Source organism: Flavobacterium rivuli WB 3.3-2 = DSM 21788 (genome assembly GCF_000378485.1).
Lineage (GTDB): Bacteria > Bacteroidota > Bacteroidia > Flavobacteriales > Flavobacteriaceae > Flavobacterium > Flavobacterium rivuli.
The window spans coordinates 1-53815 of sequence record NZ_KB899975.1; the positions used below are offsets into that span (position 1 = coordinate 1).

At 39.9% G+C, this 53815-nt stretch carries 41 protein-coding genes and 1 tRNA gene; 14 read left to right on the forward strand and 28 right to left on the reverse strand.

Translation table 11 applies throughout. The annotated features are described in order from the left end of the window. Positions 1-184: transposase (locus F565_RS21925; RefSeq protein WP_020212882.1), on the forward strand; the 184-nt coding region annotated here is incomplete at its 5' end. Between the two features lie 396 nt (positions 185-580). Here the strand turns inward: F565_RS21925 and hisS are convergent. Next, the gene (gene hisS, locus F565_RS0117635; RefSeq protein ID WP_026300148.1) at positions 581-2002 is read right to left on the reverse strand and encodes a histidine--tRNA ligase; all 1422 of its coding nucleotides are present in this window, start codon (positions 2000-2002) and stop codon (positions 581-583) included. Positions 2003-2206: 204 nt separating this feature from the next. Between hisS and F565_RS0117640 the strand changes: the two genes are divergently transcribed. After that, complete coding sequence (locus tag F565_RS0117640) at positions 2207-3451, forward strand: ABC transporter permease (protein ID WP_020214572.1); 1245 nt, start codon at positions 2207-2209, stop codon at positions 3449-3451. A gap of 101 nt (positions 3452-3552) precedes the next feature. Here F565_RS0117640 and prmC read toward each other — a convergent pair whose 3' ends face one another. Both prmC and F565_RS0117655 read right to left on the reverse strand, forming a co-directional pair. Further along, complete coding sequence (gene prmC, locus F565_RS0117650) at positions 3553-4410, reverse strand: peptide chain release factor N(5)-glutamine methyltransferase (RefSeq protein WP_020214573.1); 858 nt, start codon at positions 4408-4410, stop codon at positions 3553-3555. 82 nt (positions 4411-4492) lie between these two features. Next, positions 4493-4978 carry a GNAT family N-acetyltransferase gene (locus F565_RS0117655; protein WP_020214574.1) on the reverse strand — a complete coding sequence of 162 codons (486 nt, stop codon included), beginning with the start codon at positions 4976-4978 and terminating at the stop codon, positions 4493-4495. A gap of 103 nt (positions 4979-5081) precedes the next feature. Between F565_RS0117655 and ribD the strand changes: the two genes are divergently transcribed. Further along, complete coding sequence (gene ribD / locus F565_RS0117660; RefSeq protein WP_020214575.1) at positions 5082-6182, forward strand: bifunctional diaminohydroxyphosphoribosylaminopyrimidine deaminase/5-amino-6-(5-phosphoribosylamino)uracil reductase RibD; 1101 nt, start codon at positions 5082-5084, stop codon at positions 6180-6182. After that, positions 6160-6777: an HAD family hydrolase gene (locus F565_RS0117665; protein ID WP_020214576.1), complete on the forward strand. Its 618-nt coding sequence runs from the start codon at positions 6160-6162 to the stop codon at positions 6775-6777. The genes ribD and F565_RS0117665 overlap by 23 nt, the downstream gene beginning before the upstream one ends. Positions 6778-7061: 284 nt before the next feature. On the opposite strand, the gene F565_RS0117675 is transcribed toward F565_RS0117665, so the two are convergent. From F565_RS0117675 to F565_RS0117705, 7 genes are all read right to left on the reverse strand, one after another. After that, positions 7062-7610, reverse strand: coding sequence for a hypothetical protein (locus F565_RS0117675; RefSeq protein WP_020214578.1), 549 nt, complete (start codon positions 7608-7610; stop codon positions 7062-7064). Next, positions 7611-8186 (reverse strand): hypothetical protein, encoded by a 576-nt coding sequence (locus tag F565_RS0117680; protein WP_020214579.1) that lies wholly within the window; start codon positions 8184-8186, stop codon positions 7611-7613. A 102-nt stretch (positions 8187-8288) separates the two neighbouring features. Further along, positions 8289-11654: a preprotein translocase subunit SecA gene (gene secA, locus F565_RS0117685; protein ID WP_020214580.1), complete on the reverse strand. Its 3366-nt coding sequence runs from the start codon at positions 11652-11654 to the stop codon at positions 8289-8291. Positions 11655-11753: 99 nt separating this feature from the next. Next, the gene (locus F565_RS0117690; protein WP_002986941.1) at positions 11754-11975 is read right to left on the reverse strand and encodes a DUF2795 domain-containing protein; all 222 of its coding nucleotides are present in this window, start codon (positions 11973-11975) and stop codon (positions 11754-11756) included. 221 nt (positions 11976-12196) lie between these two features. Then, a complete protein-coding gene (locus F565_RS0117695; protein ID WP_020214581.1) occupies positions 12197-12769 on the reverse strand; it encodes a cob(I)yrinic acid a,c-diamide adenosyltransferase in 573 nt (190 codons plus the stop codon). 77 nt (positions 12770-12846) lie between these two features. Further along, positions 12847-13425: a hypothetical protein gene (locus tag F565_RS0117700; RefSeq protein ID WP_020214582.1), complete on the reverse strand. Its 579-nt coding sequence runs from the start codon at positions 13423-13425 to the stop codon at positions 12847-12849. 103 nt (positions 13426-13528) lie between these two features. Then, on the reverse strand, positions 13529-14230 hold the full coding sequence (locus F565_RS0117705) for an ABC transporter ATP-binding protein (protein WP_020214583.1): 702 nt from the start codon (positions 14228-14230) through the stop codon (positions 13529-13531). A 144-nt stretch (positions 14231-14374) separates the two neighbouring features. Between F565_RS0117705 and F565_RS0117715 the strand changes: the two genes are divergently transcribed. Then, positions 14375-15556, forward strand: a complete 1182-nt coding sequence (locus F565_RS0117715) for an acetyltransferase domain-containing protein (RefSeq protein ID WP_020214585.1) — start codon at positions 14375-14377, stop codon at positions 15554-15556. Between the two features lie 303 nt (positions 15557-15859). Here F565_RS0117715 and F565_RS0117720 read toward each other — a convergent pair whose 3' ends face one another. The 7 genes from F565_RS0117720 to F565_RS0117750 form a co-directional block, all read right to left on the reverse strand. Continuing rightward, positions 15860-16165 carry a DUF6787 family protein gene (locus tag F565_RS0117720; RefSeq protein WP_020214586.1) on the reverse strand — a complete coding sequence of 102 codons (306 nt, stop codon included), beginning with the start codon at positions 16163-16165 and terminating at the stop codon, positions 15860-15862. A 133-nt stretch (positions 16166-16298) separates the two neighbouring features. Then, positions 16299-16679 carry a VOC family protein gene (locus tag F565_RS0117725; RefSeq protein ID WP_020214587.1) on the reverse strand — a complete coding sequence of 127 codons (381 nt, stop codon included), beginning with the start codon at positions 16677-16679 and terminating at the stop codon, positions 16299-16301. A gap of 16 nt (positions 16680-16695) precedes the next feature. Then, positions 16696-17154: a DUF6146 family protein gene (locus F565_RS0117730; RefSeq protein ID WP_020214588.1), complete on the reverse strand. Its 459-nt coding sequence runs from the start codon at positions 17152-17154 to the stop codon at positions 16696-16698. An 85-nt stretch (positions 17155-17239) separates the two neighbouring features. Beyond that, complete coding sequence (locus F565_RS0117735; RefSeq protein ID WP_020214589.1) at positions 17240-17527, reverse strand: hypothetical protein; 288 nt, start codon at positions 17525-17527, stop codon at positions 17240-17242. A gap of 47 nt (positions 17528-17574) precedes the next feature. After that, positions 17575-17799 carry a hypothetical protein gene (locus F565_RS0117740; protein ID WP_020214590.1) on the reverse strand — a complete coding sequence of 75 codons (225 nt, stop codon included), beginning with the start codon at positions 17797-17799 and terminating at the stop codon, positions 17575-17577. 20 nt (positions 17800-17819) lie between these two features. Beyond that, positions 17820-18023 carry a hypothetical protein gene (locus F565_RS0117745; protein ID WP_020214591.1) on the reverse strand — a complete coding sequence of 68 codons (204 nt, stop codon included), beginning with the start codon at positions 18021-18023 and terminating at the stop codon, positions 17820-17822. Between the two features lie 608 nt (positions 18024-18631). After that, positions 18632-20038, reverse strand: a complete 1407-nt coding sequence (locus F565_RS0117750; protein WP_020214592.1) for an FAD-binding oxidoreductase — start codon at positions 20036-20038, stop codon at positions 18632-18634. Between the two features lie 145 nt (positions 20039-20183). Between F565_RS0117750 and F565_RS0117755 the strand changes: the two genes are divergently transcribed. Further along, complete coding sequence (locus tag F565_RS0117755; RefSeq protein ID WP_020214593.1) at positions 20184-20819, forward strand: hypothetical protein; 636 nt, start codon at positions 20184-20186, stop codon at positions 20817-20819. 2 nt (positions 20820-20821) lie between these two features. Here F565_RS0117755 and F565_RS0117760 read toward each other — a convergent pair whose 3' ends face one another. The 4 genes from F565_RS0117760 to F565_RS0117775 all read right to left on the reverse strand — a co-directional run bounded on the left by F565_RS0117760 (position 20822) and on the right by F565_RS0117775 (position 24882). Continuing rightward, positions 20822-21241, reverse strand: a complete 420-nt coding sequence (locus F565_RS0117760) for a DoxX family protein (protein ID WP_020214594.1) — start codon at positions 21239-21241, stop codon at positions 20822-20824. 260 nt (positions 21242-21501) lie between these two features. After that, on the reverse strand, positions 21502-22521 hold the full coding sequence (locus tag F565_RS0117765) for an App1 family protein phosphatidate phosphatase (RefSeq protein WP_020214595.1): 1020 nt from the start codon (positions 22519-22521) through the stop codon (positions 21502-21504). Positions 22522-22568: 47 nt separating this feature from the next. Continuing rightward, on the reverse strand, positions 22569-23774 hold the full coding sequence (locus tag F565_RS0117770; protein ID WP_020214596.1) for an MFS transporter: 1206 nt from the start codon (positions 23772-23774) through the stop codon (positions 22569-22571). A 196-nt stretch (positions 23775-23970) separates the two neighbouring features. Then, positions 23971-24882: an AEC family transporter gene (locus F565_RS0117775; protein WP_026300150.1), complete on the reverse strand. Its 912-nt coding sequence runs from the start codon at positions 24880-24882 to the stop codon at positions 23971-23973. A 128-nt stretch (positions 24883-25010) separates the two neighbouring features. Here F565_RS0117775 and F565_RS0117780 point away from each other — a divergent pair, with 128 nt between their 5' ends. The 3 genes from F565_RS0117780 (at position 25011) to meaB (ending at position 27489) form a co-directional block, all read left to right on the forward strand. Then, on the forward strand, positions 25011-25418 hold the full coding sequence (locus F565_RS0117780) for an Rrf2 family transcriptional regulator (RefSeq protein WP_020214599.1): 408 nt from the start codon (positions 25011-25013) through the stop codon (positions 25416-25418). A gap of 58 nt (positions 25419-25476) precedes the next feature. Further along, positions 25477-26124 carry an NAD(P)-dependent oxidoreductase gene (locus F565_RS0117785; protein ID WP_020214600.1) on the forward strand — a complete coding sequence of 216 codons (648 nt, stop codon included), beginning with the start codon at positions 25477-25479 and terminating at the stop codon, positions 26122-26124. Positions 26125-26361: 237 nt separating this feature from the next. Further along, a complete protein-coding gene (meaB, locus tag F565_RS0117790) occupies positions 26362-27489 on the forward strand; it encodes a methylmalonyl Co-A mutase-associated GTPase MeaB (RefSeq protein WP_026300151.1) in 1128 nt (375 codons plus the stop codon). A gap of 2 nt (positions 27490-27491) precedes the next feature. On the opposite strand, the gene F565_RS0117795 is transcribed toward meaB, so the two are convergent. The 3 genes from F565_RS0117795 to F565_RS0117805 form a co-directional block, all read right to left on the reverse strand. After that, complete coding sequence (locus F565_RS0117795; RefSeq protein ID WP_020214602.1) at positions 27492-28268, reverse strand: hypothetical protein; 777 nt, start codon at positions 28266-28268, stop codon at positions 27492-27494. Between the two features lie 273 nt (positions 28269-28541). Beyond that, positions 28542-28769, reverse strand: coding sequence for a hypothetical protein (locus F565_RS0117800; RefSeq protein WP_020214603.1), 228 nt, complete (start codon positions 28767-28769; stop codon positions 28542-28544). Continuing rightward, positions 28756-30183 carry an MATE family efflux transporter gene (locus F565_RS0117805; protein WP_020214604.1) on the reverse strand — a complete coding sequence of 476 codons (1428 nt, stop codon included), beginning with the start codon at positions 30181-30183 and terminating at the stop codon, positions 28756-28758. The genes F565_RS0117800 and F565_RS0117805 overlap by 14 nt, the downstream gene beginning before the upstream one ends. Positions 30184-30382: 199 nt before the next feature. On the opposite strand from F565_RS0117805, the gene F565_RS0117810 reads away from it, so the two are divergent. From F565_RS0117810 to F565_RS0117825, 4 genes are all read left to right on the forward strand, one after another. Further along, the gene (locus F565_RS0117810) at positions 30383-30910 is read left to right on the forward strand and encodes a hypothetical protein (RefSeq protein WP_020214605.1); all 528 of its coding nucleotides are present in this window, start codon (positions 30383-30385) and stop codon (positions 30908-30910) included. A 233-nt stretch (positions 30911-31143) separates the two neighbouring features. Continuing rightward, positions 31144-31656 (forward strand): hypothetical protein, encoded by a 513-nt coding sequence (locus F565_RS0117815; protein WP_020214606.1) that lies wholly within the window; start codon positions 31144-31146, stop codon positions 31654-31656. Between the two features lie 113 nt (positions 31657-31769). Further along, positions 31770-32504, forward strand: a complete 735-nt coding sequence (locus tag F565_RS0117820) for a hypothetical protein (protein WP_231559654.1) — start codon at positions 31770-31772, stop codon at positions 32502-32504. A gap of 358 nt (positions 32505-32862) precedes the next feature. Beyond that, positions 32863-33930, forward strand: a complete 1068-nt coding sequence (locus F565_RS0117825) for an HTTM domain-containing protein (protein ID WP_154652658.1) — start codon at positions 32863-32865, stop codon at positions 33928-33930. Positions 33931-34126: 196 nt separating this feature from the next. On the opposite strand, the gene F565_RS0117830 is transcribed toward F565_RS0117825, so the two are convergent. The 4 genes from F565_RS0117830 to F565_RS21930 all read right to left on the reverse strand — a co-directional run bounded on the left by F565_RS0117830 (position 34127) and on the right by F565_RS21930 (position 51902). Beyond that, a tRNA-Arg gene (locus tag F565_RS0117830) sits at positions 34127-34200 on the reverse strand. Between the two features lie 192 nt (positions 34201-34392). Then, the gene (locus tag F565_RS0117835; protein WP_020214609.1) at positions 34393-40767 is read right to left on the reverse strand and encodes a T9SS type B sorting domain-containing protein; all 6375 of its coding nucleotides are present in this window, start codon (positions 40765-40767) and stop codon (positions 34393-34395) included. A gap of 203 nt (positions 40768-40970) precedes the next feature. Further along, positions 40971-44726 carry a T9SS type B sorting domain-containing protein gene (locus F565_RS0117840; protein ID WP_169336038.1) on the reverse strand — a complete coding sequence of 1252 codons (3756 nt, stop codon included), beginning with the start codon at positions 44724-44726 and terminating at the stop codon, positions 40971-40973. Positions 44727-44999: 273 nt separating this feature from the next. After that, on the reverse strand, positions 45000-51902 hold the full coding sequence (locus F565_RS21930; protein ID WP_154652659.1) for a YDG domain-containing protein: 6903 nt from the start codon (positions 51900-51902) through the stop codon (positions 45000-45002). 642 nt (positions 51903-52544) lie between these two features. Here F565_RS21930 and F565_RS23060 point away from each other — a divergent pair. Then, on the forward strand, positions 52545-53815 hold a 1271-nt coding region (locus F565_RS23060), incomplete at its 3' end, for an Ig-like domain-containing protein (RefSeq protein ID WP_483299138.1).

A 53815-nucleotide genomic window follows, 5' to 3' on the forward strand; every position in this document is an offset into this window, starting at 1 on the left:
GCTTTTAAGCGAAAAAGGGTTACAAAAAAGAAAACAGCGCTCTGCCGATGTAGAACCTGTGTTCGCACATCTCAAACACAATAACAATTTTAAGAGGTTTACTTTAAAAGGACTTGAAAAAGTAGAATTAGAGTTCGGATTAATGGCCTTAGCACACAATCTGAGAAAGAAAATAGCGGCGTAAGCCACTTGAAAAATATCCTGACCTGAAAAATATAATAGCCTAATATAATAATGCTAAAAATGAAAAAACCGCCTCAATTGAATATTGAGACGGCTTCTTTTTATTTTTTTAAGTGTAGCAAAATATTAAATAAATAATGCTTAATTTAATTAGCCACAAGGTTTTATTTATTAAGCAAAAACATTACTTTTGAAGCAGATAAAACTATACACAAATACAATAATTATATAACATATAAAGTTTATAGTAACGTTACTATGCATTAAAAGGCTTTTTTGGATTTTGGGGATTAGAATTATAAAAATATGCGGTTTACCGCAACCTTATAGTGGATGTAATGCTATTAGAGAAAAACCCCGCAATTGCGGGGTTTTTTGTATATTATTATTGCCTTGGTTACCTTATTTTCTCTAACAATACATCAAGTGTTACGTTTTCCTGTTCGCCGGTTGCAAGATTTTTAAGTGTAAAAGTTGTAGTACTTATTTCTGAATCGCCTGTTAGCACAGCAAACGGTATTGCACGTTTATCGGCATGGGTAAATTGCTTGCCTATCTTGGCATTATCAGGGTACAACTCTGCTTTAACTCCTTTTTCGCGTAATTGTTTTATAGCTTTCAAAGCATAAAGCGCTTCTTTTTCGCCAAAGTTTATAAAGAGCACCTTTGTACTTTCGGTAACTGTTTCAGGAAACAATCCAAGCTCTTCCAGCACTAAATAAATACGGTCTAACCCAAAAGAAATACCCACGCCGCTCATGTTTTTAAGACCAAAGATGCCGGTAAGGTCATCGTAACGGCCACCGCCGCCTATAGAGCCAAGGGCTACTTCTTTAGGAGCGCTAACTTCAAATATAGCACCGGTATAATAATTAAGTCCGCGAGCCAGGGTAACGTCCAGGTCGAGTATCGATTTGCCTAAGCCCAGTTCAGCTACATTATCACATATAAAACGAAGCTCTTCTACCCCCTTAGTACCTTCGGCAGATGTTGCTAAAAGTTCACTGAGCTTATGTAATTTTTCATCAATACTTCCTGTAAAGTTAAACAACGGCTGTACTTTGTCTATAGCGTCGGCAGTCAGGCCTTTTTCAAGCATTTCTTTCTTAACGCCATCTTCACCTATTTTATCCAGCTTATCAAGGGCAACGGTAAAATCTATCAGTTTATCCTTTGCACCTATTACTTCGGCAATGCCGCTAAGCACCTTGCGGTTATTTATTTTTATGGTTGCGCCATTAAGCCCAAGGGTGGTAAATACAGCATCATACAATTGTACCAGCTCTACTTCCTGCCACAACGATGTACTGCCCACGACATCGGCATCACACTGAAAAAATTCACGGTAGCGACCCTTTTGCGGACGGTCGGCACGCCATACTGGCTGTATCTGGTATCTTTTAAAAGGGAATTCTATATCATTTTGGTGTTGTACCACATAACGGGCAAACGGCACGGTAAGGTCGTAACGCAACGCTTTTTCCGAGATTTTGCTTGTAAAGCGGTTAAGGTCTACCAACTGTTCTGTAGAGATTGTCTCGGCAGAATTTACAAGCAGTCCATCCAAAGACTGTGGCAATTCGATACCTTTTTTATCAAAAAAGAAGTTGCCGCTATTAAGTATCTTAAAAATAAGCCTGTCGCCTTCTTCGCCATACTTCCCCATAAGGGTTTCGGAGTTTTCAAATGATGGCGTTTCTATAGGCTGAAAACCAAACGACTCAAAATGATGCTTTATCGCCCCTATTATGTATTGACGTTTAGCCACCTCTGATGGTGAAAAATCTCTTGTGCCTTTTGGTATTCCCGGTTTTGCCATGTTGCTTTCTTTTTTTAGAAATGCAAATATAAGGAAAGGGATTTTTAAGATTGCCAAGTTACCCTACTTTCTCCTCTTGCTATAATATTCAAAATTTATAGTCTGGTATAGCCTTTTAATAAATTCGCAAAACCAGATTGGCAACTTACTGTAATCAAATCTCAAATCTCTAAAAATTCCTTACTTTAGCATAAAAATAAGCGCATGTTTAACCTCTTTGCCGAAAACACTAAAATAGCCCTGGGTTCTATAAAGGGCCAATTGCTGCGTACCATATTAACAGTGTGTATTATAGGCCTTGGGGTGTGGGCATTAGTGGGCATACTGGCAGGGGTTGCCGTGCTGGAGAACACGTTATCCGGTAATTTTGCCGCTATGGGCTCTAATACATTTGCGATAAGCCGTTACGATTTTTCCGGGCAGATAGGCCGACAGAATAACCGCGATGCACGCGTTAATGCCATTATATCGTACCCGCAGGCTAATGAGTTTCGAGAAAAATATGCTTTCCCGGGCGCTACCACGTCACTCTCATTTAATGCTGCGAGCAATGTAGAAGTTAAGTATAATGATAAGAAAACCGACCCCGAAATTACTGTGCTTGGCGCAGATGAATACTATGTGCCTACATCGGGGCTTGAAACGGTAAATGGCCGTAACTTTAACAACTTCGACATTAGCAATAACAATTACGTATGCATTATAGGTTCTGATTTTGAGAAAGGTATCTTTAAAGATATTAACCCTGTGGGGCAAACCATCTCTGTTCGCGGTGCCCGTTTTAAGGTAATTGGGGTTCTTAAAGCCCGCGGTTCTACCTTTGGCAACCGCCAGGACCTTAACCTTATTATCCCCATACAACTGGCGCGGTCGTTATATTCTGCACCAAATATAGACTACAGCATTAAGGTAACAATAACCAACCAGGATTTTCTTAACGCTGCTGTAGACGAAGCCATACTGGCCATGCGACGCGTAAGAAAGCTGAACCCTAAAGCCATAGATAATTTTGGGATAGAGCGCAGCGACGAGTTGCTGGAATCGTTACAGTCTCAGGTGCAAACCTTAAATATTTCTGCATGGGGCATTGGTATGATAACCATTTTTGGCTCATCGGTAGCATTAATGAACATCATGCTGGTATCTGTTACAGAACGTACCCGCGAGATAGGCGTACGAAAATCGCTTGGGGCAAAAAAGAATACTATTGCCATGCAGTTTTTTACCGAAACACTAATTATATGTTTTATGGGTGGTATGCTGGGTACCTTTCTTGGAATAGGCACCGCATTTTTAGCCACATTGATAATGAACCTGGCGTTCCCAATACCGTGGATGGCAATTATTGCCGCACTTATTACCATTGTGTTTGTAACTATAGTTTCCGGTTTATACCCTGCTATAAAAGCTGCCGCCTTAGACCCTGTGGAGGCTTTGAGGTATGAATGATTTTTTGGTTTGAAAGTTTAACGTTTAAAGTTGCCAATCTAAACACTTATAAAGTTATACTTCACATAAAAATCCAAACTGCGATTCCGGAAATCTGAAATTTAAATTCTGAAATCTGAAATAGCTGAAGTCATTCTGTCATTACCATATATATCTTTCCTAAGAACCACATCGCAGAAACCGAAATCTTCAAGCATTTCTAAGGTTTCTTTCCCAAGATACTGATTGATCTCAAAATACAATTTACCATTTTGCGGCAAGTTGGCTAAAGCCAATAATGCTATTTTGCGATAAAATATAAGTGCATCATTATCCTCTACAAATAAGGCAAGGTGTGGCTCATAGTCAAGTACATTTTGTTTTATTTCGGCCTTTTCAAGATTGCGAACATAAGGCGGGTTAGAAACAATAATATAAAATTGCTCCGGCAGCGTTTCGGCAGCCAGTATATCCTGCTGAATAAACGTTACATTTACATTGTTGCTTTCTGCATTTATTTTAGCTATCGCCAATGCATCGGCAGATACATCAATGGCAAATACCCGTGCATCCGGTAGGTTTTTAGCCAGTGATATTGCAATACATCCGGACCCGGTACCGATATCCAGAATTTTCACCTGTCCCCTGTTCTTGTTTTCATGAATAATCCATTCTACAAGTTCCTCCGTTTCGGGGCGTGGTATAAGAGTATTTTCGTTTACTTCAAAATCAAGCCCGTAAAAATAAGTATGCCCAAAAATATACTGTATCGGCTTTAAAAGCTCCAAGTCTTTAAGCACAGCATTCCATCTATTAACTTCGTTAACAGATAATTCAGCATCAGGATTCAGTGCTACATCTACCCTTTTCCAACCTTTAAGCTCTTCTAATGCAATAGCAAAAAAACTTTCTGCCTCCATAACATCATATAAAGGAGTGAGCGTTTCTATAAAATAAGTACGGTATTCTTTTAACAACATTTGTTTCAGGGTTAAGGTTTAAGGTTTTTTCAAAGTTCTCGCCGCAATTCGACGTCCAGCAGAGAACATGAGACTTTAAACCTTAAACTAAGTTTTTTATCATCCACACAGGGCACGAGTTATGCCCGGTATTTCCCAATGGTGCATCAAGATAGGTAAATCCAAATTTAGCATACAGTTTTTGGGCAGCTTCCATATTAGGCAGCGTTTCCAGATAGCATTGGCTGTAGCCAAAACCTTTTGCGGCATCTAAACATTTTTGCAATAGTTGTGCGGCAAGTCCGGTTCCGCGGGCTTCGGGAGAGAAATACATTTTTTGCAATTCGCAAATGTTAGCATCGCCGTTCTCTAACGGGGCGATACCGCAACCACCTAAAACCTTTCCCAATGCTTCTACTATATAATATACCGAGTTTGGAATATCATAAACTTCAGATAGCCTGTCTAAAGAAGCATCAGCATAAGCCGTTCCCACCTTTGGGGCATCGTGTTCAATAAGTACCTGCCTTATAAGTGCCGCTATGTACGGGTTATCCTGCGGATGTATTTTTCTTATGGTTGCATGCATACTGCAAAGCTACTATTATTTAGTTATTGGTTATTTGATTATTCTTAAAAAGCAACACTACACTTAAAAACTTTGTAACTTTGAGACTTTGCAACTTTAAATCATGACCCACGAAAACTTCATGCAACGCTGCCTTGACCTTGCCGAAAACGGTATGCGTGCTGCTATGCCCAATCCGTCTGTTGGCGCAGTGCTGGTGCACGATGGCCGGATAATTGGCGAAGGCCACACTTCTCCTTACGGAGGCCCGCATGGTGAGGTAAATTGTATAAATTCGGTTAAGGAACAAGATAGGCATTTAATTCCTGATGCTACCTTATATGTAAGCCTGGAACCCTGCAGCCACTATGGTAAAACCCCACCCTGCTGCGACCTGATTATTAAACACCAGATAAAAAATGTGGTGGTGGGAACGGCAGACCCTCACGAAAAAGTATCGGGCAACGGAATCCGTAAACTTAAGGAAGCCGGTAAAAATGTAACCGTGGGCATACTCGAAAAAGAATGCCGCGGGAGCAACCGCCGCTTTTTTACTTTTCATGAAAAACAACGCCCTCACATTATATTAAAATGGGCTGAAAGTGCCGATGGATTTTTAAGTCCGCAGAAGAGATCATTAGATAGTTTGATCAATGGAGAACATGATAATGTAGAAGATAAAAAACCGGTATGGATAACCAACCCATATTCCCGACAGTTGGTACACAGGTGGCGCAGTGAGGAGGCTGCAATAGTAGTAGGTACACAAACCGTGCTGGATGATAACCCCCAATTGGGTGTACGTGACTGGACAGGCCCCAACCCTGTGCGTGTTGTACTCGACCGGCAAAACCATATTACTGATAATTATTTCGTTAAAAATCTAAAAATTAAGACAATTGTGTTGACAGCACAGCACAATTTGCCTAATTTAGATAACCTGCTGTATGAAACTGTGCCGTTTGATGAACGCTTGCCCAATGCCATTCTGGAGGTTTTGCACCGTCATGGTTTACTCTCGGTTATTATAGAGGGTGGCCGCCAAACGCTGCAAACTTTTATAGATGCAGGCCTGTGGGACGAGGCGCGGGTTTTTAAAGGGACTGCAATTTTAAAAGCTGGTACAAAAGCGCCGGAGTTTAAAGCCGCAGCCAATGAACGGCATACCCTCCAGGAGGATCAACTTTTAATATACCGAAACAATGGTAAACACGATAATATTTGATATGGGCGACGTCTTTTTAAATAAAGACAAACAGGCTAAGGTTGAAGCTCTCGCCAAGATAGGTATTACCAACTGGAACGATGCTTTAGAAAAACTGGAAGCCAAATTTGAAACAGGTAAAATTACCAGCAATCAGTACCTTGAAGGAATACAACCCCACACTAACGGAGCATCTTTAGAGGCTATTAAGGATGCATGGAATGCCGGCATTGCCGATTTTCCGTTGTATCGCCTGGAATTTTTACAAAAGCTGAAAGAAAACTACCGCCTGTTCCTGCTTAGCAATACCGACCCTATTCATATTGAAAAGTTTGAAGATGAAGCCGGTGCTTCTTTCTATAGTGACTTTTACCAGTGTTTTGAAAAAATTTATTTTTCGCACGAAATTGGTGTCCGCAAGCCTAACGCAGATGCTTTTACTTATGTACTTAATAACCATCAGGATATACAGCCTAAACGCACTCTTATGGTTGACGATAAAAAATTTAATACAGATGCTGCTGCCGAACTGGGATTTGTAGTATGGAACCTGCAAAAAGGCGACGAAGATGTGGTAGAGTTATTTGAAAAAAGCGGGGTTAAACTTGACGATTAGTGCCCCGCATTTATGTAGTAGTTAGCAGTTTAATGATCAGTGCCATTATTAATATAACAGCACTGACAGATATTAAATAAAAGTACTAAATACCTTTTAAGCAAAACTAACTAAAATCTTTTTTAGAGTTTTTCTTATCTCTTTTTTCTTCTTTTTTCTCTTTAGCAGTTTTTAAGGGTTCTTTCTTCACTGCTTTTTTTACATCCTGACCTTTTGCCATAACTTTAATTTTTGTGGTTAACGTTTACTGATGTTAAGGTAGTAATTTTATTTGAGAACTAACACTATAAACCTAATTGTTCCCTTATTTTTTGATCTTCAATAATAGGAAAGAAAGTCCATTCATAATTAGTATGATTATCTGCAATGGCAATAAGCTCCATCCTTCTTTTTACAAGAAATGTATTTGTGGTACTATTAAAAACAACTTTTTCTGCGTTAAATCGTTTCTTGAACACATCTAATAAAATTTTCTCATAAGATGAGTGAATAGGTTCTGTAAAGGTAATTTTAGAGGCTTCATCATAGTAGAGAATGCAGTAGGAACTCTGCTCAATTTTCTTTATTTCATTAATTTTGAAATTAGGTGGAATGTTTATTAACGATACCGTACCCTCGTCCATCTTTTCAATACTTCTGTGTAAATCAATAAATTCCTTTTCAGACAGTACCTTAAAAACAGAAGGATGTGCATATTTCACCAATGAATCGCTTTCATTAGTTACCAAATGAGCGTAAACCTTATCTACTCGTTGTTTAAGAGAGGCCATATCCTGTGCATTGCTACTAACGCAAAATAAAAGCAGGGATAAACATATTAGCACTGCCTTCATCTATATACCAAGTTGTTTTAATACTTCAGCACCAAACATCTTTTCCATAAGCTTACCTCCCGCCCTGTTCATGTATTTCCACTGATTTTTTGTAATCTTATCAGATGCAAAAACTACATCGGCACGCTTTTTTATTATAAATGAATTAGACTTGGCTTCAAAAGTTATATCATTGGTTTGCATGGCTTTCTTAAAGTTCTCTATCATCTCCTTGCTTTCAGGATCGCCTACAGGATCTTTAAATGTCATTTTCATAACAAGGTCATGCTTTACAAGGCAATATTGTCCATCACCTATTTTTTTTATAGGTCCGTACTCAAATTTCGGGTCGGCTTTAAGAAGCATAAGGCTGTAGCCATCGCCATTAAGCATGTTCTTTAAGCTCTCCATCATTTTATCTTTAGGCAATACCTCAAAAATTTTAGGATATGTACCATTGGCCACCGCTTCATAATTTCCCGCAACAGTATTATTGTACATAGAAAGGGCGGTAGCTTCGAGCGATTGTTTATCCTGAGCAACAACTGTAAAAGTGGATGCAACCATAAATGCGATAAGCAAAAAATGTTTTTTCATAATCTAAAGTCTTGTTCTTATATACAGCATAGCAAATGCCGAACCAAATTTATAAAAAAATCCCCCCGCAATGCGGAGGGATAAGGTATTATATGGCATAAATTACTCCTCGTGGGTAATTATCCACTCGCCGGTAGCTAAAAGGCCTTCGGCTTTTTTAAATTTCATTGTTTCGCTTTTGCCACTCATAACATGTTTAAGCATTACCGTGTCATTACGGTTAATTTTTGGAGCATCCCTTGTTATGGTTTCTGTAACCGCAGGGCGTGACTGGCTTTGTTCAGATACCTCACGGGCTGCAGCAGCCATCTCATCGGTATTTAAAACTTCGGCCTTGGCCTCAATATATTGCTCCTGCTGGCGCGCCGGCTGCCTTGCTTCCTGAATGGCATCAGGGTTTTGCGATGGTAAATCGGCTTTGAACAAGAATGATATTACCTCTTTATTAATGTCATTCATTGTTTTTTCAAACAGGTTGAATGCTTCAAATTTATAAATTAGTAACGGGTCTTTTTGCTCATGTACTGCAAGCTGAACAGATTGTTTTAGCTCATCCATTTTGCGAAGGTGCTTTTTCCAGGCCTCATCTACAATGGCAAGTGTAATGTTCTTTTCAAAATCTGTTATAAGCGACTGCCCTTGTGTAGCATACGCTTTTTCAAGATCTGTAACTACATTTAATGATTTAATACCATCTGTAAACGGTACAACAATACGCTCATATTGGCCATTATTGTTTTCATATACATTTTTAATAACCACAAATGCCTCGCCGGCGTTGCGCTCATTACGTTGTGTATAAGTATCTAAAACAGCTTTATATATTTTACCTGTAAACTCCCTTTCAGGCAGTTTTGCAAAATCGGCTTCGCTAAGCGGAGAACTTATAGAGAAGGTACGGATAAGCTCAAACTCAAAATTCTTAAAGTTGTTTGCTGCTTTGTTATCCCTTACAATAAGCTCTACAGTATCATACATCATGTTAGCTAAGTCTACCTTAAGGCGCTCGCCATGCAGTGCATGCTTCCTGCGTTTATAAACCACTTCACGCTGTGCGTTCATAACATCATCATACTCAAGCAAACGCTTACGTACACCAAAGTTATTTTCCTCCACTTTTTTCTGTGCACGCTCTATAGATTTTGTCATCATAGAGTGCTGTATAACCTCACCCTCTTTAAGGCCCATACGGTCCATTACTTTAGCAACCCTTTCAGAACCAAATAAACGCATAAGGTTATCCTCAAGAGACACATAGAACTGAGAGCTACCAGGATCTCCCTGACGGCCTGCACGGCCCCGCAGCTGCCTGTCTACACGGCGTGAGTCATGGCGCTCTGTACCTATAATGGCAAGCCCGCCTGCAGCTTTAACCTCTGCAGTAAGCTTAATATCGGTACCACGGCCAGCCATGTTGGTTGCTATGGTTACCACTCCCGGCTTACCGGCTTCGGCAACAATGTCGGCCTCTTTTTTGTGTAATTTCGCGTTCAGTACGTTATGCGGCACATTCCTCATTTTAAGCATTCGGCTTAATAACTCCGATATCTCTACCGATGTTGTACCAATAAGTACCGGCCTTCCTGCTTTAGATAATTCAGATACGTCCTCAATAACCGCATTGAATTTTTCGCGCATTGTTTTGTAAATAAGGTCATGGTGATCCTTACGGGCCATACCCCTGTTTGTAGGTATCTCTACCACATCCAGTTTATAAATTTCCCAGAACTCACCCGCCTCTGTTACCGCAGTACCGGTCATACCCGATAGCTTGCTGTACATCCTGAAGTAGTTTTGCAATGTAATAGTAGCAAATGTTTGTGTAGCAGCCTCTATTTTAACGTTCTCTTTAGCCTCAATAGCCTGGTGTAAACCATCGCTATAACGGCGGCCATCCATAATACGGCCTGTTTGCTCGTCTACGATCATGATCTTGTTCTCCATGATAACATACTCCACATCTTTCTCAAAAAGCGTGTATGCCTTTAAAAGCTGTGTAAGTGTGTGTATACGCTCACTTTTTATAGAGAAATCTTTAAACAGGGTATCTTTAACCTCTGCCTCTTCTTCTTTAGGAAGTTTTTTCTTTTCAATGTTGGCAATCTCCGTACCAATATCCGGAAGAACAAAGAAATCACTATCAGTATCCTGAGAAAGGAATTTGATACCGTTATCTGTAAGTTCTACCTGGTTGTTTTTTTCTTCTATAACAAAGTATAAAGCCTCGTCTACCTTATGCATGTCGCGATTGTTATCGGCCATGTACTGGTTTTCTGTTTTTTGTAGCAATTGCTTAACACCTTCCTCACTAAGGAATTTAATAAGCGCTTTGTTCTTTGGCAAACCGCGGTGTACCCTTAGTAAAAGGAAACCTGCTTCTTTAGTTTTGCCTTCTTTTAATAGTTTTTTAGATTCTGCCAAAACACCATTAAGCAACGTACGCTGTAAACCTACAAGGTGGTCTACCTTTGGCTTAAGCTCATTAAACTCATGGCGGTCTCCCTGAGGAACCGGGCCGGAGATGATAAGCGGCGTACGGGCATCATCTACCAATACTGAATCGACCTCATCTACAATAGCATAGTTATGCTTGCGCTGTACTAAATCGTTTGGCGAATGTGCCATGTTATCCCTTAGGTAGTCAAAACCAAATTCGTTATTGGTACCATAAGTAATATCTGCGGCATAAGCGGCACGCCTTGCATCGCTGTTAGGCTGGTGGTTGTCTATACAGTCTACCGTTATACCGTGAAATTCGAATAACGGGGCTTTCCATGTACTATCCCTTTTAGCAAGGTAATCATTCACGGTTACAAGGTGCACACCGTTACCGGTAAGTGCGTTAAGGTAAAGTGGCAGGGTAGCCACAAGGGTTTTACCCTCACCTGTTTGCATCTCTGCAATTTTACCCTGGTGCAATACGATACCGCCTATAAGCTGTACATCGTAGTGTATCATATCCCAGGTAATTTCTTTACCGGCTGCGCTCCATGAGTTAGCCCATGTAGAGGTATCGCCCGCTATGGTAATATATGGTTTAGTTCCCGAAAGCTCCCTGTCTTTAGGGGTTGCAGTAACTGTAATGCTCGTGTTATCTTTAAAGCGGCGCGCAGTTTCCTTAACCACGGCAAATGCCTCCGGCAGGATATCCAGCAATGCTTTTTCAGAAAGGTCATAAGCTTCTTTTTCCAACGCATCTATAGATGCATAGATATCCTCACGGGCATCTATATCGGCTGTTTTTTCTACCTCTTCAAGGTAAGAAGCTATTTTGGCGTCTTTTTCGGCACGGGCTTTACGAATGGTATCTTTAAAAAATACGGTCTTTTCCCTAAGCTCGTCGTGCGATAACTGCGTTAGGGCAGTCTCGTAAGACTTGATCTTGTTAACCAAAGGCTGTATAGACTTTACGTCTTTTTGCGACTTGTCGCCCACAAATGCCTTAAGTATGCTGTTTATTAAACTCATTATATTTGTAATTACTTATATTTTATAATAATAACGCGCGCAAATTTAACCAAAAAAAAAGCCTCCTGAAAGAGACTTTTCAATTGATTTTATTTTTACTTAGTATTCATCCTCGTTCCAAAGATAATCTTCGTCGGTTGGATAATCCGGCCAAATCTCTTCCATCGACTCGTAGATCTCTCCCTCGTCTTCTATAGATTGCAGATTTTCTACTACTTCGAGCGGAGCTCCGGTCCTGATGGCGTAATCAATCAGCTCATCTTTGGTAGCCGGCCACGGTGCATCACTTAAATAAGATGCTAATTCTAATGTCCAATACATCTTTTAAACGATTAAAGTTTATGCAAAAATAAATTTTCTACTGAAATTGTCAAGTAAAAATTTGTTTATTTATTTAAAAAAGTTAAGAACGTGTTTTTCTTAGTCTTCAGTCGCAGTCGCAGTATGCAGGTTAACTCCTGTAAATGCTACTCTTGTACCAACTTTAACTCTGTAATTTAGGCTGAAAAGAAAATCTGAAATCTATACTCTTAAATCTGAAATCAGTACTTTTCGGGTATCCATTTCACCTCATCGGCGTTTAAATCATGGGACAATTTCCGTGCCAAGACAAAAAGGTAGTCAGAAAGTCGGTTCAGGTAGGTTAAAACCATCTTATCGGTAGGTTCCAGTTCATGTAAATGCACTGCCAGGCGCTCTCCCCTGCGGCAAACACAGCGTGCAATATGACAGTATGACACCGTTGTGTGCCCACCCGGAAGCACAAAATGAGTCATAGGTTCGAGTTCGCTTTCCATACCGTCTATCTCGTTTTCAAGGAGTTCTACATCGGTATCGTTAATTTTAGGAATATTAAGGCGTTCTTTACCATTCTTTAAAACAGCCTTATCAGGCGCCGTTGCCAATATGGCACCTACTGTAAAGAGCCTGTCCTGTATTCTTTCGAGAATTTTTTTATAATCAGGGTTAATATCCTGGTCACGGATGAGGCCAATGTGCGAATTAAGTTCGTCTACCGTGCCGTAGCTCTCTATGCGTATGTGGTGTTTTGGCACACGTGTTCCCCCAAAAAGGGCTGTGGTACCTTTATCGCCGGTTTTTGTATATACTTTCATGTGTTCAATTCAGATTTTAGATTTCAGAATTCAGAATTCAGATCGAGCTTCACTCATATCTTGTCTCAAATTATTTTTTAGTTATCCCATAATGATAATTGATCCGTCATAATCCATATTCCATGCCTTTTTTCAAATATAAGTGCATTACCATAACCACAGTCGGGACAATGATAATCAACCTGAATAATTGCTTTGGTATGATTCGCCGAGATAAAAGGTTTGGAAAATTCATAATATCCAAATCCAAAAAGTTCATCTCTTTTAGCAACGCTTCTTTTATGAATTGATTTTTCATCAAGCAAGACCATTTTATTATTTGAAACTAAGGATTTATTTATAATAAGATTTTGCTTATTATTTATTTGTTGTAAAAAATATAAACTATCTCTTCTATTAAATGTTTTTTCTTTTTTATTACTCAGTCCTATTATTTGAATTAAACTAAATTTATCTGCCAGATTCTGGATGATATAAGTGCTTTCCTGATGAGAGTTTCCAAGCCCTTCCTTTATTTCTTTAACAAATAGTATCTTGTTAAAGGTTGAAAGCAAAAGAGAATTTGACGGTAGAGCTGGTAGCTCTTCCGCTTTTTGAGTAATTTCTTTTTTACACGACAAAAACAAAATTAATGAGAATAGTAAGATATATTTCATTTATACTTAAGATTTAGATTTTCAATGTTATTTTTAAAAAAATCCAGATTTTTTTCGTTATGAGTGAAGCTCAATCTGAATTCTGAAATCATAATCTGAAATTCTATTTCTTAGGATTTAAATTCACATTATCACTTTCTATAACGCCATCGCGCAGGCGGATAACCCTGTGGGCATATTCGGCAATATCTTCTTCGTGGGTTACCAGGATTACGGTATTACCGTTAGAGTGAATTTCATTAAACAAACCCATAATCTCTACCGATGTTTTACTGTCCAGGTTACCCGTAGGCTCATCGGCAAGAATTATAGACGGATGGTTAACCAGTGCTCTTGCTACAGCTACCCTTTGGCGCTGCCCACCAGATAGCTGGTTGGGTTTATGGTCCATCCTGTCTTCCAGGCCTACCTGTGTGAGTACTTTTGTGGCACGTGCATTACGCTCGGGCTTTTTAAACCCGGCGTAAACCATAGGCAGGGCAACATTATCTAACGCGGTGGTGCGGGGTAAAAGGTTAAACGTCTGGAAAACGAAGCCTATCTCTTTATTTCTTATTTCCGCAAGTTCGTCGTCTTTCATACTGCTCACGTCTTTGCCGTTAAGGATGTAAGAGCCGGATGTTGGGGTATCTAAACAGCCCAAAAGGTTCATGAGCGTACTCTTGCCCGAACCTGATGGCCCCATGAGTGCCACATATTCGCCTTTGTTTATAGTAAGGTTAATGCCTTTAAGCACTTTTACAACTTCGCTGCCTAACAAAAAGTTACGGGTTATACCTTTTATCTCAATTATTGCTTGTGCCATATTTATTGTTTGGAAGCATAAAAGTACTAAAAATATATGAGCGGTGCTGCATGGTAAAAAGTGCAGGCATTTTAACAAATATTTTTGAGAGCCCACTTTACAAAGTGATGTTTATGTATATTTACCACTGCAAACCAATACTTTATGGATACCATTACAAAACGAATACAGGTTATAGATGTAGTGCGCGGTATAATTATGGCGCTCATGGCGTTAGACCATACCCGCGATTATTTTCATATTGATGCCATGACGCAGGACCCTACCAATATGGCTACCACTACCCCGCTACTGTTTTTTACACGATGGATTACCCATTATTGCGCACCCACTTTTGTTTTCCTCTCCGGCACATCTATTTATTTACAGAGCCTGCGCAAGACAAAAAAAGAGTTGGCATGGTTTCTTTTTACCCGCGGTTTGTGGCTTGTAATTGCAGAGTTAACCATTGTAGGCTTTGGGTGGAGCTTCGACCCGTTTTTCAGGTTTTTCTTCCTGCAGGTTATGTGGGCTATTGGCTGTAGCATGATCATTTTATCAGGATTGATATTTTTTAACTATTGGGTATTAGCGGTTGCTGGGGTTGTTATAACACTTACCCACAACCTTATGGATTACACCTTTATATCTGACCCTGAGATGAGGACAGCGCTAAACGTTTTCCTTATAACAGATTTTAAAGTATACAGCCTGCTGGGTACAAAAATAATGATTGCTTATGCCGTATTGCCGTGGACGGGTATTATGCTGCTTGGCTATGCTGCCGGCCACTGGTACAACACTAAAGTGTATACGCCTGTGCAACGCCGCAAATTTCTTGTTACTACCGGATGTGCACTTATTGGCTTATTTATTATCCTGAGGCTTGTAAATAGCTATGGTGACTTTAAGCCGTGGCAACACCAAGCGAGTGAAGTATATACTTTTATGTCGTTCTTAAACGTTACTAAATATCCGCCATCGCTTATGTATGCCTGTATGACGCTTGGGCCTGCTTTATTGCTGCTTGCCGTATTAGAACCTGTACATAGCCGATTTACAACTATTATGAACACCTTTGGCCGTGTGCCGTTCTTTTACTATTTACTGCATGTATATGTAATTCACTTTTTATGCGTGGGGCTGTATTTTATAGAAGGCTTTACGTTTAACGACCTGTTTACAAAACCCATGGCGTTTGGCTTTAGGCCGGAGGAAGGTTTTGGGCTACCGTTGGGTTACATCTACCCGCTATGGATATTGGTACTGATACTTTGCTACTACCCAAGCCGATGGTATGACAACTATAAAAGCATTCACAATAAATGGTGGCTGGGGTATATTTAAATGTTTTTTCGCCAAGAATTACACCAATTTATCAATACATTCAAGACTAATTTATTTACTATTTAATGTCACGCAAAGGCGCCAAGACGCAAAGCCGGGTTACGCACTCCTATGCATCAGGCGACTGTTAAGTCGCCAAGCCTTGCGACTTAACAGTCGCTGTATGGAAACCTAATTTACCATACCGCTTTGCGTGACGAATTATTTAAGCTGGTTTACACAAATAACTGGTATTACAACTATTTTAAAAACGGATAATTTAAAAATATAATTGATGTAATTCGTGAAATTTTTGGTTCAATTTTACGACCGGAAAAGAAAACCAAGCCCTAACGACTTCAGCATTTTCTTTTCGAATGCCCAAAAGAATTTAAATTCGCCCGAAATAAAGCCAAATGTTACAAGCAACACCTGATATATGGGAAAAATAAGAATAATGTAAAGTGGATAGTATAGCCAAAGCGAGATTGTATCTTTGCTTAATCCCATCCAGGCAAGTACGGGTTTAGACAAATAAGCCGAAGTAGAACCTGTAACGGCAAATACAATAAATATAACTACCAGTTGGTAATTGTATGTTATGCCCCAGCGTTCCTTAAATTTTTTCATTGATTTGCCAAAGCGGCAAATATACCTGATTTAATGTTGTGGTACAACTTCATTTTGCCATTTAACTACAGCATTTATCAAAAATAAGAATGCTCTTTTTGGCACATTTTTATTTTACTTTTGATCGGAAGTCTTATATATAATTACTGATCTCGATTAAATTCTGGTCCGGGTCGCGAAAATAAACCGACAACATTGTGCCCGATGCTCCCATGCGCTCTACAGGCCCCTCAAAAACATCAATGGCATGTTCCTGCAATTCCTGTATAACCCTGTGCAATGGTGTTTTGGTTATAAAACACAAATCTGCCGATCCGGGAATGGGGAATTTTGCCTTAGGCAGAAACTCTTTGCCATACTGGTGCAGGTTTATTTTTTGATTGCCAAACTGCAACGCAAACCTGCCTTCACCATACTGATGTATATCCATGCCCAAAACCTGGTTATAAAAAGCAAGCGTAGTATTTATATCTGTAACCGTTAAAACAAGATGGTCTAAATGTGTTATTTCCAATGTAATTGCTCTTAAATTAGTATTGTGGAACGTTACCCCCAAGCCTCTGGTTATTGCTTATCTGGAAATACACAAGGTAATTGTACAATAAATAATTAACCTCATAGCCATAGCGTATCTGTGGGCTATAGTCAATGCGCATCTGGTACATATCTCCATAACGCTGCGGGTTATTTACACGTGCATTCCATTCGTTAACCCAAAAGTTATTTTTGTTTTCAAGGTATGATATGCCATAATAATTTCTCGGTTTTGCACGGCCCTGCAGCCATGAGTTAAAACCGGGGTCTATAATTATAACTTCATACTCTAAAGAATCGTTGGCAATACGCACAGTATCATTTGCTGTAGTGCCTGCAACCGCATTCTGGCCGCTGCCCACAATAGTTTTACTGTTGGCATTGGTAATTTCCTTACTTCCGCACCCCAAAATAATCGCACCAACTATTGCCAGGCAAAGTATGTATGTTTTCATGACCTTATAATTTATCTTATAAAAATAAACAATAAAAGGCACCCTAAATTATAAGATGCCTTTTATTGCGTAATGATTGTATGTATTATGCAGTAGCTGCATCTACAACCTTATCAGCAGTTTCTTTTACAGCCTGCCCATCGGGTGACGATTTAATTTTATCGGCAATTTCTCCGCCTTTTTGTAATACCTCATCATATTTTTTACGTGCAGTTTCTTTAACGCTTTGGTATTTATCTGCAATTTCTTCGCCAAAACCTTCCGCTTTTTCTATAACTCCGTCAAGATATCCTTTTCTTTTAAGTACTACTGCCACTACTGCAAGGGCTGCTGCTCCGGCTGCAATCCCTAAGATCAATTTTTTGTTACTCATAACTTTCTAATTTTTTAATGAATTTATTTTATTTGGTTTATTAAAGCTTATTTATCCCTGTTGCGTTCAGGGTTTTTACTGTCTGGCCTTTGCTCCTGATTAGGGTTAAGGTTTGCCCTTTCGTGAGCTATTGTATTTTTTTGAATACTGCCACTCATGTGCGCTTTTTCATTATAATGCCTGTCCTGGTAGCTTTCCGGTATAGGAGTGTTTTTTTTAAACTGTTCTCTATCTTCCGAATGATCCTGGTTATTATTATCTGACTGTATCATAACTATAAAATTTATGGTTGTTAATTTTCTCCTTTGTCAGGATGTATCATCCTTTCATGGGCAGCCGTATGGTTATCAGGCTGTTTAGTATATGCCTCCGGATCTGTCTCTTTATTAGCCGGTGTTGCATAACGGTTAGGGTCGGTGCCCGATGCATCGTGTTTAGGTAACTCAGCCGGCATGTTTAGCGGCTTTGCATTGTCTGGGTTATGTGGTGTTTTCATGGCTTTTTATTTAGTAAAACAAAGTGTCCTGCTCTATTTATATTACTAAGTTAGCCATTGTATACAGGCAGTTATATTAAGAGAGTCTTAAAATTTAGGGGTACACCGTAACCTTTAACGCCTTATTAACGAATGGGTTAAATTTACTGAACGGACGTTAATTTTATTATGATAATTAAATCCTAAGGAATACCATTAGAGGAAATATTATAGTTCAATGTGTTTGAGAATGTCACGCAAAGACGCAGAGCCGCAAAGCGGGAATGAACATAACGTATACCCTAAGCGACTGGTAAGTCGCAAAGCTTTGCGACTTAACAGTCGCTGGAAGAGGTAATAATTAGGGGGCAAACTTTGCGGCTCTGCGTCTTTGCGTGACAAAATATTTGGACTGTTAAATACTAACTTTGCTATAAGTCCAAAAAGATTTACCACATAGAGGCATAGGCATATCCTGATCGAAAATAAATTGTAAGTACACATATTTTGAGCTCCGGTTAGCAGGGCTACGTGTAAAATTTATTTTCTATCTATTCTTGCCGGCGCAACTTGTCTTTGCACCAATATTGTAAGTGCATATATTTTATTTACACAATTAAACACAATACTTAAATTATATCGGGCAGGATCTTCCCCGGATTCAGGATGTTGTTAGGGTCGAATAATTGCTTTATGCCTTTCATCAATAAAAGGTGCGTAGTGCCAAAAGCAATATCCATATAGTTTTTTTGTACGTAGCCAATGCCGTGCTCGCCGGATAATGTTCCTTTTAAAGATACTGTAAGTTCGAATATTTCTCGAATACCCTTAGGCACTTCGGTTTTCCAGTTCTCATCGGTCATATCGCCTTTAATGATGTTTACATGCAGGTTGCCATCGCCTGCATGCCCATAACAAACCGTATGAAAACCATATTTTTTACCAATAGTTTTAATTCCCGCCAGTAAAACAGGCAGCTCGTAACGCGGTACCACAGTATCTTCTTCTTTATAAACAGAGTTTGATTTTACAGCTTCGGCTACGGTGCGGCGAAGTTTCCAGAGGGCATTTTTTTGGTCTTCAGTATCGGCAAAGAGTATTTCGTCTATATCAAAATGTTCTACGGCAGCCATAATTTTCTCGGCTTCGGCAAAAAGCACGTCGGGGTAATTGCCATCGACTTCCACCAGCAAATGCGCCTGAACTTCATCTTTAATATCCAGATTTACATTGTCCAGATATTTAAGCCCCCAGTCTATTGCATCGCGCTCCATAAACTCCAGTGCACTGGGCACAATGCCTGCCCTAAAAATCTCTGCTACTGCCTGGCATGCCTGTTCTGATTTAAAAAACGGGATAAGCATAAGTATGTTATGGCTATTTTTAGGCAACAGCTTCATAACAATGGTAGTTATAATGCCCAGCGTACCCTCGCTACCCACCATAAGCTGCGTAAGGTTGTACCCTGTAGAATTTTTAAGGGTATTGGCACCCGTCCATATTACATCGCCATTGGGTAAAACTACCTCAAGGTTAAGCACATAATCTTTAGTAACGCCATATTTAACGGCGCGTGCGCCACCGCTGTTCTCGGCAACATTACCGCCTATGGTACAACTACCCTGGCTGCTTGGATCTGGCGGGTAAAAAAGGCCTTTTTCAAAAGCTGCTTCCCGTAATACTTGCGTTATTACTGCGGGCCCCATGATAGCCTGCAGGTTTTTCTCGTCAATTTCTAAATTAGTAAAACGCTCCATACTAAGCCCTATGCCGCCATAAATGCTAAGGGCACCACCACTCAGGCCGGTACGCGCACCTATGGGCACCACGGGTATTTTATACACGTTAGCCAGCTTCATAATTGCAGAAACCTCCCCCACTGTTCCCGGCTTTATTACTACCGATGGCGGAAAGCTGTAATCTTCGGTCTCGTCATGACCGTAGTGTGCACGGGTTTCTTCATCGAGAAAAATATAGTTAGGCGTAACAATGGCTTCGAGTGCGGTAATTATTTCAGGAGAAAGTATGGTTTGCATAAATGCGAATATTATTATTGTTTTAATATTGGCATCAAAAATACTAAGGAGTTATTTTAAAAAACAGATTGTTATTAAAAAATATATTATAAATTTAGTTGGATTCTGTTGCTCAAGATAAACTTAAAATATAATATCTTATAAAATGCGTATACCTGCCTCGATTAAAGTGATAGGATGTTTAGGCCTTATCTTTCTCACTTTAAATTCCTGCTCCAATAATCCTGATAAATATTACAAAGCATTAACCCAGGAAGAATATCAAAAATATACCGCAATTGATACATTATTAGAAAATAAAAAAAATTTAATTACTGAATGTAAATCACCTTTACCATATCCTGTATTTACAACCCTTGTCAAGAAAATCGGTACAGGAAATGTCAGTTACTTTAAACTTGACTCTGATGCTTATCTTGAAAATGACTCTATTGTTATTGCCTATGCTTCTGCTTTTAAATCGGATGAATCTGGAGATATGCAAAAGGATGGGTTATGGTTATATGCTGAATTTTATGATAACGAAAATAAAAAAGGTAATTGGTTTTACAGTATTAGCGACTCAGGCATAAGATTTAGCGTAGACTCACTTCCACCTAACTATAAGCCCGAAAATTTACCTACAAAAGAGGGTATTTATTTATTGAAAAACGAAAAAATAGAGATGATCTCTGCTGAACAATCAGAAGAAAAATTTTCATCGCTCAAAAGAGACGGCTTTTACTTTATCCCGAACACAGGAAGATTATTTAAGCGGTATAATATAAATACAATTCAATAATCTTAATACCTGCTTTTTCTCTTGGCTATCAGCCTGTCTACAGAAAATTTACCGGCACCGGTAATAATCAGGACAATATAAACACCAAGATAAAGTGCGCCCAACTCCTGCTTTTCGAAACCATCGGCGGCATGTACAATAAATACCGCTACAAGCATGGTAATAATAAGTGGTATAATGGCAAGGCGGGTAAGCAGCCCTAATATTAAAAGTGCAGAACAAACCAGTTCTGCAAAAACGGCAAGCGTTAACGAGGCGGGTTCGCCAATGCCTATAGGATCGGCAAACTGTACAGGATTTGCTTTAAGCATTTCCAGTTTCTCTAAGCCGTGCACAAGCATAAAGCCGCCCGCCACAACCCTGAGTATAAGTACTGCAAGGCTGTTTACATTTTTATCAACAGAGGTTCCGAAAATCCACATGAGCAGTTTTTTTTAGTTGTTCTTGTAAATTTAGCGAAAAAAACTACAGAAAGAACACATAAATCCCGCTTTAAGAAATGATAGTGCAAATCTTAACTATCTTTTAGTATTGAACCCGTCCTGACTTTTTTGATTGAAGCGAAAAATAGAGATTTTTGTTTTAGATTTTGGCTTTTTTGCATTGCATAGCAGCGCTACGGAATAATAAATGGAGCCAAAAGATCATTTTGCAGCCAATTAAAGAAAGTGAGGATGAGTTCTTAAATAAATCCGTTGGCTTTAGCATGCTCTTCGGCAGCCAATGATGTTTCTACTAAAAGCACCGGCGTTGTCCTGAAGTTATCTACAATACTTTTTACGCGTTGCATGCGCCCTCTATGGTTAACACTGCGCAGGTAAATGCATAAAATACGGTTAGGGAACTGCACAGCAATATCGGTATAAATAGAAGCGTCGTGCTCCCCACTATCGCCTATAAGTATAAAATTAAGGTCGGGATAAGTATTCAGGATATTTATAATCTCCTTTTGCTTATGAGGTTTTTCAGATCCTGAAACCTTTTGGAAAATGCTGTTAAAGCTGCGCAAAAGTATCGCTCCTTTCGGAAAATTGTTGTGGTCTAAAAACACCTTAAGGTATTGGTACATGTTCCACGGGCTGTTGCTCAGGTAAAATATGGGGTTCTTTTCTTTATTGTCAATACCAAGGTGCAGTTTGCGGTATAAGCCGGGAGCGCCTTCAAGCGGTATGCGCTTATAGGTATTTATAAAAAGCGAATTAATAAGTACTTTCCATTTAAGGAACGAAGTTACACCAGTGTTTAGCAGCGTATCATCAATATCGGTAATCACTCCAAAGTCGGCTTCCGTTTCCGGAATTAAAAACTCACCCTGAAAAACTTCTGTAACCGCAGCCTGCTGCTCGTTAAGCGCATTCAGGTTAAAGTACACCCACCCTTCCGCGTCAGATATTGTTTTCATGTCTTCAGCAACCGTTACATCAAACAGAAAATACCCTTTAGCATCGGTAACCGTGGTAAACACCATACCGTTTACATTGAGCTGTACTTTTATATCAGGGATCTCGTAGGTATCAAATTGCTTAACGGCATTTTTAATGGTTTGCCACAGCGATTGTTTATCAAGATATTCTATAGGGAAATTATCGAGCACGCGGCCCTTTACATACAGCCGGAACGATGTGCCATAACTGCGGTACGGCATGATATGTATTTTATCTGCCTTATATTTCCCGAATAACAACTTTATACGCTTTAGCATTCCCTCTTTTTTAACCCAATTTACAGAAATTTAAAGCATGTATTTCCCTATTTTTTCTTAAGGTTGGGCAGGAACACGGCAATTACGCCTATAAGCGGCAGGTATGCACAAATGTTGTATACGTACATGATACCTTGATGATCGGCAATATTACCCAGCACGGCAGACCCCAGCCCGCCCATACCAAAGGCAAAACCGTAAAAAAGCCCGGATACCATTCCCAGCTTTTTAGGTAACAGCTCCTGTGCATATACTAATATGGCAGGAAATGCCGATGCCAGCAATAAACCTATAATGACAGATAATACGCTCGTCCAGAAAAGATCGGCGTAAGGTAAGAGCAATGCAAACGGAGCAACGCCAAGTACAGAGAACCATATTACATACTTGCGCCCAAATTTATCGCCCAGTGGCCCGCCTATTAAAGTGCCTAAAGCTACGGCTGCAAGAAACAGGAACAGGTGAAACTGCGCATCCTGTACGGTTACATTAAATTTTTCTATCAGGTAAAAAGTAAAGTAGCTCGATATACTGGCTATATAGAAGTATTTTGAGAAAATAAGGATAAGCAATATAATAACCGTTACCACTACGCGCGAAGGAGAAAGATCGGGCATTACAATAACCGGTTTCTTTTTGGCGGTAAGGTTTAGGTGTGCCTGGTACCATTTAGCTATTTGAGATAATACTATCATGGCAAGAATGGCAATGGCTGCAAAGTATACTATATATTTTTGCCCGTGTGGCACAACTATCCAGGCTATTAAGAGTGGCCCGATAGCCGTACCTGTGTTGCCGCCTATCTGGAAGATGGACTGTGCCAACCCCCTCCTACCTCCTGATGCAAGGAACGATACCCTTGATGATTCAGGATGAAAAATGGACGACCCTATACCAACCAATACTACAGACACTAAGATTATAGCAAATGAAGCTGCATAAGCCAATAGTATAATTCCGGCAGTGGTAAAAAACATGCCTATAATTTGCGAGTACGGTTTAGGGTGCTTATCGGTATAAAAGCCTACAAAGGGCTGTAACAGCGATGCCGCCATTTGGTACGAAAAGGTAATAAGACCTACCTGTGTAAACGTAAGGTTATAGGTGTCTTTTAATATTGGGTAAGCTGCCGGTATTACAGCCTGAAGTAAATCGTTAAGCAAGTGGGCAAAAGCTATCGAAAAAAGTATTGAGTATACTGTTTTTTGTGCACTATCGTTTGTCGTGATAGTGTCTTTTGAAATATTTTCCATAAATAAAGTAAAAAGCACAAATTTACCGCTTAATGGCTAAACCATCAAAAGATTTATAGATTATGTCGCTTTAAAATGCTTATTATATAATTTGCTTATTGTCTATTGCTTATTGCCTGTTGCCTTTTGCCTGTTGCCTTTTGCTTATTGTCCATTGCTTATTGTCCATTGCTTATTGCTTATTATAGATTCATATCTACCACCACTCCAGCAGTAAATACCACAATGCCATAGTTATAAAAGATAATGGTATACCTATGCCCACCATCATTCCGCTAAGGCGCGGCTTTAACCCGTTGACTGATGCCAGTATTGCCGCCGTTATCTGGGTTGCCATAGCGGCCTGCATTACAGATACATCGGTTTCCAGTTTAGGGCCTTTTAAAATTACTTTATAGAGTATAAAGAAGAGCAACGGCGTAAGGATGAGCTTAAAGAACAGGCCGAGCGCCAAAAAATTCCAATGCCTGCTTTTACGTTCTATTTTAAGCTGTAGCCCCACCGCCACAAGTGCTATAGGAGTTACTGTGGCTGCAAGGCGATGTATAACATCCTGGAGAGTATCGCTAAAATCATGGTGGGCAAGGTTCATGCAAAAGCCTGCAAAGAAAGCAAGGAATGGCGGGAACAGCAGTACTTTCTTTAATACTGCCGATGCTGTAGGCATTCCTTTACTATATAGCGCCGCCACAAGTATCCCCAACGTAGACACGACTACAAAATATCCCGGCTGGTCTACAATTATTGCAGTTTCCAATCCTTTTTTGCCATACAAAGCTTCTATAACGGGTAGCCCCACAAAAGCTGTATTGCCCAGCCCTCCCGTTAATATAAGGCAGCCAGTAAGTTTTTTAGGCCAGTTAAACCATTTGCCAAGTCCGGCAAAAAACAGCCAGCATACTATAAAACCTATCCACGCCACTCCAAGCGGATAAAACAGCTTACTGCTTATGGCAATTTTAGGAATGTAATACAGCGCCATTGCCGGTAACGATATATAAATAACAAACTGGTTAAGCGCTACATGTGCATTTGCAGGTATTGCTTTTATGTGTTGCATGCCCAGCCCTGCAAAGAGACAAACAAAAATGAGGATTATATTATCCATAGAAAGGGTTATTACTACAAATATAAGCCAACAACATAAAGTGGTTAGGTATATTGGCACAAAAAGAGTCCAAAAAATTTTGATGTTGGCAAAATGTTTTTATTTTTGTAATATATTTTATTACAGTAATGATTCCCGGTAAGTTTGCCATAACCCTGCACATACTCACACTCCTGACTAAATCTCCGGACGAATTCCTTTCGTCGGAATATATAGCCGGCAGTATGAATATAAACCCTGTTTTGGTTCGCAAAGAGATAGGCAACTTAAAAAAGCATAATGTGGTAGAAAGCCGAGAAGGAAAATTTGGCGGTACACGGCTTGCAAAACCTGCCGCAGCTATTTCGCTTGAAGATATTTTTAACATGACCTTCAATTCGGTATCGCTGGGTTACTCTAAAAACGACCCAAACCCTGATTGCCCTGTTGGCAAAAAGATAAATGAAAATCTCGATGTGCTGTATAAAAGCATCAACACTAAAATTTGTAAACAGCTTAAAGATATATCGCTGCTGCAATTTACAAGTAATTTTTAAGCCAAAAATTTTTTAATAAAAACTGTAACATTTTTTATCACATATAATTTCTTACATTATGAAAGTAGCCATTATTGGTGCCACAGGATTTGTGGGCACAGCCTTAGTAACAGAATTTGCTAACCGCAACATTACAGTAACCGCCATTGCAAGAAACCCGAAAGAAGAAGACAGCGCTAATATTACAAATGTTAAAGCAAACGTTCTTGATGTCGATGCGCTTGCAGAAGTACTTAAAGGCCATGACGCTGTAGTTTCTGCTTTTAACCCCGGATGGACAAACCCAAATATTTATAACGATTTTATTGCCGGTGCAAAGGCCATTCAGGAAGCGGTTAAAAAATCGGGGGTTAAGCGTTTTATTACTATAGGTGGTGCCGGAAGCCTTTTTGTTGCTCCGGGCCTACAGGCTGTAGACGGACCTGATTTCCCTGCCGAAATTAAACCGGGAGCAACAGCCGCACGCGATTACTTAAACATACTTAAAGAAGAAAAAGAATTAGACTGGGCTTTCTTTAGCCCCGCATTCGAGATGCACCAGGGTACTAAAACCGGCCGTACAGGGCATTACCGCCTTGGGCTGGAAAATCCTGTATTTAATGATGAAAACCGCAGTATACTATCCGTAGAAGATCTTGCTGTTGTTATTGCCGATGAGGTTGAAAACCCAAAACACCACCAGGTAAGGTTTACGGCAGGATATTAACTTTTTTAGTTTGAAGTTTCAGGTTCAAAGTTTTTTAACTGTTTTTCCTGAGTAATATAAATTAAGGAATAGGAGCAATCTTATTCCTTTTTTATTGTCAGGTATTAACCACGAAATTCAATAAGTTTTTCACAAAGTTTACCATGTTAAAACACTTCGCTTTTAAGCACACAAAGCTGTGCCTCAACTTTGCGTACTTTATAAGACAACTTGTTATTTTACCAACTTTTAATATTCGTGCAAAAACAGTACTTTTACACTACTAAGCAATTACCTGTGCATAACCCCAACCTAACATCTTCCCTTAACGAACGTGATGGCATAGCCCAACCCGACAGCATTAGCAAACAAGCTATTGCACACGTAACAAAGCTGCGTAAAAATCAACCGTCGGCAGAGGAACTGGTTGATGGAATATTAGCAGGGAATAAAACCGCACTTAGCCGCGCCATTACTTTAGTAGAGAGCACCAATACCGCACATTTAGAAAAGGCCAACACAGTAATTGCGCAATGCCTGCCCCATGCTAACAAATCGGTTCGTATAGGTATTACCGGTGTACCCGGTGTAGGCAAAAGCACCTTTATAGAGGCTTTTGGAAAGCACTTAACCGGGCTTGGTAAAAAGGTGGCAGTACTCGCGGTAGACCCCAGTAGCTCGTTATCTCATGGGAGTATATTGGGCGATAAAACCCGTATGGAAGAGCTTGTTAAAGATGAGAACGCTTACATACGTCCATCAGCGTCGGGAGATACGCTGGGTGGTGTGGCACGCAAAACCCGCGAAGCCATTATTTTGTGTGAGGCCTGCGGTTTTGATACCATTATTATAGAAACAGTTGGCGTAGGCCAAAGTGAAACTGCGGTACACAGTATGGTCGATTTCTTTTTATTGCTAAAAATATCCGGGGCTGGAGACGAACTACAGGGTATTAAGCGTGGCATTATGGAAATGGCCGACCTTATTGTAATTAATAAGGCCGACGGCGATAACATAAAAAAGGCCGGGCTTGCTAAAACAGAGTTTAACCGCGCCCTGCATTTGTTTCCCGCCAAGCAATCGGGCTGGCAGCCTAAAGTAACCACATGCAGCTCTATAACCCATGAGGGTATTGCCGAAACATGGCAAACTATAAGTGAGTACTTTACGCTTTCAAAAAACAATGGTTTCTTTAACATCCGCCGGAGCGAGCAAAACAGCTATTGGCTTACCGAAACTATTAATGAACAGCTTAAAGCCAATTTTTATTCACGCGAAGACATTGCAAAACTTCTTGAAGCCAATAAAAAAGCGGTGCAAAATAGTGAGTTATCACCATTTGCAGCCGCTGCTATTCTGTTAGAGAGGTATTTTGCTGACAAATAGGATTATGCTCTCTTTTTCTTTTTGCCTTTTTTAAGTTTTATCTTACTCATTCCGCATGCAATGTAACTGCCACTTTCTTTTTTAATATTCACTAATTTATTAGTATTTGCATTTACGTAGTACAAATTGACTGAATAATTATGAACGCCAATTTCAAGAGCTATTTTTTCTTTAATTAACCAACAAAAAGAGTTCACTTCATCTATATACGATAATTCAATAAAGTCAACCTTTTTATTTTTAAATTTAGGACTACCTTTAACACTCGCTAATGCATCGCATATACCGGTAAAAAGTTCAGAATCCTTATCTTCAGAAAATTTTGGAAACATGTTTTCCGAGATCATTTTACCATCCTTATTAAATTCCAATCCAAAAACATATTTGATATTTTCGTATCTGTAAGTATAAAGCATCCAATAAGTATAATCAAAATTTGAGAGTTCATAAAGTTCTCTGTTTTCATAATCTTTAATTTCTGTGTTGAGATAATTAACTTCAACCTGATCAAATTCTAATCTGCTGTAAAAATCTTTATTAGCACGATTAATAATATATTGTTCTGCTTTATCTAAAATAAAATCTGAATATTTCTTTATCGTATGAATGTCAATACCATATGAAATTGAATCAGATGCGTTTTGAGGTATATAAGCAAAAGGTATATAGTTTTTGGATTTCGACAAATGACTACCGCCCGTTTCTAATTTATCTGAGTCTTCACATTGTGAAAACACAAGGCGAGGCAATAAAAAAAAGAATAAAACAAAATACTTCATATCACAAAACAATTGTTATAAATTCCAGCATCTAAACAATTTAAGATTTTGTCCTTCCGACGAAGGAGGAATCTCAGTTATTCAAAAGATTCTTCGACTCCGTTGCTCTCCGCTCAGAATGACAAAGAATAGTAACTCAAAATAACATTTGAGTTTGTCATTCCGACGAAGGAGGAATCTCGACTATTAAAAAGAGATTCTTCGACTCCGTTGCACTGCGCTCAGAATGACAATGCATGAACACTATTATCAAACTGAAATTCAGAAAAAAAACTACTCCTCGTAACGCTGTATTTCTCTGTCGTAAAATTCATTGGCAAGAACAATAAGGCCTTCCATTTCGGCATTAAGTTCATTTTCGTCAAGGTCTTCCGGCTCTTCCATAAACTCTACTTCATCATCTTTAAGATTTATTATAAAGCGTGGGTAGTCAAGGTGAATGATAAAAATATCTTCAGGAAAATCAGTATTATCTGCAAGTACAAATTTAGGTAGTTCCATGATTAATTGGTTTCGGGTTAACGTTTAAGGTTTCAGGTTGCCCATCCCCCGTAATATATTGTTTGGTTAAATAATTAAAGCGAAGATACAAAAATAATGCGGCGGCTGTTAAACCTGCCAGCAAACCTATCCATATTCCGGTAGCTTTTAAAGGAGTGTATAGGCCCAGGTAAAACGAAATTGGGAACCCTATAACCCAGTAGGCAACAAAGGTTATTACGGTTGGCACCTTTACATCCTGCAGGCCGCGAAGGGCGCCAAGTACCACTACCTGTATCCCATCGGATATCTGGAAAACGGCAGCCACAATTAATAGGTTAGCCGCTATTTTTATGACCTCGGTATTATCTTTTAGCTGTACAACATCTTCAGCATTAACAAACCAGTGCGGCAGGTAATTATGCAAGGTTATAAATAACAGTGCAAACACAATTTCTATAATAATGGCAAGCAGAAATATAGACCGCGCCACGATACGCAGGTTTATATAATCTTTTAACCCCTTTTGGTTACCCACACGCACCATAGCCGCAACGCTAAGCCCCATGGCAAACATGAACGTCATGGAGGCAAGGCTAAGGGCAATTTGGTTTGCGGCCTGGTTAGTCTTTCCTAAAAATCCCGAAAGCCATACTGCGGCGGTAAACAGCGCTACTTCAAAAAGCATTTGCATAGACGATGGCAAACCCAGCGATACTATTTTTTTAAGCATAGACTTTTTGATTTCGCCAAAACTAAAATTGCTGAAATATTGTTTTAACTGTGCATTGCGCGATAATGCATAATGCATAAATATAAGCATGGCAACGCGCGATGTTACCGTACCTATTGCAGCCCCCATCATTCCCATTTTAGGAAAAAACCATATACCGTATATAAGAACATAATTTATACCTACATGTATTACATTACTAAATATAACGGCATACATGGCATATTTTGTCATAGAAAGGCCATCGGCAAATTGTTTATATCCCTGAAATATTACCATAGGTAATAGCGAAAACCCAACCCACCCTATAAAAGGTTTGGCAAGCGCTATAACTTCGTCCGGCTGGCGCATAAGGTGCATTAATGGCGTAGCAAGTGATACTACCCCAAACAAACATATACCTAATATGGTGCATAGCAATAACCCATGATGAAATGCAGAACGTACTGTTTGTGCATCTTTAGCGGCATCTCCCTGTGCTACAATTGGCGTTATGGCTGTCGAAAAACCTATCCCTGCCGACATGGCAATAAACACAAAGCTATTAGCCAGAGATACCGCTGCCAGCTGGGTAGCACCAAGGCGCCCTACCATTATATTATCTATAACGCCTATAAGTGTGTGGCCAAGCATACCTAATATTACAGGATATGCCAGACGAATGTTAGTAGAAAATTCTTTTTTATATACTGCTAAGCCCAATTTTCAAATTTTATGCAAAGGTACTACGTATGTTTTTATAAGGTAACAAAAGATCATAAAACATTATCAATCATTAATTTATGTAAGACATATCTTAATTTTATTATTCCTTTGATAATATTTTAACACAATATTACAAATGATGAGAATTGTATTACATTAATTTTGCCCCACTAACAACAATATAAAAGAGAAGGCCATGAAAAAGAAAATGAATTTTAAAGCACTAATGCTGGGAGCATTGCTTTTATGTGGGGCAAGTGGGTTTGCACAAAAAATAGAGGGTACTAATAATCCTGCTATTGATAATTATGATCAAAATTACCGCTTGGGGTTTGGCTTAAATGCAGGGTTGCCTACAGATAGCAATTTTAATTTCGCGCTGGGTGCCGATGTGAGGTTTCAGTATGACCTTACAAAAAAGACATCGTTAACGCTTACCACCGGTTTTACAAATCTTTTTGCCGATAATGATATACCAGATCTTGGCTATATTCCTGCAAAAGTTGGTTTTAAAGCATTTGTGTGGGAAGACCAGTTTTATGTAATGGGAGAGGTAGGTGCCGGTTTTGCAGTTACAAACCACTATGACCAGACTACGTTTTTATGGGCACCAAGCATAGGCTGGGCGAGTAAATATATTGATATAAGTGCACGATACGAAGGAATGAACGATTTTGGAACCGACCAGATTGCACTTCGTTTTGCTTACGGATTTAAACTGTAAGCAGGAAAATTTTTAGAACACAAGCTTAATGAATTATATTCTGCCCGATAGTATTAATTTACTATCGGGCTAATTTTTATTATAACAGTGGCAATAATCACTGGATATTAAAAAGACATTGAATTGTTGATTGAATTATACTGTCTCATTTTAAATCCTTTGATGAATATTTATACCCATTTTTATTAACTATAAATTGGCACAAATATTTTTTTTTTGTACGTTTGAAATTGATGAAACGTATTATTACCATACTTACAGGTGTAGCTCTTCTTTGTTACTTTTTTATAGCAATATATAATTTTTGCCCGCCTTTTTATAAACAATCTTATGTAGGCAGGGCTTCTAATAAAGTTAGTGGAATACTTGGGTTTGGGGTATTATTTGACAGAATGCTCTCTTTAACAGGCAGATCTGTAACATACCGTTTTTACCAGGGCGGAAGGTGGCAGGAAAATAAATTGTTGCTGGAGCCTTTATTTGATGATTACAGGGCAACAGGCAATCTTACCTCTCTTAAACATTGCCGCTTAGACACCCGCCTTGTTTCTGATATACATAAGACTGCCAGGCGCAAGGGAATACAAAAAATGAAAGAAAGTAAAGCTTATGCCGAATTTCTTGATCATTTATTATACAGCCACAATCAAAATATCAGGCCGGATTCCCTGGAGATCTTTTATTATATCAGAAATTATGAAACCGATGCCCTGCACCTGTCATTAAACTTTAAAGATAAACCGTGAAAAAAACTGATACATTTTTAACTGTTTTTCAGAGACAGATAGAGAACCATTTTTTTTACGATAAAAACATTATATGGTTTAGGCGATGTGTTTACTCCCTGTTATTAATAAAAATGCTTTTTATCTGGCCGGAAATTTCCATGTTTTACAGGCATGCCATAAGCGTTCGCACCGGATCATTCCTGCCGCATAAACTATTTTTTTTACCGGTAATGCATAATTACTATAAACTGTACTGGTTTATAGCCTGTTTAACAGTAGCCATGGCGTTATTCTTTAAAAAAAACAGGTGGTTATATATAGCAGTTTTTATATTTAGTGTTAATTACGTTTTTATAGCAAACAAGGCTACTAACAGTGGCGACGGGCTGCTTAACTTTTTAATTTTTATGCTGATTTTTGTGCGCGAAGGCGCAACAAAATACAGTGTAACCCAAATGGTTAACAACGCTATATTAATACTGGTACAGGTGTATTTTTGCTTATTTTATTTTTTAAATGCTTTAGGTAAAATTGTACAGCCATTGTGGCGTAATGGCAATTATTTTACACATACATGGCATCTCTCCTATTATGCTAATCCAAGTTTTATACCCTATTGGTTTTTTAACCCTACAATGCAGCTTATTACAGCTTGGTCTGTAATGATTTTTGAATTTACCTTTCCGGTTTTAATATGGTTTAAATCGTATAGAAAGCCGCTCCTTGTTATCGGACTATTTTTTCACTTTGGCATTGCACTATTATTATCGCTGCCAGATTTTGGCCTTACAATGGCTATTGTATACATTTTGTTTTACGACTTTAAGCAAAAAAATGCTAACAATCTTAGAGAATCTATTATCTAAAATTCAAAATATACACCGTAAAGGCTTTTCATAATTCATGCAGGAGAAGCTTAATTACATATACAATTAAACAATTAAAATCTTGAATATTACTACAACATCAAAACCGGGTTACGCAATATTGCTTGCAATTTTTACTTGCAGTATGATGATGCATTTTGGAGTTAAATTTACTTTATACTCAAAAAGTACACTTTTGTTTGTTGTTATAGCAAGTCTTATATTATTAGATTTTAGAAAATGGGCTTTAAATTATTTGGCAATTTTTTCAGGCTTATTTTTATTTTACGATCAATTTCCCCGTTTAGCAAACCATGCTAATTTAGAGTTTTTTGTATGTATATTTTTTAGCCTGTTATTGATAGCAAAAATTATTTTTAAACTTGAACCGCCTAAAGCCCGCGTGGTAACTTATGCCTTTAGGATTACATTGATTACTGTGTATTTTATTGCCGGTTTTCATAAGTTAAATAGTGGTTTCTTTTCTACAAACGGAAGCTGTAGTGCTTATGTAGAGATCATGAACATTAAACTTTTATATGGCAAAAATCCATTCACACATCACTATTTGGGTTGGTTTGCCCAGGTAAGTACAATTATTATAGAAATGATTGTACCTTTTGGTATACTATTTAAAAGTACCCGAAAAATTACGGTTATCATTTTGGCATGCTTTCACTTTTACCTTAATTTATGTGGGTTTTATAATTTCAGTACATTTGCTGCTTTACTAATAGCGGGCAGCACGATTAATCTTGACACTAAAGAATTGCCTGAGAGCCTTCTTAAAAGTTTTAAATACTTCTTGTTTTTCTGTATATTTTCTGCAGCATCAACTAAATTTTTATGGTGGCTTAGAGTACTGCCTGCAAGACAACTTGTTACTTATGGTTCAGTAATTTATAATATAGGCTGGATAATACTTTTTTATGGCCTTATTAAATTAAGTAACAATTATGCAACTAAATATAAGTTTTCCTGGCTACACCCTGCAATCTTTTTTGTCATATTATTTTGGGGCATACAGGGGTATATAGGCCTTTCAACCGCTTCGTCGCTAAGTATGTTTAGCAACCTGACAACAGAAAAAGAACATTGCAACCACTTTATTATCGACACAAAAAAAACTAAAATATGGAATTTTGAAGAAGATTATGTAGTGATAACCAACATTCCAAAAGAATGTAAACTAAGCGAAATAAAACTTGTGCAAAACTATGGCATACCACGCATAGAGTTGAAAAGGAACATTATGCTATGGAAAAAATTCAGGCAACCTCTACCCTGCACACTTGTATATAAAGGGGAAACCATTTTTGTTCCGGATCTTAGAAATTCTAAGTTTAGTACTTATGAAATGAAATGGTGGTACCGATTTTTATATTACAGGAGAATTATTGTTAACAATAATGAATGCTTGTGGTAATATTCAATTTATATTGACGATAGAATAATCAAATTTACAAAAAGATACTATACCTGTCCTGCAGGAAGTAAAATGATATATACAGGATAGCGGTATCTTGTAGTTTTACCCCAACCAACTGTTAGGATATACGTAGAGATAAACTTACAAAAACAAACCCAACTAACTAAAAATAAGTTAATTGGGTTTTTTATTGTGATCACACCAGGATTCGAACCTGGGACCGCCTGCTTAGAAGGCAGGTGCTCTATCCAGCTGAGCTATGTGACCCCTTATTGCGGGTGCAAATATAGTATTATCTATGAATAAATATACTATGTAAATTAACTTTTTTTATATATAAGTAAAAATATAAAATAACTCACACACTATTAGTACTTTAAAAACGGACCATATAAATAAATATTCGGCCCGTTTTTTATTCATTACACTAAATTAAGCATTAAGCTAAAATTATAGCAATTACCTTAATAAAGAGAAGTGTGCTTTAAATTCACTCTGTACACCGTTAGACGACAGATATGATACCGTAAACCAGTAATCTGTGGCCGGCAGCGGATGTCCGTTTAGGGTACCATCCCATCCTGCTCCGGATGGCCTGATGCCGGCAATAAGCTTACCAAACCTGTCGTATATATAAATCACGGCGTCGCGCTGATTTTGCAGGCCTTTTATATTCCATGTATCGCCTACCCCATCGCCGTTAGGGCTAAAAAAGCGTGGGTAGTTAAGCGAGAATACGTGTAGTATTAAAGTACCGCAGTTATTTTTATCTTTTACCCTTATTTCGTGTTCGCCTTCATCAATTTTTGTAAAATAGGGCTCATCCTGAAACCTGCCTCCGTCAAGGCTATATTCATAATCGCCAGATCCGCCCGTAACGGTAACTGTTATTACTTGGTTAAAGTTAAAATCTACCCCAACCACTGCTGTAGCAGATGCTATAGATGATTCTTTTACTGTGGTGCTTACCGTTGTACTGCAACCCGAAAGTATATTAGTTGCCGTAACGGTATACTCCCCTGTTTCGTTAGTATTAAGATAGCTGGATGTAGCCGTTAGCGCAGTGCCGTCTTTAGTCCATGCAAAGCTATAAGTAGTAACAGCTAAACCACTGTGCAGCGTTATAGAAGTGTTTACACCGGTTGCAGCATCTTTACATACATAGTAGATGTCCTGCAATACAGGCCTTGGCATTGCATTTATTGTAATTGTTTTTTGGGTATCTGCTGTGCATATTGTACCTACAGTATACGTAATGGTTACACTACCGGTGCGTTTAGGGGTTACAAGTCCATTAGCATCTACTGTTGCTATGCCAGTATTACTACTGCCCCATACTCCTCCGGTAACTGTATTGGCTAATTGTAACGCATCATCTATACAAACCATATCGTTGCCCGTTATTGTACCCGGAGACGGTGCAGGTGCAGGCGGATTGTTAATAGTTACAATAGCTGTTGATGTACATTGGCCATTACTAACAGTAACGGTATAATTAGCAGGGTTTAAATTAGTAAACAACCTCGAACTTTGAAATGTTACCCCGTCTATACTATATGTATATTGTGGGCCTAAAGGCGCAGTTATAAGTATAGTTCCCTTATCGGTTGTACAATCAGGCTGCGTTAGTGCTGTTACCGCTGCAATTGGCCTTACAGGAGATGCTATCATCCTGTAAGTAATACTTCTTGCAGTACAGCCATCGCTGTTTTTTACAGTTACATAATACGACTGGGCAGATGGCAGATTACTATAAATAAGGTCTGTAGTAAACGCTCCACCGTTAAGGCTGTATGTAAAGCCGGTGCCCGGCTGCGGAATAATTTCAAGGCTTCCTAAGTTACCAGCACAATCCGGTGGCGTAAGTTGGGCAACCGGCGTTGCAGGTACCTGTGGTGCGGCATTAATAGTATATTGTATACTCTGTGCGGTACACATTGCACTTGTTCTTACTATTATGGTATATGTTCCCTGCAATAATCCGCCGAATGTAACCGATGATTGCCATGTCGCACCGCCATCTATACTATAGGTGTAGCCTGGTGCGCGCGGAGAATCTACCACTATAGAGGCAAAAGCATTTTGGCAGGTAGCAGCAATAATGTCTGCTACTGGTACTGCAGGGAGTACAGGAGCAGTAAGCTGGAACGTTACCGATTGTGATAAGCAACCATTTGCATCTTTAGCAACAACCGTATAGGTGGCAGGTGGTAAAGCAGAATAATCTGTGGTAGATGTAAATGCACCTCCGTTAACCTGATACGTGTAACCTCCTGTAGGCGAGGTAATCCTAAAACCTCCCTGCATAGTAGGACATGTAGGCTGTGTAACAGCAATTACAGGCCTTGGCAGCAATGGAGCCGGAGTAATGTTTATAATTACAGATGAAGTACAGCTTCCGTTAACGGCCATAATAGTGTGCTGGCCCACAGACGCGGTAAATATATTCGATGTTTGTAAAACCCCATCTAATGTATAAGTTATGCCACCACCTGATGGAGATGTTATTGTTATGGTTGCAGTACGTGCAACACAGTCTGTAGATGATATGGTTGTAGTTATTGCAGGTAATGGCGGCGCAGCACCTACAGTAACGCTATTTGTAGTAGTACAGCTTCCAAGTACTGCAACTATAGTATGCCTGCCGGGAGCAGCATTAAATGTATTAGATGCCTGCGGTGTACCACCATCTATAGCAAAAGTAATACCTGTGCCCATTGCCGGTGTATTTACTGTTATTGTAGCAGTATTCGTAGTACAATCGGTAGTAGTTACAGTAGTAGTTACAGCAGCAAGACCACTTGCAGGAGCAACGGTTATAGTTCCGCTTGCATTACAGCTTCCTTCAACAGCTGTAATAGTGTGAGAACCCGGAGCGGCTGTAAATATGTTAGATGCCTGTGGTGTACCTCCATCTATAGCAAAGGTTATTCCCGCACCCGATGGCGTGTTTACTGTTATAGTTGCTGTATTTGTAGTACAGTCTGTAGTAGAAATAGTTGTTGTTACAGCAGCTAATGCCGGTGGTTGGGCAACTGTTAATGTTCCCGATGAAGAACAACTTCCGGTTACTGCTGTAATAGTGTGAGAACCCGGAGCGGCTGTAAATATGTTAGATGCCTGCGGTGTACCGCCATCTATAGCAAAAGTTATACCTGCACCCGACGGCGTGTTTACTGTTATAGTTGCTGTATTGGTAGCACATGCCGTAGCAGACACTGTTGTTGTAATTGCTGCCAATGGTGGCGCAGCACCTACTGTAGCAGTTCCGTTTGATGTACAGCTTCCGTTTACGGCAGTTATGGTGTGCGGGCCCGGAGCGGCTGTAAATATGTTAGATGCCTGCGGTGTACCGCCATCTATAGCAAAAGTTATACCTGCGCCCGACGGCGTGTTTACTGTTATAGTTGCTGTATTGGTAGCACATGCCGTAGCAGAAACTGTTGTTGTTACTGCAGCCAATGGTGGCGCAGCACCTACTGTAGCAGTTCCGTTTGATGTACAGCTTCCGTTTACGGCAGTTATGGTGTGCGGGCCCGGAGCGGCTGTAAAGGTATTCGATGCCTGCGGTGTGCCACCATTTATGGCAAAGGTAATACCCGTACCCATAGCCGGTGTGTTAACCGTAATTGTTGCTGTATTGGTAGCACATGCCGTTGCAGATACTGTTGTTGTTACAGCTGCCAGACCACTCGCCGGTGCAACTGTAACCGTACCGTTAGAAGAGCAGCTTCCGTTTACAGCATCTATGGTATGAGAACCCGGAGCCGCTGTAAATATATTCGATGCCTGCGGTGTACCGCCATCTATAGCAAAGGTAATACCTGCACCCATGGCCGGTGTGTTAACTGTAATAGTAGCGGTATTAGTAGCACAATCTGTTGATGTCACGGTGCTTGTTACTGCGGCTAATGGTGGCGCAGCACCTACTGTAGCTGTACCATTAGAAGAACAGCTTCCGTTTACGGCAGTTATGGTGTGAGAGCCCGGAGCGGCTGTAAATATGTTTGATGCCTGTGGGGTACCACCATCTATGGCGAACGTAATACCTGCACCCGATGGAGTATTTACTGTAATTGTTGCTGTATTTGTTGCACATGCCGTTGCAGATACTGTTGTTGTTACAGCAGCGAGACCGCCTGCAGCGCCTACCGTAGCTGTACCATTTGATGTACAGCCTCCGTTTGTAGCTACTATTGTATGAGGGCCGGGAGCGGCAGTAAATATATTGGATGCCTGTGGGGTACCACCATCTAAGGCGTAAGTAATACCCGCTGCCATAGCCGGAGTATTAATTGTAATGGTTGCCGTATTTGTAGCACAAGCCGTTGCAGATACTGTAGTTGTTACGGGTCCTAATATTGTTGTAGGTAATATCCTCACTGTGCCTTCGGATGCGCAATTACCATTTACAGCCCTTAAAGTATAATTACCTACCGGAACAGTAAATACAGTTGTGTTATGCGTAACGCCTCCTATAGTATATGTAATACCATTACCTACAGGAGCAATAACTGTTACGGTTCCTAATCCGGTTGTACAGTCTGTTGGGCTTATTTGTACATTAACAATATCTAAAACCGGAACCGGCCCTACTGTTACCTGTGTTTCAGAAGAACAGTTGCCATTTACAGCCCTTAGCGTATGCAGTCCCGGCGAAGCGGGAAACACATTGGAATTAAATGGATTTCCATCTAAAGTATAAACGATGCCTGTACCTACAGGAGCATTAACCGTTATTGTTGCAAGGCCTGTACTACAATCTGTTGGAGATACAGTGGCATCAACGGCTGCCAATGCAGGTGCTGCACTTACCGTTGCAGTACCTGTTACAATACAATTGCCGTTAGATACTGTTATATTATGTAAACCGGGAGCTGCTGTAAATATGTTTGATGCCTGTGGTGTACCCCCATCTATAGCATAAGTTATTCCTGCACCCATTGCCGGGGTATTTATTGTAATAGTTGCTGTATTAGTAGCACAGCTCGTTGCAGATACCGTTGTCGTAACCGCAGCCAATGGTGTAGCGGCAATTACAGTAGCAGTACCATTAACAGTACAGTTACCGCTTGTTACAACTATATTGTGTAATCCCGGACCTGTACCGGCAAATACATTGGATGCCTGCGGAGTACCTCCGTCTATCGCAAAGGTAATACCCGAAGCCATAGCCGGGGCACTAACCGTTACGGTTGCTGTATTTGTAATACAATCTGTAGGAGATACCGTAGCAACTACAGGATCGAGCGGAGATATTTTTAATTGTGCCGCATTACTGTTAATATCACAACTTGTAGATGTTATGTGGCAGTAATATTGATTTTCGGTAAAACTTTGTGGTACATTATTTATTGTTAATGTATCCGTACCGGCACCCTGATAGTTGGTGCCATTTACAACATTTACCCAGTTACCTGTCGTATTAAGGACTTTCCACTGATAGGTATATGTTGCAGTGCCATCCACCGTTGCAGTAAACGTTGCCGTACTCCCCTCGCAAACCGTAAGATCCTGCGGATGTGTTTGTGTGGGCACAGTAGTGTTTATTGTATGGAAACCCAAATTTGCACAGTAATTATCAGGCAGCGGGGCATTGGCATCCTGGTCGTGCTGCGTATTAGTCCATTCTGATCCATTGTATGTAGCCGTAGGTGCCGTTACATTCGGGTTTCGTATCAATGTAAAACCTGCTAAGGTAAATGGTACTTCTACCCGGTCTATAACAATATTATTTTTTAATAATTCGAGTTTATCATTACCATTAAAACCACTACCCAAGGAAGGAACATTGGTAGTAGGTGCGGCACAAATTCTTTGTAACGGGACACTGCACGGTATCAAATACGTTGCATGTGGCTCTATAAAACCGGGTAGGGTTAAATCGTAACCGGCAGTAGGGGTATTATCTGCTATATTACCATACCGTATCATCCTGTAAAGCCCATTAAAGGTAATCCTCGCATTAGAAGGGTTATAAAGCTCGATCATACCCCCACTCTGGTCGCGCTGATCATAGACTTCAGATATGAATATCTCCGGCGCACCACATTGCGAATTTATAAGTGTAAATGTCCCTGTCGGTGCGCCTAAACCTGTACAGCCAGCAGCCGATGTAATACCTATAGCACCTACAGTTGTTCCCACAGGTATACGTGCCTGTATTTCTGTATCAGATACCACTGTATACACAGCCTGTACCCCGTCAAACCTTACCGATGTTGCACCTGTAAAGTTGCTGCCTGTTATTTTAACCAATGTATTTACAGGGCCTGTTGTCGGAGATATAGAGCCAAAAACTGCAGCAGCACAGTTAGAAACTACGGTGCCGTTTAATGTAAAATTATCTAACCTAAACCAGCCGCCATTACCATTACTTACAGTTATTACCACAGTTATAGTGCCTGTTAAACTAGTCAGTCCGGCAACATTTGTATTCCCTACGGCACTGCCTGAAGTGTTAGTAGCCCCATTACCTACATTTATACCGTTAATGGTCATAGACCAGTTTGCAGGTCCGGAATTACTACGCTGCCTCCAAAAATTGAACGATGTAATGTTTGCAGCAAATTCTGGCGCTACATTAAATGTAAGGGTAAGTGTTGTAGGTACATTTGCCGGAGTATTTACCATTATGGCCTGGCCTGTAGCTCCTGCACCACTTGTCCATGAACCTACGCTGTTAGTCCACGAAGAGCCAGAAAGATTGCTATCAATTATATTTGGAACTACGGTATACGGACTTGCTGCCGGTATTGTAGTGGTGCCAAAATTATGCTGGTAAATTTGGGCATTAATTATCTGCGAAAAGAAAAAAAGAAAAAATAAGAGCATTAGGGATAACTTATTACCCCGATATGTAATGTTCTGTAACATTCCTACGTAATTTTTAAGATGAATTTAACAAATCAAAATTATAAGTATTTATAATTCAGACAGTATTTTAAATGTTAAATTATCACAATTGAACATCATTTTATTGTAAAAAAATAAAGCCGCTTTACAGCGGCTTTAAAACATTTTGTAAGTTAACTGCATTAGTTTTCAGCGCGGTTTATATAAACCCAACCTGTTCTTGAGTTACCTTCAAGCTCTACTACATAAAAGTAGGTACCCGTAGGCAGTTCATCGCCGCCATTGGTTTGCCCATGCCATTCGTTAGTATACTTGTTTTTATTATAAACTTCAAGACCGTATCGGTTAAATATTGTAAGTTTTTTTACATCAAGGCCTGTAAGGTCAAAGTTGTCATTTTTAGTATCGTTATTTGGCGAAATACCTCTTGGTATGTCGCAAAATGTTCCCTCTACCGTATAAACATGTGTAACTTCACAACCGCCCGGTGTCCTTACTGTAAGCTCGAATGCAATAGGAAAATCGATTGTCCTTACACTATTTGCAGCGGCATATTGAGCAACATTAAACGTATTATCATCGCCTACAATTGCTGTCTGACCACTTCTTCTCCATTCAAAAGTTGCCGTTGAAACATCAAACGAGCTGTTTAAAGGTAACGCTTCAAGAACATAATTCTTCCCGAAAATCGTTTCGCGGCATTCCTGCAAACCAGTTACCTGTGGCAGGCTTGTTATAGGGTTAACCGTTACGTTTCCATTAACCGAACATCCACCAGAAACGATTGTGATAATATACGGAGTTGCCGATGCTGCAACGTTGGTAAATATGTTTGACGCCTGTGGTGTACCTGTGCCTAAAGCATACGTTATACCTGTTCCCGGTAAAGTTGAAGTTACCGTAATGGTAGCTGTTTGTGTTGCACAATCGGTAGCTGATACAGTCGCAACTATTGCAGGAAGTGTAGTTACCGGAGCAACGGTTACATTTCCTAATACCGAACACGTGCCTGATAAAATTGTGATAACATACGGAGTTGCCGATGCTGCTACGTTGGTAAATATGTTAGATGCCTGCGGTGTACCTGTGCCAACAGCATAAGTAATACCTGCTCCCGGTAATGTAGATGTTACCGTTATTGTAGCGGTTTGCGTTGCACAGTCAGTAGCCGATACTGTTGCTACTACGGCAGGAAGTGTAGTTACCGGGGCAACGGTTACGTTTCCATTAATCGAACATCCACCAGAAACGATTGTGATAACATACGGAGTTGCCGATGCTGATACGTTGGTAAATATGTTTGACGCCTGCGGTGTACCTGTGCCAATAGCATAAGTAATACCAGCTCCCGGTAATGTAGAGGTTACCGTTATTGTAGCCGTTTGTGTAGCACAGTCGGTAGCCGATACTGTTGCTACTACGGCAGGAAGTGTAGTTACCGGGGCAACGGTTACGTTTCCTGTTACCGAACATCCACCAGAAACGATTGTGATAACATACGGAGTTGCCGATGCTGCTACATTGGTAAATATGTTTGATGCATGCGGTGTACCTGTGCCAATAGCATAAGTAATGCCAGCTCCCGGTAATGTAGATGTTACCGTTATTGTAGCGGTTTGTGTCGCACAATCGGTAGCCGATACTGTAGCAACTATAGCAGGTAATGTTGTTACCGGAGCAACGGTTACATTTCCTATTACCGAACATCCACCAGAAATGATTGTGATAACATACGGAGTTGCTGATGCTGCTACGTTAGTAAATATGTTAGATGCCTGCGGTGTACCTGTGCCAATTGCATAAGTAATACCTGCTCCAGGTAGTGTGGAGGTTACGGTAACTATTGCCGTTTGTGTTGCACAATCGGTAGCCGATACTGTAGCAACTACAGCAGGTAATGTTGTTACCGGAGCAACGGTTACGTTTCCTAATACCGAACACGTGCCTGATAAAATTGTGATAACATACGGAGTTGCTGATGCTGCTACGTTAGTAAATATGTTAGATGCCTGCGGTGTACCTGTGCCAATAGCATAAGTAATGCCTGCTGCCGGTAACGTAGAGTTTACCGTAATTGTAGCCGTTTGTGTTGCACAGTCAGTAGCTGAAACGGTTGCTACAACAGCAGGAAGTGTTGTTACCGGAGTAACTGTTATGTTTCCTGTTACCGAACATGTCCCTGATAAAATTGTAATAACATACGGAGTTGCCGATGCTGCTACGTTGGTAAATATGTTAGATGCCTGCGGTGTACCTGTGCCAATAGCATAAGTAATACCAGCTCCCGGTAATGTAGAGGTTACCGTTATTGTAGCCGTTTGTGTAGCACAGTCGGTTGCCGATACTGTAGCAACTACGGCAGGAAGCACTGTCGCAAATGAAACTGTTACGTTGCCTGTAACGGTACAGGTTCCTGAAACGATTGTTATTACATGTGCAGTTGCTGATGCAGCTACGTCTGTAAAGATATTAGATGCCTGTGGTGTTCCGCCATCAATAGCGAAAGTAACACCTGCCCCTACAAGTGTAGAAGTCACAGTAACGGTTGCTGTTTGTGTTGCACAATCTGTAATAGATACTGTTGCAACTATTGCCGGCAATGCTAATACCGGAGCCACAATTACTACACCAGAAACAGAACATGTACCCGAAGCTACAGTTATTCTATGTGGTAACAGAGATGCAGCTACATTATTAAAAATGTTCGATGCCTGTGGTGTTCCTCCATCTATTGCATAAGTAATGCCTGTTCCAGGTAAGGTAGAGGTAACTGTAACTGTTGCGGTTTGTGTTACACAATCTGTAGCTGATACTGTTGCAACTACGGCATCAAGAACGGTAACATTTAATTGTGCAGCCTCACTTACTAAAGTACATGCTGTAGAGGTCATAACACAGTAATACTGACTACCATTAAAAGATGCCGGAGTATTATTTACTGTAAGGGTTGCCGTTGTTGCACCTGAATAAGTAATACCGTTTGTTACGTTAACCCATGCACCGCTGGCGTTAAGCGTTTTCCACTGGTAAGTAAATCCTGTAGTAGTGCTTAATACTACTGTAAATGTAGCCTGTGCGTTAACGCAAATGTTAGCATCGGCAGGTTGGATGGTTATTGTTGTAACCGCAGTTGTAGGGTCTGCAATATGGTTACCAAGATCTGCGCAGTAGTTATCCGGTAAAGGAGCATCTTCGTCCTGGTCATGCTGAACGTTATTCCAATCGCTTTGATTATATACAGGCGTTGGTGCTATAGCATTAGGATTTCTTATAAGCGTAAAGCCCGGTAATGTAAAAGGAACTTCTACACGGTCTATAACAATATTATTTTTTAATAACTCAAGTTTATCGTTTCCGTTAAACCCATTTCCTAATGAAGGCACATTTGTAGTAGGTGCGGCACAAATTCTTTGTAATGGTACACTACAAGGAATAAGGTAAGTCGATTCCGGCCCTATAGATCCCGGAAGTGTTAAATTATAACCAGCTGTAGGCGAAGTATCTGAAATGTTACCATATCTTATTAACCTGTAATTTCCGTTAAAAGTAATTGTAGTATTTGAAGGATTATATATTTCTATCATACCACCACTCTGGTCACGCTGGTCATAAACTTCAGAAATATAAACTTCAGCTGCCGGAGGTGCACAGTTAGATGACAATATAGTAAACGACGTACCTGTAGCACGACAGCCATTTGTAATAATAGTAATTGCACCGGTAGTTGCTGTTGCAGGCACTGTCGCCTTAATAACTGTAGCTGATACTACCGTAAAACCCGGAGCTTCTACTCCATTAAATTTAACCGAGCTTGTACCCGATCCTAACTGAAAACCACTACCATTAATAGTTACAACGGTACCAACAGGCCCCGATGCAGGTAAGAACGATGTGATTGTTGTGCTTGTACAGGGAGATTGAGCATGTACTGTAGTCACAAAGAACAAGCAGGTTAAAAAGATAAGGATACAGTAATTAAATAGAGTATTTTTTTTGTGCATTATTCTGTTTTTAAATTTATATGCCAAAATGCTGCGCAAGTTAATTATTTTAAAGACACGATAATCAAACTTATTTTATGAAAATGTTAACATAACACACCGGCTTTTCAATAATTCGCAATTTAAGCCCAAACCACTCATTTATAAAGTGATATAAAAACAATACCCACGCGGTGCGTGGGTATTTAAAATATAATTGTAAGTATTAGACTAAAAAACTATCCTTTTGCTCACTTTACCTTTTACAGTGTTAATCTCTATAATAAGTACTTCCTGTGCTACCTCAAGGCTGTTTATAGCCGTTTTAGTTGCATTTATCTTGTCATTACTATAAAGTTTCCTGCCTCTTACATCATAAATAGTTACACCGGTCATTTCGGCCGTGCCACTGTTTATGTTTATAGTAGTACCCTGTTTGTAAACTATTACACTGTTAGGGTCAAGCTGTGGCGTTTTTGTACCAAGGGCATCGGTAGTATATACTACTTCAAACCTGTCGTTAAACGTTCCTGCTTCACTGGTAAAGGTATAGCCGCTTTCGCCAAGGTCATGGTATACATCTAAAAGGTTATCTTTTAAGTATATATCCTGTCCTTGCTCAAACAGTCCGTCTTTGTGGTCTATGCTTACGGTAAATTCTCCCGTAGTTACAGCCTTAAAGCCCATTGGCACTATATCGGCAGGCGCAAATTCCGGTCTTGCCTGTATAGATAATCTTGTATCTTCTGCAAGAGAGTAGAACGTTACATTGCCTCCGTCGCTAAACTGGCGGCCATCATAACCATAATCTAACCCAAGGGTTGCGTTATCCATGTAGGCTACTGCCACCTGGCTGAAGCCTGCTTCTGTACCCTTAAGATTTAGCCAATAACGCGAATTGTTATTTTGTGCTGTCCTGAAGAAAGCCTGGTCTGCTCCCGGAGATGGCCTCCTCATTGAATTTGTAAATGTAATGTTAGAACCTGTAGGGTTTGTGGCTGTTTTTACAAAGAAGCCCTGCCCCTGAGATATTAACCATGAACTCACTTCATTTCGTGGGAAGAAAACAGCCTGGTCTTCGCCACCACCCGAAACGGGGTCGTTTTCAAAACCATCATTTGCAGTAAAGGCTGCAAGGGTTAATGTTGCATAAGACGAAGCATTTGCATTGTTCTTTTTCCTCCAGAAGTAAAGTCCCGATGCTTCGTTAATAACACCTTCGTTACCATCAAAAAATGCCTCAACACTTATTGGCGACGGGTAAGGATTACCCACTGCCGTAAACCTGCTGCCTTGAACTGATGCCGGAATGGTTACTGTACCATTATTTGGGGTACCTGCAAAAGTTCCTGTAAAGGCAACCGGGGTTATACCATTATAATAATCTGACCCGGCTGCTGCATTGGTATCCGGCATACGTATAAGGTAGCTTTTTGCCGGGGTAAAGGTTGTGCTGCCCGGTACGGCTATGTAATAATTGGCATCGCCACTAAACCCGTATTCATAAAAGCGCGTTGCAACTGTTAATTCAGAAAAGTTGCTAAGCGTTTGTGTACCACTTACCGGAGACGACCACAATGTATAATCATACCTGTAAAGTGTATTACCTGCTTTTACAGCGCTAATAGCACCTACATTCGTATTTACCGCAGTTTCTTCTCCCTGTATAAGGGCTGCATTGTTTTGAACGGTAAGTGTACCGTTAGTATCTACCGTTACTTTGTCGTTTACATATAAAGTATTACCTGTAGTAACAATAAGTGCAGCATTAGCCTGTACCACTAAAGTTTTACTGTACACTATTCCTTGCGGCACGGTTGCAGCATTTACCGATGGAGCAATAACAACCGGGGTGTTTATAGTAGGCACTTCGTTACAAGACCAGTTATTCCCGTTATTCCAGTTGGTATCTTCGTTACCTGTCCACATATTTTCTGTAAACATCAGCTGTGTTTTATTATCCACAGTAAACTGGCTTGTACAACCCGGTGTAATATCGGTTCTTGTAAGTCTTGTAATTTCAAGTTCCTTATTATCATCAGCAGGTGTTACCGCTATTATTAAATCGGCACTGCCTAAAGCATTAGCTGTTGCTGCCACTGTTCTTACCGAACCGTGATTTACAGTATATTCTACAGTAAAAGTTGCATTAGCTAAAAGCCCTGTTACATGTAATGTTGCACTTGTGCCGCAAAATTGTGTATTGCTAACCCCGCTAAGCGTAGGCAATTTATTAATTACTATATCGCTGCCATTATTGTTCGTGCTTTTAGTCAATAAAAGCGATGATGATAAATGCACAACACGAACCCTGTAATTACCAGTAACAAAGCTTGCCGGCAATGTAGCCGCAATAGGGCTGTTAGCCGCTGCTGCACTTATTATATTAGAAAAATCTTCAGGAAAAACACCTGCAGCATCTGAATGCTGTACATAAAAACTACCTGTGCCAAAGGTACCCTGGCCGGTGTATTGTACACTTATTGCAGCAGCTTCGCCCTGGCAGTATGGGCCATAAGCAGCGGCAATTGTATTTATAAATGGTGCTTCTTCCACTATACCGTTTAATGGTACCACTTTAGTAGCACCCCCACCGGTAATAGTTAGTGTACCTGTGTAAGTGCCATGCAACTGACCTGCTGCAAGCCTTACATAAATTTCGGGATTGTTAAGGTTTAAACCGCCCGCTGTGTAAGGAATGCTTCCTGTTTGGGCATAAGCTGCTGCGCCAATTATTATCTGGAAATGTTCTGATACAGTTAGTGTAATATTTCCTGCTGCCGGTAAAAGGTTAGCCGCAGTTATGTTTGTTAATTGTACTGGCTGCGATGCACCACGGCCTTCAATAACCGAAATGCTCATTGGCGAAGGAGTAGCGTCTATAACCGGCCTTGCAAGTACCGTTAATGTCCTGCCTGTAGAGACCGGGTTGTAAGTAGCATTACCAGTATTAGATGCTGTAAGCGTAGTTGTACCCACCCCTGTTATAGTTACTGTACCGTCTTCTGCAATAGTAGCAACGCTTTGGTTAGCACTGCTCCATGTTACAGGAAGGCTTGCCGTATTATGGTATTCAAATAAGAAAGGTGCATCACCTAAATATTTGGTGGGGATAGGATCAGGGTCAAAACTTAGTACCTGGTTAAGCTTCGTTACAGTATAAGCAAGTGTTTTAGTGTTTGTGCCATAGTAGCTTGTAGCAGTAATTCCTATGTTATAAGTTCCTGCCGGTGTTGTACCATCAAAACTTATAAGACCTGTAGTATTTATTGTTGCACCCAGTGGTAAGTTTGTTGTGCTGTACGTAATAACCGGAGTACCTGTAGCTGTTATTTGGTACGTATCTGTTGTGTTTATTACAGAGGTATCTGTAAGTGCACTGTTAACAACCGGCGCAGTTGGTGCCGCTACTACGGTGCCATTAAATGTAAAATCGTTAACGCTATAAGTACCAGTGCCAGTACCCCAGGCATAAATGCGGAATTCTATAGCTGTAGTAACATTTTGATAAACCGAAGCTGAAAGAGTTATTGTATTTGCGTCCTGACTATCCTGAGTAGATGTTGGGCTGCCAATATTTGCCACAAATCCATCTATACTTGATCTAACGGCAACCATTGCCGGACCGGAACCTGATGTTTGGGAGTTATATACAAAACTACTTAAATTTATCATATAACCCGCATTAGGAGTAAGCTTAAGGGTAAAATATTTTTGGGCATCCAATTGCGCCGTATTCCATCCTGTAGTATTATACCTGTTATTAGCATTAGAACCACTTATACCAGAACTTCTCCCTATACCACTTACCGTAATATTGTCGTCATAACCTTCACCCGATGTGTAAGGGTTTGAATTGTTAGGATTGCTTCCTGTTATAGCATTTGCCCATATAGAACCCGTAGTTGCCACCGAATTTATAAGCAAGATACCGTTTGTTAGCGATGTAAACTCATAATTTGTTGCCTGCCCTCCGGTTAATGTGATAGGATAAGCCCCTACCGGAGAAGCTGTTGTTGCCGATGTAGTAATTGATGGCGCCACAAAACCTGCAGCATTGGTTTGGTTCTGTCCACTTATAAAACCACCATAAGTAATGGTTAAGGCAGGGTTAGCTGCTCCCTGGTTTTTAGATTTATTATCGGCAGTAGCAGTTAAGCCTTTTTTGGTAATAGTTCCCGTTAAGGCTGTAGCAGGTTGCTGTACTGTATAGCTACCTGCATTAGTACCTGATAATGTTATATTTACCGGAATGTTTGTGCCTGCATTAAATGTTGTAAAAGAAGCCGTAACAGTAACGTTATCAGGATCTATAACACCGTTAAGAACCGCACCCGTAATTGTTGCAGCCGCTGTTGCATTATATACCTTAGTAGTTACTGCCGCATTTGTAACATCTACTGTTAGCACCGCAGGTGTAATATTTGCAGAAAACGACTGTGATGCTACACTGTAATTTGCAGCATCTGCGCCCTGAAGTATAAACAAAGCTGTTACAGGCTTATTGTTAGCTACAGTAAAATCGTTAAATGTACCAGCAACAGTGTCTGAAGCTAACGATACATCATCTCCCTCTACAATACCACTTGCAATAACTCCGTTACTTACTGTAGCTGTTATTGTCCTGTCATACACTTTATTTTGTGCCGTTGCCGTAACCGTAAGTAGTTTTGGCGTTATGTTAGCACTTAACCCAGTAGGTTGCGTTAAAGTATAATTACCCGCTTGTGCCCCGGTTAATAAAGAGTTACTTGTTACCTCTATACCACTTGCAACATCTACGCTTGCAAATGTACCAGTACCTGATAATGTAACAGCATCTCCGTTTACAACACCTGCTAAAGTACCTGTAATAACAGCCGCGGCAGTACCATCATATACTTTATTTTGTGCAGCAGCATTGTTTATTGTTAATGCTTTAGGGGTAATATTACCTGTAAGTTCATAATCGGGCTGTGCTAAAGTGTAGTTTGCTGCACTGGTACCAATTAATGCATATTCTATATATACCGGAATATTGTCATTTACATTTTTTGTTTCAAAAAATGCAAAGCTGCTTAATGCAACATCATCATTTCCTACTATGTTATTTAGCGAGCCTGCTGCAGTAGCAGTATCATTACCATCATATACTTTAGATGATACAGCAGCATTTGTAATAGTAAGCTGTCTTTTATTTACTGTAAGTTCCTGTGTAACCGGAATAGCAGGATTATGGGTAGCATCTCCTTCCTGTGTAGCCGTGATCGTTACGGTACCTACACCTGTAGCCGTTATGGTATTGCCGGATATTGTTGCTATTGCATCATTAGAGCTGGTATAAGATATAGGCAGTCCTGAAGTAGACGTTGCAGTAAGCGAAACATTTGTATCGCCATACATAATTGGAGTCAGTGCATTAAATGTTATGGTTTGATTAGCTAATCCAGTTTCGTTAATATCGGCAGTTAAACCCTGTGGCTGCTGCAAAATATAATTTCCTGCCGCTGTACCGGCTATTGTGTAGCCGGTTACGGTAACAGGAATATCCGTTCCCGGTTGTATCGATGTAAATTGTGCAACAGCATTAGTACTGTTAAGTACAACATCTTCCCCCTGAGCAACGCCTGCCAAAACCGGCGTTCCTGTAATTGTAGCGGTGTTTGTTGCGTCATAATCTTTATCGCTAATTGCTATACCGGATATTGTAACGTTTTTAGGTGTAATATTAGCAACAAGTGTAGTGTTAGTAGCGGGTGCATTATATTTAGCCGCATCAATACCGGTTAAAGTATAAGTAATACGTACCTGTTTACCATTACCTACTGCTGCATTTACAAATTGTGATGTATAGTTTAAGGTTACAGCATCTGAACCCACTATACCTCCCAACACAGGCGTTCCATTTAAGGCAGCAATGTCAGTACCATCATATTCTTTACTTAGTGCTGTAAAAGTACCGCTTACCGTAAGCGTTTTACGGTTTACTGTTAATGTCCTGTCTACTGGCGTAGCAGCATTATAATTAGCCGTACCTGCCTGATTAGCCGTTATTGTTGTAGTACCAGGAGCAAGTAAAGTAACCGTATTTGTTGCTATAGTAGCTATATTTTCGTTTAAAATGGTATATGTTACAGGCTGTCCGGATGCCCCTGCTGTAGATGTAAGGTTAAAATTAGCATCGCCATACGTTTTTGTAACATTATTAAAATTTGTAATGGCCTGGTTTGCTTTATTACGTGTATATACTAATGTTTTAGTATCTGTACCTAAACTGTTTGTGGCAGTAATGGTTATATTATATTCACCCGGAACTACAGTAGTTGCAAAGCTTATTAAGCCAGAACTGTTAACTGTTGCACCTGTAGGTAAATTTGTAGCGCCAAAACTTGTTGGGCTATTTACTGCTGCTATCTGGTAAGTATCTGTAACTCCGAAAACAGATGTATCTGTTAAAGCACTGTTTATAGTTGGCGCTGCCAGTGGCGACCAGCTTAAAACAAAATCGTCTATACCATAAGTATCCCTGTTACCACTACCGGTAGATCCTACAAGTGTAACGACACGTATATAAACGTTAGTTGAAACATTGTTAAACGCTGCCGGGAGGGTGTATGTAGCAGACACACTACCAAAACCGTCAGAAGTTGCGTAAGTACCTAAATCAGACCATGATGTACCCGCAGCATTAGTGCAGTACTGAACCCTCCATGTTGTGGTTCTTGGCTGGTCTGATAAAACCTGGTGCTTTAATGCTAATGAAAAAGATGCTTTACCTGTAGTATTGGCAAGTTGCAGTACAAATGCGGCTCCTGGGTCGCCAATACTTCCTGTTTGCCTTGTTCCCAAAGCCCTGTTAGTGGAAGAACCTTCTCCAACAGTTGACTCAGAAGAGGCATAGTTAGCAAATCCGCCTGTAGTTGAACTCCAAGGTCTCGCCGTTGTAACAAAAGTCGCTTCCGTACCTAAAGCACTTGTTCCGGCGCTAGTTCTTACGGTCCATCCTTCAGGCAGGCCACTCCCTATACTATTAAAATCCTGGGTGTAAGAAGTACCTGCTGGTAATGTTAACTGCCCCCATGAGGCCATTGTTGATAGCAACAGGGCAATGAGGAAAGTGCCCTGTAGTAATTTTTTGTGTAAAAGTTTTTTCATAATACTTTTAATCTTTTTTGTGATTTTTTTAGTGATTTCGAAGCCTACAAATATTGTGTTTTATGGGTTTAAAACAGTAGTAATCAATATTGTGTTTTAGTAATCAGTAAGTTAACCCCGAATTAGCTAAAAGTTAACCGTATTAAGATTAGGCTAAAATATTTAAGTAGAAAAAATCCATTAATTCGACGAAATGCCCGTTATGACTGACGAAATGCAAGGTTAACAAATAAAACATTCTATAAATACCTAATTTTTGACTTTACGTATATTTAAATAAGCATGATTTGTAACATGTCAGGTATTACAAATTTTATGTTAATCAGGATTAAGGTTAAGTGACGACTAATTTTTTATTAGACTGACCTGACAGCCTAAATAGTCGCAATTATTTTATAAATATGTAACATACATACAGGTAATTGTTATATTTCACAAAACAGTATAAAACTATTGTGTTCAGTACTTTATTCTATTATCAAGAAAAAATTAAATATTTTGGAATACTGTATCTATTTAATATTTGATTAAAATACTGCAAAACAATACCTTAACATATATTTTATATATTAGCAATACTAAGCTAAATACAATATGATAGCTTTGATAACATTTAATTTAACACAAAATCATTTAAAACAGATGACAAAAATTACTAAAAGCTTTACGAGAACTTTCTTGTTAGTGGTCTTGTTCATGGTAACGGGATTGTCCTGGGGGCAGTCTATTTGGACTAACAATATTGATGGTACTAATCCGTCTGACTCTAACCCGTTTACAACCGGCGACGTAAAAAATGAAAACATTACGGTTAGTGGTATTGGCATGACGGGGCTACAGTCTAATGCCGGTAATAATGCTTATAATGTAAAAAACTTTTCAACATCCTCTACTATTAATACAGGATCTTATTTTAGTTTTACACTTACCCCAAACCAGGCTTACACAATTAACCTTACAAGTTTTGTGTTTTCAAGACAGAGGTCTGGCACAGGTCCTCTTACATGGGCTGTACGATCGAGCGCAGATAATTATGCTGCTAATATAGGTGCAACTTTTAGTCCGGGAACCTCAAGCGCTACAGAAACTATTACCTTAACAGGTGCTTCCTTTCAAAATATAACTTCTGCCATAACCTTCAGGATATATGGATGGAGCGCAGATGGCGCCAACGGTACAGGCCGTATCAGTGATTTTACCTTTAACGGTACTGTTACCGGCGGTATTGTAGTTACCGCTCCGGTAGCAACAGATGCTACGAGTATAACTGCTGCCGGATTTACAGCTAACTGGAACGCCGTTACAGGTGCAACAGGTTACAGGCTGGATGTGAGTGCCAATGCCGATTTTACATCTGTCTTAGAAGATTATGATGGCATTGCAGTAACCGGATTATCTCAGGTAGTTACAAGTGGTGTTATGCCGGGTGCGACACATTACTATAGGGTAAGGGCAGAATTTGGTGAGCAAACATCTGCAAACTCTAACACAATTACCGTAAATGTACCCTGTGGTGTGATAACCCAACCGATAGCTTCTGCCCAGTCTTTTTGTATATCCGGTACAGTTAGCCAGCTAACTGCTACAGGAACAGGTTTAAAATGGTACGCCGCATCTACAGGAGGCGATGCACTTACAGGCACTACCGCCCTTACAGCCGGCAATTATTACGTATCTCAAACAATTGGTAACTGCGAAAGCACCCGTACAGAAGTTGCTGTTACTATAAACACGACTACTGCTCCTACTGCTGCTCCTATTGCTATTTGCCAGGCAGGTACTGTAGTTGACTTAACTGCTACAGGCGAAAACCTTAAGTGGTATGCTGCTGCAACAGGTGGCGATGTTCTTGCATCTACCACTGCGCTTACAGCCGGCAATTATTACGTATCTCAAACAATTGGTAACTGCGA

Excerpts from the sequence above, each read along its gene's own strand:
- F565_RS0117675 (WP_020214578.1), bottom strand. The coding sequence starts at position 7,610 with ATGAAGGCAGTGCTAATATGTTTATCCCTGCTTTTATTTTGCGTTAGT.
- F565_RS0117780 (WP_020214599.1), top strand. The coding sequence starts at position 25,011 with ATGATTCCCGGTAAGTTTGCCATAACCCTGCACATACTCACACTCCTG.
- F565_RS0117795 (WP_020214602.1), bottom strand. The coding sequence starts at position 28,268 with ATGAAGTATTTTGTTTTATTCTTTTTTTTATTGCCTCGCCTTGTGTTT.
- F565_RS0117765 (WP_020214595.1), bottom strand. The coding sequence starts at position 22,521 with ATGCTAAAGCGTATAAAGTTGTTATTCGGGAAATATAAGGCAGATAAA.
- F565_RS0117800 (WP_020214603.1), bottom strand. The coding sequence starts at position 28,769 with ATGGAACTACCTAAATTTGTACTTGCAGATAATACTGATTTTCCTGAA.
- prmC (WP_020214573.1), bottom strand. The coding sequence starts at position 4,410 with ATGTTGTTAAAAGAATACCGTACTTATTTTATAGAAACGCTCACTCCT.
- F565_RS0117735 (WP_020214589.1), bottom strand. The coding sequence starts at position 17,527 with ATGAGTAACAAAAAATTGATCTTAGGGATTGCAGCCGGAGCAGCAGCC.
- F565_RS0117695 (WP_020214581.1), bottom strand. The coding sequence starts at position 12,769 with ATGAAAGTATATACAAAAACCGGCGATAAAGGTACCACAGCCCTTTTT.
- F565_RS0117760 (WP_020214594.1), bottom strand. The coding sequence starts at position 21,241 with ATGTGGATTTTCGGAACCTCTGTTGATAAAAATGTAAACAGCCTTGCA.
- F565_RS0117820 (WP_231559654.1), top strand. The coding sequence starts at position 31,770 with ATGCTTTTTATCTGGCCGGAAATTTCCATGTTTTACAGGCATGCCATA.
- F565_RS0117755 (WP_020214593.1), top strand. The coding sequence starts at position 20,184 with ATGCGTATACCTGCCTCGATTAAAGTGATAGGATGTTTAGGCCTTATC.
- F565_RS0117720 (WP_020214586.1), bottom strand. The coding sequence starts at position 16,165 with ATGAAAAAATTTAAGGAACGCTGGGGCATAACATACAATTACCAACTG.
- F565_RS0117690 (WP_002986941.1), bottom strand. The coding sequence starts at position 11,975 with ATGTATTGGACATTAGAATTAGCATCTTATTTAAGTGATGCACCGTGG.
- F565_RS0117745 (WP_020214591.1), bottom strand. The coding sequence starts at position 18,023 with ATGAAAACACCACATAACCCAGACAATGCAAAGCCGCTAAACATGCCG.
- F565_RS0117705 (WP_020214583.1), bottom strand. The coding sequence starts at position 14,230 with ATGGCACAAGCAATAATTGAGATAAAAGGTATAACCCGTAACTTTTTG.
- F565_RS0117810 (WP_020214605.1), top strand. The coding sequence starts at position 30,383 with ATGAAAAAGAAAATGAATTTTAAAGCACTAATGCTGGGAGCATTGCTT.
- F565_RS0117775 (WP_026300150.1), bottom strand. The coding sequence starts at position 24,882 with ATGGATAATATAATCCTCATTTTTGTTTGTCTCTTTGCAGGGCTGGGC.
- F565_RS0117700 (WP_020214582.1), bottom strand. The coding sequence starts at position 13,425 with ATGAAATATATCTTACTATTCTCATTAATTTTGTTTTTGTCGTGTAAA.
- secA (WP_020214580.1), bottom strand. The coding sequence starts at position 11,654 with ATGAGTTTAATAAACAGCATACTTAAGGCATTTGTGGGCGACAAGTCG.
- F565_RS0117815 (WP_020214606.1), top strand. The coding sequence starts at position 31,144 with ATGAAACGTATTATTACCATACTTACAGGTGTAGCTCTTCTTTGTTAC.
- F565_RS0117640 (WP_020214572.1), top strand. The coding sequence starts at position 2,207 with ATGTTTAACCTCTTTGCCGAAAACACTAAAATAGCCCTGGGTTCTATA.
- F565_RS0117785 (WP_020214600.1), top strand. The coding sequence starts at position 25,477 with ATGAAAGTAGCCATTATTGGTGCCACAGGATTTGTGGGCACAGCCTTA.
- hisS (WP_026300148.1), bottom strand. The coding sequence starts at position 2,002 with ATGGCAAAACCGGGAATACCAAAAGGCACAAGAGATTTTTCACCATCA.
- F565_RS0117680 (WP_020214579.1), bottom strand. The coding sequence starts at position 8,186 with ATGAAAAAACATTTTTTGCTTATCGCATTTATGGTTGCATCCACTTTT.
- F565_RS0117655 (WP_020214574.1), bottom strand. The coding sequence starts at position 4,978 with ATGCATGCAACCATAAGAAAAATACATCCGCAGGATAACCCGTACATA.
- F565_RS21930 (WP_154652659.1), bottom strand. The coding sequence starts at position 51,902 with ATGAAAAAACTTTTACACAAAAAATTACTACAGGGCACTTTCCTCATT.
- F565_RS0117665 (WP_020214576.1), top strand. The coding sequence starts at position 6,160 with ATGGTAAACACGATAATATTTGATATGGGCGACGTCTTTTTAAATAAA.
- F565_RS0117730 (WP_020214588.1), bottom strand. The coding sequence starts at position 17,154 with ATGAAAACATACATACTTTGCCTGGCAATAGTTGGTGCGATTATTTTG.
- F565_RS0117835 (WP_020214609.1), bottom strand. The coding sequence starts at position 40,767 with ATGCTCTTATTTTTTCTTTTTTTCTTTTCGCAGATAATTAATGCCCAA.
- ribD (WP_020214575.1), top strand. The coding sequence starts at position 5,082 with ATGACCCACGAAAACTTCATGCAACGCTGCCTTGACCTTGCCGAAAAC.
- F565_RS0117740 (WP_020214590.1), bottom strand. The coding sequence starts at position 17,799 with ATGATACAGTCAGATAATAATAACCAGGATCATTCGGAAGATAGAGAA.
- F565_RS0117750 (WP_020214592.1), bottom strand. The coding sequence starts at position 20,038 with ATGCAAACCATACTTTCTCCTGAAATAATTACCGCACTCGAAGCCATT.
- F565_RS0117770 (WP_020214596.1), bottom strand. The coding sequence starts at position 23,774 with ATGGAAAATATTTCAAAAGACACTATCACGACAAACGATAGTGCACAA.
- F565_RS0117715 (WP_020214585.1), top strand. The coding sequence starts at position 14,375 with ATGGATACCATTACAAAACGAATACAGGTTATAGATGTAGTGCGCGGT.